The following is a 55387-nucleotide window of genomic DNA, read 5'->3' as shown; positions in this document are numbered from 1 at the left end:
GGCGCTTTTCACCCGCCTGCTGGAGCGCCGGGACGACGACGGTGAGCTCCAGACCGACGAGCTCACCTGCACGACGTGGTTCCGCGCCCGCGGCGGCACGGACAGGCACATGGCCGCCGACGGCGACGCGCTCGGGATCGACCGCGAACTCGACCCCGAGGCGTACGAGACGACGTTCATGGTGGTCTACGACCCGCGGACCGACGTGCCCTACAAGGTCGAGGCGCCGTACGCGTTCACCCGCGACCCCGAGGTCCGCGACGCGCTCACGACGCAGGCGCTCGCGGACGTGGCCGCCGCCCGCGGCCCGCCCGAAGCGGTCGCGAAGGCCGACGAACTCGCCCGGATCGGCGCCGCGGAGAAGGCCTCCCTCCGCCGGAAGTTCGAGCAGGGGTTCGACGCCGAACGCCTGCGGACGTACGACGACGTGCGCTGGGACGCCGCGGAATACTGAGTGGACGTGGGATACGTCGGGGGAGACGGTGTTCCTGTTGGGCTTTTCTGTCGGCTGTGAGGACCCCGTCTCGAAATTTCTGTCTCGGCTATGGACCCTGCTACGTGGGTCAGAAACGTCCAGAAAGCCCCAGCCGGCTCTCCGTACTACTGATCTAGTGCTGATCCTGCTGATCGTGACAGCAACGTCCAGAAAGCCCCAGCCGGCTCTCCGTACTACTGATCTAGTGCTGATCCTGCTGATCGTGACAGCAACGTCCAGAAAGCCCCAGCCGGCTCGACCGGCCGCGCCTCGCTGCGCGCTCGCGCCTCTCAACACCGCCCGGCGCGAGTGCTTGCGTCGTCGGGGCCGGACCGAGCCGGCTGCCCCTTTCAGTCCCACCCCGCACCGCAACCGCACAGCAGCCTCTCGCCTCCCCAACCTCGCCACAGCCGCGGTCGCGCGACCGCACTGCACCGCGGCGCGACCGCGGCTGTGGGCTCCCTCGCGCGCGTTTCTCGCGCGCGCCGACCGCACCACAACCGCACCACAACCGCACCGCGACCGAATCGCGGCCGTGTCGTGACGCCGAACCACAACCAGCTAATACAACCGAGAGATAACCATCGGGCGAACATGACCGACGCGTACGACCCGGTCTCGCGGCCGGTGGCGCTGACCGTCGCGGGCAGCGACAGCGGCGGCGGGGCGGGGATACAGGCGGACCTGAAGACGATGACCGCTCACGGCGTCTTCGGCACGTCGGCGGTCGCGGCGACGACAGCACAGAACACGCAGGGGGTGACGGACGTGCATCCGGTCCCGACCGACCACGTCGCGGCGCAGATCGCGGCGGTCCGCGAGGACTTCGATGTGCGGGCGGTCAAGACCGGGATGCTGGCGACCGCGGAGACGGTCGAGGCGGTGACGGCGGCCTTTTCTGACGCCGCAGTCCCGCTCGTCGTCGACCCCGTGATGGTGGCCGCCACGGGGGACCGCCTGCTGGCCCCCGAGGCGGAGGCCGCCTACGAGGAGTTGGTCGCGGCGGCGACGCTCGTCACCCCCAACGCCGACGAGGCCGCGGTGCTGACCGACCGCGAGGTGATCGACGCCGACGCGGCGGCGGCCGCGGCGCGGGACCTCGTGGCGGCGGGCGCGGAGGCCGCGCTGGTGACGGGCGGCCACCTGCCGGGCGAGACCGTCGTGGACGTGCTGGCGCTGTCGAGCGAGGCGGACGCCGACGGACAGGGCGACGCTCCGCGGACCCTCCGCATCGAGTCGCCTCGCGTCGAGACACGCGCGACGCACGGCTCCGGCTGCACGCTCTCGAGCGCGGTCGCGTCCCGGCTCGCCCGGGGGGAACCGCTCCGGGCCGCGGTCGAGGCGAGCGTCGAGGAGATGGGCGAGGCGCTCCGCCGCGGCTACGACGTGGGCGAGGGACCGGGCGCGGTGAACCCGACGGCGCTGGACCGGTAGCCGCGCGCCGGCGCTCCCGGCCGTCTCCCCCCGTCACGGAACGGAAAAGCTTCAAAGCCGGGCGAGGGGATCCGACACGTCGCGTCGGGGACCCACCGGGTAGGGGCGGGTCAACGACGCGGCAGCCGCCGAGCCGCAGAGCGGCGGTGCCGTCCCGCCAACACGCGCCGCGGCGGACCGGTCCCCACACCAGCGCCGACCCGCAGGGTTTTAGCGCGCCACGGCGGGAGTACGGGTATGGCTCAAGGGATCGTCGGGGAGTTCCTCTCGCTGAAGGCGGAGGCCGACGCGGACCTCCTCGCGATGCAGTGCGGCGACTTCTACGAGTTCTTCGCGGACGACGCCGAGACGGTCGGCGAGGAGCTCGACCTGAAGGTGTCCCAGAAGTCCTCGCACGGCTCCTCGTACCCGATGGCGGGCGTCCCGCTCTCGGAGCTGACCCCCTACCTGAAGGCGCTCGTCGAGCGCGGCTACCGGGTCGCGGTTGCCGACCAGTACGACACGGAGGATGGCGGCCACGCCCGCGAGATAACGCGGATCGTCACCCCCGGAACGCTACTGGAGACGACCGACGCCGACGCACAGTACCTCGCCGCGGTGGTGCGCGCCGGGTCCGGCGGTCGAGATCGCTCCAGCGCCGGCCCCGACACGGGCGCGGACACCGACGCGGACGGCCCCTACGGACTGGCCTTCGCCGACGTGACGACGGGCCGATTTCTGGTGACGGAGGTCGCGGACCGCGGCGAGGCGCGTGCCGAACTCTACCGCTTCGACCCGGTCGAGGTGCTGCCCGGGCCGGCCGTCAGAAACGACGACGCGACGCTGTCGGCGATCCGCGAGGCGGTCGACGCCGCGCTCTCGGTCCACGACGCGGAGGCGTTCGCGCCCGGCCGCGCGAAACACGCCGTCCGCGAGCAGTTCGGCGACGAGACCGCGGACGCGGTCGGCCTCGACTCCGAGCCGGCGCTCCGCGCGGCGGGCGCGGCCCTCGCGTACGTCGAGGAGACCGGCGCGGGCGTGCTGGCGTCGATGACCAGACTCACCGCCTACGGCGCGGACGACCACGTCGAGCTCGACGCCACCACCCAGCGCAACCTCGAACTCACCGAGACGATGAGCGGCGACGGCGAGGGGTCGCTGGTCGACGCCGTCGACCACACCGTCACCAGCCCCGGCGGGCGGCTCCTCCGGGAGTGGATCACCCGCCCGCGCCGCGAGCGCGAGGAGCTGGACCGCCGGCTCGACGCCGTGGAGGCGCTGGCGTCGGCGGCGCTCGCCCGCGACCGGCTCCGTGAGGTGCTGGACGGCGCCTACGACCTCGAACGGCTCGCCGCCCGCGCCACGAGCGGGAGCGCCGGCGCGCGCCAACTGCTGTCCGTCCGGGACACGCTCGGGCTCCTGCCCGCGCTCGCGGACGCCGTCTCGGACACGCCGCTCGCCGACTCGCCCGTGGCCGCGGTGCTCGACCGGCCCGACCGCGAGGCCGCCCGCGCGCTCCACGACGAACTCGCCGACGCGCTCGCCGAGGACCCCCCGAGCACCGTCACGCAGGGCGGGCTGTTTCAGCGCGGCTACGACGAGGAGCTCGACGCGATCATCGAGGAGCACGAGGCGGCCAAGGAGTGGCTCGACACGCTCGCGGACCGGGAGAAGCGCCAGTACGGCCTCTCGCACGTCACCGTGGACCGCAACAAGACGGACGGCTACTACATCCAGGTGGGCAAGTCCGTCGCCGACGAGGTGCCCGACCACTACCGCGAGATCAAGACGCTGAAGAACTCCAAGCGGTTCGTCACCGACGAGCTGGAGGAGCGCGAGCGGGAGGTCATGCGGCTGGAAGAGGCCCGCGGGGACCTGGAGTACGAGCTCTTCGAGGCGCTGCGCGACCGCGTCGCCGACCGCGCCTCTCTCCTGCAGGACGTGGGACGAACCGTCGCGGAGCTGGACGCGTTGGCGTCGTTCGCGGAGCACGCCGCCGCCAACGACTGGACGCGGCCGGCGCTCGCGGAGCCGGGACCGCTCGACGTGGAGGCGGGTCGGCACCCGGTCGTGGAGCGCACGACCGACTTCGTGCCGAACGACCTCCACATGGACCGCGAGCGCGGCTTCCTGATCGTCACGGGGCCGAACATGAGCGGGAAGTCCACCTACATGCGGCAGGCGGCGCTTATCACCCTGCTGGCGCAGGTGGGGTCGTTCGTCCCCGCGCGGTCGGCCCGGATCGGGCTCGTCGACGGCGTCTACACGCGCGTCGGCGCGCTCGACGAGCTCGCGCAGGGGCGGTCGACGTTCATGGTCGAGATGCAGGAGCTGTCGAACATCCTCCACTCCGCGACCGAGGACTCGCTGGTCATCCTCGACGAGGTGGGCCGCGGCACCGCCACCTACGACGGCATCTCCATCGCGTGGGCCGCCACCGAGTACCTCCACAACGAGGTGCGCGCGAAGACGCTGTTCGCCACGCACTACCACGAGCTCACCACGCTCGCGGACCACCTCCCGCGCGTCCACAACGTCCACGTCGCCGCCGACGAGCGCGACGGCGAGGTGACGTTCCTCCGCACGGTTCGGGACGGCCCGACGGACCGCTCCTACGGCATCCACGTCGCGGACCTCGCGGGCGTTCCGAACCCCGTCGTCGACCGCGCCGGCGAGGTCCTCGACCGCCTCCGGCAGGAGAAGGCCATCGAGGCGAGGGGCGGCTCCGCGGGCGGCCGCGGCGGCGCGGAGACCGGTGGATCCGGCGGAGACACCGAACAGGTCGTCTTCGACCTCTCCTCCGGCTCCTTCGCCTCCGCGGACGGTGACGCGGACGCGGTGAAGGCGGGGACGGAAGCCGCCGACACCGGCCCTGCCACCGCCAGCGCCGCGGACGGCGGCGACCCCGCGCTCGACCCGGAGACGGCCGCGGTCCTCGACGCGCTCGCGGACGTGGACGTCAACGAGACGCCGCCGGTCGAGCTGCTGGCGAAGGTGCAGGAGTGGCAGGAGAAGCTTGAGTGACCGGCCCACCCCATTTCGAGTCCTCGGATCGGCGGTAGCGACATCCGCCTCCGTCCTGACGGCCAACGTTTATGACAATCTCTGACGTACTCTGACAGACACGGACATCATGCCGATCAAACTCGACCCGGCGGACGAGACGCCGCCGGTCAAACCGGAGACGAACGCGCACGAGCTCCTCTCGGTCCTGCTGGACCACCCGGACATGGGGTTTTCCCCCAAGGAATTGGCCGAGATGACCAGCGTTCCGCATTCGAGCGTCCACAAGACGCTTGCCCGGCTCCGGGAGAAGGGTCTCGTTCGGAAGGTCGACTCGTACTGGGCGGTCGCCGACGACGTCGCGGCCTCACGGGTCGCCAACGCGGTGAGTCTCCGGGAGATCGAAGCGGAGTACGGCGACGACGCGTACGGCGACGACGATGAGTGGGCCGAGTCGGTACCGGACCTCGGAGAGAACGCGTAACGAATGGCGTACGCACACGGAAGCGTCGTTCTCGCAACTCCCGTGATGTCACTACTCCGGTGACTACCGGTCGTCTTCCTCGGGATTCATCGTGACCGTGAACTCGTCTCCCGTATTGAACACGAGGTCGTAGGTCCGTCTCGTCCGTTCGGTTTCCTGTGGATCCGGAGCCTCCGTCCGACTCCCGTCTCGGTAGACGTCCACGCTCACGCTCGTTCGGTATTCGGACGCCGAAAAGCAGGTGTCCGGGGGACCTCGATAGTAGATCCGCTGTCTGACCGTGTGTGCCTCCTCAGGTGCTAACTCGGCGTTGAGCGGCGCGCTCACGAGCGCTCGTTCCGGGCCGCCGTCCGCAGCCGCGTCCGCCCGCCAACAGCCGCCGTTCCGCTCGGACGGAAAGCTCCCGTCGATGACGGTCACGCCACGAGTCCCGACCGGGTGGAACACGGCCTCGCCGGCCGCTCCCGGGAGCGATTCGCCGACCCACTCCAACGGTTCTCCGCCGTGTCCACCCGGCTGAACCGTTATCGTGTTCCGACTGACGTTTTTGACCTCCAGATCCGCGGCCGCGGGGCCGGTCTCGGCGGGCTGGTCGACGACGGTCGCGCGAACCTCCACCGCCGGTCCGTCGTCGTCCGCGGACCCGTTTCCGTCGGTCGTCGGCGTCTCGTCATCGCGCGAGGGATTACCGTCGCTCGCCGAACAGCCGGCCAGTCCACCGAGCAACGCGCTCGCTCCGAGGAGGACTCGGCGACGTTGCATGGTTGGACCCTCTCCCGTCCCGTATAAGTGCTTTCTCGCGACGCGTCGCCACACCCGAAAAGTGCATCATCCAGAAGTGATTCTGAATCTAAACTTTATCTCGCTGCTCCGCGTAGGTGTGATCGGTGTTACCATGTCCAAGCAGATCCTGATGATCGTCGGCGACTTCGGCGAGGACTACGAGATCATGGTCCCGTACCAGACCCTCGAAGCGGTGGGCCACAGCGTCGACGCGGTCTGTCCCGAGAAGGAGGCGGGCGAGACGGTCAAGACCGCGGTCCACGACTTCCGGGGCGACCAGACGTACCTCGAGGAGCGCGGCCACGACTTCGAGTTGACCGCGACGATGGCCGAGGTCGACCCGGCGGACTACGACGCGCTCGTCGTCCCGGGCGGGCGCGCGCCGGAGTACCTCCGGACGTACGACGCGGTGCTCGACGCGGTCCGGCACTTCTTCGAGGCCGACAAGCCCGTCGCGTCGCTGTGTCACGGCCCGCAGATCCTCGCGGCCGCGGGCGTGCTGGAGGGGTACGAGATGACCGCGTATCCGGCGGTGCGCGCGGAGGTTGAGGCCGCCGGCTGCTCGTGGGTCGACGGCGTCGTCCGCGACCGGAACCTCGTCACGGGACAGGCGTGGCCCGACCACCCCGAGTGGCTCGCGGCGTTCATGGACCTGCTCGGCGACGAGATCACCCACGGCGACCCCGCGGTCGCCGCGGACGATTGACCGTTTCTCGCGGCCGCTCGCGGGACTTTTGGTAGGGCGGGGTGACCAGGGCGGTCCGGTCGCGGGGGCGTCGTTCGGTTCAGGCGTTCCAGTCGGCTCCCTCTTGCGGGTGTTCCGTGTCTGCCGCGGACGCTGCTGTTCGGGACAGCACCACCTCGAAAGCCACGTTCAGTCCCACCCACCGCAACCGCACCGCAGCCTCGCACCTCCCCAGCCTCGGCGGCGGCGCGGCCGCGAAACCGCACAGCAGGCGGCCGCGCCCGCCGCCTCCACCGAAAATCGGAGATTTTCGAGCAGCCGGCGTGCAGTAGCGTGCCGGCGACCTCGCGCGCGTTCCTCGCGCGCGCCGACCGCACCGATCACTGAACGGACAGCCGTCGACGCTGGGTCGGTCCATTACTGCGGTTGTGGATGGCGCTCAGTCCTCGACTGCCGCGTTCTCGATCCGTTCCGTCAGCCACTCGTAGTGGTCGAGCAGCCGCTTTTCTCCCTCGTCGGTGAGGCGGTACACGTCCGCGATGCCGTCGACGCGCGCGGCGAGGAACCCCTTGTTCTCCAGCGCGTCCAGCGTCTGCCTGAACGTCCGCGGGTCCACGCGCTCGTCGGCGTGCTCAGCGAGGCGACTCTTGAGCGCTTGCGCGCGGATCTCGCCCGCCTCGTGGACCAGCGCGCAGATGTCGCGCCGGCGTCCGCTGTGGAGCCACCTGGGCATGCGCCGGCTTGGCGACCGATTGAGAAACGCCTTTCCCCCCGAGGCGCTCGGTTTGTGGTAATGCATGGCAGGTCCCCGGAGGGCGAGGTGCCGACGCGGGTAGCCGAGGCGCTGCCCGAGTTCGCGGACGCGTTCGGCTTCGAGGCGTTCAACGAGATGCAGCGCGAGGCGCTGCCCGGCATCCTCGAGACGGACGGCAACGTGGTCGCGGCCGCGCCGACCGGCGCCGGCAAGACCGCGCTCGCGGAGCTGGCGATCTGCAAGACGCTCTCGGAGGGGGGCACGGCGCTGTTTATCGCGCCGATGCGCGCGCTCACGAACGAGAAGGAGGCGGAGTGGGACCGCTTCGAGGAGCTCGGCTACTCGGTGTACGTCGTGACCGGCGAGCGGGACCTCAATCCCCGCCGCGCCGAGCGCGCGGACATCCTCGTGATGACGCCCGAGAAGGCCGACTCCGCGACGCGGAAGCACGACTCCGCGCGCTACGACTTCATCAACGCGGTCGACTGCGTCGTCATCGACGAGGTCCACCTGCTCGACTCCGACCGCCGCGGCGCGGTGCTGGAGGTCGTCGTCTCGCGGCTCCGCCGGCTCCGTGACCCCCGCATCGTCGCGCTCTCCGCGACGATGCCGAACATCGAGGACGTGGCGGAGTGGCTCGACGCGCCGCCCGAGACGACCTACGCCTTCGGCGACGAGTACCGGCCCGTGGACCTGGAGACCGGCGTAAAAACGTACAGCCACGGCGCGAACGCGTTCGCGGACAAGTACCGCCGGCTCTACCGCGCGCTCGACCTCGCGATCCCCCACGTCCGCGAGGATGGGCAGGCGCTCGTGTTCGTCTCTTCGCGACAGGACACGGTGCAGGCGGCCAAGAAGACCCGCGACGAGTTAACTGAACGCGACGTGCCGATCGGCGCCCGCGGCGACTACGACTTTCACAACGACGCGAAGGAGCTGTCGAACGACACGCTCCGGCAGTCGGTGCTCGACGGCGTCGGCTTCCACCACGCCGGGCTGGGCAAGGAGGACCGCGACCGCGTCGAGGAGTGGTTCAAGCAGGGGAAGATCGACATCCTGTTCTCGACCTCGACGCTGGCGTGGGGCGTCAACCTCCCCGCGCGCTGCGTGGTGATCCGCGACACGAAGTACCACGACCCGCTGGAGGGCGAGACGGACATTTCCCCAATCGACGTGGTGCAGATGCTCGGCCGCGCCGGCCGCCCCGGCTACGACGACGTGGGGTACGGCTGGGTGGTGTGTGACCACGCGGACGCCGACAAGTACCGGAGCCTGCTCTCGGAGGGGAAGGAGATCGAGTCGCGGCTCGCCGAGGAGCTCGACGCGCACCTCAACGCGGAGATCGCGATGGGGACGATCCGCGGGCTCGACGACGTGATGGCGTGGCTGGAGACCACCTTCTACTACGTTCGCGCGCGATCGGAACCCGAGGCGTACGACTTCGAGGCCGTCCGCGAGCGCGTGCGCGAGACGGTCGAGGCGCTGGTCGACGCCGGCTTCGCGGAGACCGACGAGAACCTCGGGATCTCCCCCTCGAAGCTCGGTCGGCTCGCCTCGAAGTACTACCTCCGGCTCGACACCGCCGAGCGGTTCCGCGAACTGGCCGACCGCGACGCCGTCACGGCCGACGCGATCCTGGAGGCGGTCGCGGCCGCCGACGAGTTCGACTCCGTCTCCGCCCGGTCGTCCGAGGCGGACGCGGTCGACCGCGCGCTCTCGGCCGCGGGCGTCGACACCGACCTGGAGAACGGTCACCGCAAGGTGCTGGCCATCCTCCACGCGTCGACGGTCGACTCGGTCCCCTCGGACCTCCGATCGGACGCGTGGGTGATCCGGCAGAACGCGCTCCGCCTGCTCGCCGCGCTCCGGGAGTTCCTCGACGCCTTCGCCGGCCCCCGCGCCGCCAACCTCGGGACGCGCGTCGAGGCGCGCGTCGAGCACGGCGTCTCCCGAAACGCGGTCGCGCTCACCGCCATCGACGGCGTGGGTGCCGGGCGCGCGGAGACGCTGGCCGACGCCGGCTTCGCCTCGCCCGCCGCGGTCGCGGACGCGGGCGCCGACGCGCTGGAGGCCGCGGGAATGGCCGAGGGCGTCGCGAGCCGGATCGTCGAGGCCGCGGCGGAACTCCCCCGGATCGACGTGGACTGGGGGGAGTTCCCGGAGACCGTCGCCGTCGGCGAGAACGAGATGCTCGAGGTGACGGTGCGGAACCGCGGCGGCGGCGCGCGCGTCGGCGTCCGCGTGACGGTCAACGACGTGGAGATGAACGAGACGACGATGTACCTCGACGGGCGGACGGCGGTCCCCGTCGGCGTGTTCGGCACCCCGACCGCGGACGAACTGGAGTTCGTCGTGGAGACGACGTTCCCCGACCTGCCCCTGATGCCGGTTCGCGCGACGCGGACGGTCAGGGTGGAGTGAGCCGGTCGAAAACTGGGTCGTGACGTTGCTCGGAACGGGGTCCGTCACGCGACGTGACTCGAGCCGGCAGACGGGTCTCGGCGCGGAGAGAACGTAGCGATACAAGACGTGGTCACGGGCCGGGAGGGATTCGAACCGAGGAGAGACGTTCCGGACTTCCGTTGCGTCTCCCCGCACAGCTCGACGGACGGTTTCCGGCTGCGACTCTCCGGGCTCGAACCCTTCCTGCCGGTTCGCTCGACGCTCAGCGGTGCTGATCGTCTCGCTGCACGGGCCGGGAGGGATTCGAACCCCCGACCGTCCGGTTAAAAGCCGGACGCTCTCCCTAACTGAGCTACCGGCCCTCACCTCTCGGTTGCGTCAGCGCACGCATAAGCGTTTACAAAACCCGGCCGGCGCCGGCCTCGGCACCGGACCGCCCATCGTCCAACCCGGTGATGTTGCTCGGTTCCGAACCGCCGACCCCAACCGTTATTCGCCCCTCCCGAGACCCTCGATTATGGAGTTCGATCTGCGGGCGTTCACCGACCGACTCTGCGGCTTCGCGACGACCGCGGGTGCGGAGGCCCCCGCGGCCGCGTGGGTCCGCGAGCGGTTCGACGCGCTCGGGTTCGAGACGTACGCGTGGGACGCCGACCCGGCGCTGCTCGCCGACCACCCCTCGTTCCCGGACGACCCCGACGCGCTCGACGCCGAGGGGCGCCGGAGCGTGGCGGGCGCGCTGGCGTTCGGCGACGCGACCCTCGACGGCGACGACGCGTATCCCACGCTCCTGTTGAACGGCCACCTCGACGTGGTGCCCGTCGAGCGGTCGGAGTGGGAGACGGAGCCGTTCGAGGCTGTGAGACGCGGCGGGCCGGACGGGGACGGAGCGCGCTCCGGGGAGGAGACGCTGACCGCCCGCGGCGCGGCCGACATGAAGTCGGGACTCGCGGCCTGCGTGGGCGCCGCGCTCGACCTCCGCGCGGCGGCGGAGGCGGATGAGGCCGACCTCGACGGCCGGGTCGTGGTCGAGGCCGTCGCCGGCGAGGAGGACGGCGGCTACGGCGCCGCGACCGCGGCGCTCGCGAACCCGTACCCCTTCGAGCGCGACGCCGCGGTGGTCGCGGAGCCGACGGACCTCCGGCCGGTGGTGGCCACGGAGGGGAGCCTGATGGCCCGACTGGAACTCGACGGGCGGAGCGCCCACGCCGCGACGCGGTGGGTCGGCGAGGACGTGCTCCCGCGCTTCGAGGCGGTCCGGGAGTCCTTCATGGACCTCGAGGCCGAACGCAACCGGACGGTGACCCACCCCCTCTACGACCGGTTCCCGGTCGCGTGGCCCGTGGTCTGCGGGCGCGTCGAGGCGGGGTCGTGGGCGTCGACGGTCCCGGCAACGCTGTCCGCGGAGTTCCGGATCGGCGTCGCGCCCGGCGAGACGGTCGCGGCGGTCGAGGAGCGGTTCCGCGAGCGGCTGGCGGCCGCGACCGCGGACGACCCGTGGCTCGACGAGCATCCGCCGCGGTTCGAGCGGTTCTCGGTCCAGTTCGAGCCGGCCGAGGTCGACCCCGACGAGCCGGTCGTCGCGGATCTGCGGGCCGCGATGGAAGAAACCGGGCTCCCGGAGACGGAGCCGCGGGGAGCGACCTACGGCGCCGATTCGCGCCATTACGTGGCCGAGGGGATCCCGACCGTGCTGTTCGGGCCGGGGACGATCGCGGAGGCGCACTTCCCCAACGAGACGGTCGCGTGGGTCGAAGTCGAGAAGGCACGCGAGACGATCGGGGCGACGGCGCGGCGATTCCTGAGCGCGTAGCCCGGGTCCGGTATCCCGCTCCGGCTCCGCTACTCGGAGAAGTACTCGCGCAGCGCGTCGGCGACGACCGCGCCGGGCTCCTCGTTCCGCATGGAGGCGCGGCGCCGGAGTTCGACGTACTCCGCGATCGGCAGGTCCAGCGTCAGCCGACCGGGGACGACGCCCGCCTCGCGGAGCGCGTCCTCGGCGTCGGCGCCGTCGTTGACGGCGGAGGCGGCGGAGCGGATCTCCCGAACCGTAAGGTCGCCGTCCAGCACCGCCCACGCGAGCAGGTAGCGGTCGTCGCCGCCGACGCGCGCGATGTGCTTGGCGGCGGTTGGCGGGATGTGACCGCGGGCGACGTGTCGACGGATCGCCTGTGGGAGGTCGTGGACGCGCGCCCACTTGCGGATGAAGGAGACGGAGACGGCCTCGCCCGCGCGCTCGGCGGCCGCCTTGTACGACCCCTCGCCGCGGACCAGCGCCGCGCAGGCGGCCGCGCCCCGGAGCATCAGGACGTGGTCGTCGCCGCCGACGGCGCCCGCAGCGAACCGGGCGACGGTGTCGGCGGCCTCCGAGACGCTGTCGGGGTCGGTCGGGTCGAACCCCACCGCCTCGGCGGCACGCTCGCCCGTCACCTCGGGGTCGGCGCGGACGACCGGCTCGCCGACCGGGGAGTGCCGCTCCGACGGTGGCTCCTCGCTCATACCTCGACCTGCACGCCGGCCGGCAAAAGTCCCTCGCACGGGGGCAAGTACTGGCCCTTGCGCGGACGGACCCGCGCGAGGGACCGACCTCTCCGCGCTCCCGTCGCCGACCGACACCTTCTCGGCCGGCGCCGCCCCACTGCCGACGATGCCCGCCGAGGACGACATCTCGCTGGCCGAGAAGCGCGTGTACGCCGGGTCGGCCGGCCGGACCGACGTCTACCTCGCGTCAGGGATGGGGCTCGTCCGGGTCGCCGTCTCCGCCGACAAGATCGGCGAGTTCGGGATCGCCGAGCGCGCGGACGCGCGGGACGTGGCGGTCGCCGGCGGTCCCGCGAAGGCGGACGCCGACGCGAACGAGCGACCCCGGAGACGCCTCGCGCTCGCGACGGCGGAGGACCTGCTGGTCGCACGACTCCCGTCGAGCGCGGAGGCCCCCGACGCACCCGCGAGGAGCCGCGCCGACGCCTCCCTCGAGTTCACGTCGACGGGGCTCGGTCCGACGGCCGCGGTCGGCGTCCACGACGGGGCGTTCGTCGCGGCGACCGCGGACGGCGATGTCCGCCGAGTCGACCCCGAAGCAGCGGTCGGGACCGAGGCGGACCACGTCGCGGAGACCGCCGCCGGGACGAGGCTCGGACGCGTCGAGGAGCCGACCGCGGTCGACGGCCCCCTCGTCGCCGCGGCGGACGGCGTCCACCGCGTCGTGGGCGACACGCTGGAGCGCGTCGGCCTCTCGAAGGTCCGGGACGTGGCCGGGACGGGCGTCCCGCTCGCGGCGACGGCGACGGGGCTCTACTGGCTCGGTAACGGCTGGATGGACGCGCTCGACGGGGGGTTCCGGGCGGTCGCGGCCGACGGCGATGGCCACGCGCTCGCGGTCGACGACGGCGGGGATCTCTCGATTCACCGGGGCCGGCGCGGGGAATTCTCGACCGACGAGTGGGACGCCGCGTCGCTGCCGGTCGCCGACCCGGTCGCGGCGGTCGGCTACGGTCCCGGGCTGGCGCTCGCGGCGACCGACGCCGGGACGCTCTGCGTCGACGCCGGGGACGGCTGGCGCCACCGCACCGTCGGCGTCCGCGAGGTCCGCGGGCTCACGGCGGTTCCGGCTGCTGACGGTCGTTGAGTCGTCGTCCCGGTGATCGAAACGGACTGGCGGTCCCCCACGCCGTCGTCCGAATGTGACAGGTTTAAGTAGAACACCGACCCACGTACAGGTACAGGAAGCGCACCGGTAGTGTAGTGGTATCACGCAACCTTGCCATGGTTGCAACCCGAGTTCAAATCTCGGCCGGTGCATTTTTCGAACGACGTGAGAAAAATCTCCCAGAGAGATTTGAATCCTGAAAGTCGCATGCCCGGACCCGTCCGGCGAGCGGAGCGCCGGCCGCGGCCGGCGCCGCGAGGCGCAACGGAACGCCCGGACCGTCTTTCTCCGGTTCAAATCTCGGCCGGTGCGTTCTCCAGTTCTCGACTGCCGAGCCGCGGCGATCGGTGGTCGCGGCGGTCGCGCGAGTAAGGAAACCGGTTTAAGCGCGTCCGCGGAACCGGTAGCCATGATCGTACCCGGGTCGAGCGCCCAGACGCTCGCGGCCGCGCTGGCCGCGGAGACGGGACGCTCGCTCGTGACGCCGACCTACGAGCGGTTTCCGGACGGGGAGGGGCTCGCGTCGGTCCCGGAGTTCGCCGGAGACGCCGCGGTCGTCGTCGCCAGCACCGACAGCGACGAGGCGTGGGTGGAACTGCTCCAGCTGCAGGACGCGGTCCGCGAGGCGGGGGCGACGGACGTGACCACCGTCGTCCCGTACATGGGCTACGCCCGGCAGGACCAGGCGTTCAAGCGCGGGCAGCCCGTGTCGGCCCGCGCGATGGCGCGCGCGGTCGCGACCGGGACCGACCGCGTCGTCCTCGTGAACCCCCACGAGCCGAGCGTCGCCGACTACTACGACGTGCCGACGACCGTCGTCGACGCCGCGGGCGTCCTCGCGGCGCCGCTCCCCGACCTCGATGACCCGCTCTTTCTGGCGCCCGACGAGGGTGCGACCGACATCGCGGAGACCGTCCGCGACGCCCACGGCGCCGGCGAGACGGACTTCTTCGAGAAGCACCGCGACCGCGACACCGGCGAGATCGAGATCTCCCCGTCGGACGCGCCGGTCGCGGACCGGGACGTGGTCGTCGTCGACGACATCGTCGCCACCGGGTCGACGATGAGCGAGGCGGTCGAGGTGCTCGTCGAGCGCGGCGCCGCCCGCGTGCTCGCCGCCTGCGTCCACCCAATGCTCGCGAGCAATGCGGTCACGAAGCTCCGACGCGCGGGCGTCGAGCGCGTGATCGGCACCGACACGCTCGAGCGCGCCTGCTCCGCGGTGTCGGTCGCGCCGGTCGTCGCGAAAGAGCTGTAGTCGAAAGTTCGCGCAGCGGTCGTCTATCGCGCCGTTTTCGAGCGTCTACTCCGCCGAACTCGTCAGCAGTCGCTTCGCCCGGGGGACGAGCGTCTCGTAGCCGAGCATCCAGCCCCCGCCGTAGAGGAGCACGGCGCCCATGCCGAGCATCCACGCACCGACGACCACGTCGCCGGCCGACAGCGCGGCGATCCCGAGCTGTTCGAGGTAGACGCCGACCGACGAGAGCGCCCCCGTCCCGAGCACCAGCGCGAGGAGTTCGACGAGTTCGGTCGCGAACTCCGCAAGCGGCTTTTCCATGACCGTCTCCGGGGGAGCGGTGCTTGTCAACCTTTCGAGTAGGTCGTGAGCCGGACCGAAACGAATTTTTGAGGCGAACGGTTCGGTCGCGACCATGCCCGGCAGATACGGCGACGCGGACTACGGACGCATGACGAAGGGCGGCGCGCTGCTCGGCGGCGCGCTGTTCGTGGCCGGCACGCTCGCGGAGTACGGCCTCCACGCGACCGGCGGCGCGACGGAGACGCTGAACACCGTGTTCCTGACCATGGAGTTCCTCGGCCCGGTGATCGCGCTGATCTCGGTGGTCGTCTTCGGGATCGTGATGCCGCTGACCGAGTGAGGCGGCCGCGCCACGAGCGGGCGGGATAGCGGACCCGCATCGGAAGTCGTTGCCGGACCGAGAGATCGGCGGCCACGGCCGTCCGCAGTGATCGCGGCGGTGGCGCGCGCCGCGGCGACCCTGTGTCGCCGCGACCGCGCGAGGTCGCCGGCGTCGCCGGGAGCGCGGTGCGGAGCGAACGGCGGCTCGGAAATCTCCGATTTCCGGCGCGCGACTGCACGCCGGCTGCTCGAAAATCTCCGATTTTCGGTGGAGGGCGCGGGCCGGCCGCGATGCGGTGTCTCCAGCGCGCTACTGCACGCTGGAGGCCAGCGGGACGCGGTTTGTCCCGCGCTGCGGTTCCGCGCCCGGCCCGCGGCCGAGGCTGGGGAGGGACGAGGCTGCTGTGCGGTCGCGGGGCTGTGCGGTCGCGGGGCTGTGCGGTCGCGGGGCTGTGGGTAGGACTGGACGGGGCAGCCGGCTGGGTTTTCGAGGTGGTGCTGGTCCAAGCAGCAGGCTGCAACAAAAAAGAAAACTCAGAAACATCGTACAGAGTGCCGGCTGGGGACCTCTGGACGTTGCCGTCCCGATCACCAGGTTCTGCAACCGAGACAGAAAGCGCGTCGGACCTCGCCCGACGAGCGGCTCACCCAACCGATCAGTGCTCGAGCGCATCACGGAGAAACGCCAGCTGATGACCGATCGCGGGCTCGAAGTCGACCGCGTACGGCGACCAGTGGTCGGCGGGCATGCGGACGAGCGTGGCGTTCGGGAGGGCGTCGGCGGCGCGCTCGGCCTCGCTTGCGGGGGCCTGCGCGTCGTCGGTTCCCGCGAGCAGCAGCGCGGGAACCCGCACTCCGTCGAGCGCGTCGCCGACGCCGAAGCGGGCGAGCGCGAGCAGCGACCGGGCGGGCGTGGCGTTCCGCCAGTCCGACTCGCGGTCGACTAAGTCGAGGTACGCGCGCTTCGCGCCCGGACCGGTCACGACGGCGTTCGCCTCCGGGTCGCCGACGATCGGGACCTCGACGCCCGCGCCCGCCCAGCCGCCGACGCGGTCGCGGACGCCCGCCGCCACCGCGCGGAGAAACTGTTTCGTCCCGCGGTTCCGCCGGAGGAAGGCGCGTCCGTCGAGGATCGGCGTGACCGCCATCGCCGCGTCCACGTCGGTGCGCTCGCCCGCGAGCCGGAACGCGTTGGCCGCACCGAGTCCCGCGCCCCAGAGGACCGTCTCACGCCCGACGGCGTCGACGCGCTGTGCACGGTCCGCCGCGGCGGCGAGGTCGGCGCGCTGGCGGGCGGGCGCGATCCGGCGGTCGGTCCCGTCGCTCCCGCCGAACCCGCGGTAGTCGAAGGTGAACGCGGCGTAGCCCGCGGCCGCCAGCCGCTCCGCGACCGCCGGGAGCCCGGCGGTGCGCTCGGCACCCACGTCCGGCGCGAGCACGACGAGCGGGGGCTCGTCGGTCGAGGCGGGGAGGTGGAGGACACCGCGGCAGGTGGCGCCACCGCTCTCGAACGCGAGCCGTCGCGTCGCGTACCGCTCGCGGGCGGGGCGGTCGAGGGCCCGCTGTGCGCGGTTGATCGGGTCGCGGCGGGTCACGCGCCGCCCTCCGCGTCGGGGCCGTCGGCGTCGGGGCCGTTGGCGTCGGGGCCGTCGGCGTCGGGGCCGTTGGCGTCGGGGCCGTTGGCGTCGGGGTCGTCCGCGTTCGATATCGTCTCGACGACGCGCACCGAGAACTCCGTCTCGGTGATCTCGTCCGCGAGCAGCGCGCGGAACCACTCCGGCTCCGCGTGCCACGTTCCGAGCACGTCGCCCGGCGAACGGACGACGGTCGCCTCGACGCGCGTCGGCGCCCACGCGCCGCCCGCCGCCAGGTCAAGCAGGGCGTTGCAGGCGCGGCCCACCTCGCGGCGGTGGACCTCGTTGGCGGGAAACGCCGTCAGGTAGGTAACCGTCAGCGGGTCCCGCGAGTCGACGGACTCGACGCTGACGCCGTGGCTCCGGAGCTCGTCCGCAACGGGCGGCCGCTCGCCGTCGTGCTCGTCCGCGGTCATGCTCGAAGTGGCGGGCGCCGACGGTAAATTGCTACCGCTCGCGGGCGTGACGGCGCGGCGCCGCCGACCGGCGCAGTCGCTCGGCGGGACAGAAATGCCGCGGGCGGGGACTCGCCCGAGGGGCGAGTCGGGATGTCAGAGGCACACGATTCGGTACCCGCGCGGCGTATCCTGCTTTCGAAGCCGGGATTATAACCTCTCGGTGAAACTCCCTTCACTTCGTGTTTCGGGCCAGACAAGTTTTCCCGGCTCCGTGACCCAGATCCACACGGTACGTTTTTCCGTTTCGGCTGACAGTATCTGGAAGATGACCACCGAGCCTCCGGTGGACGCGGTCTCGGACGCCTTCGCCGTGTTGAGCGACGAGACTCGGCTGGACGTGATCCGGGTGCTGGGCGACGCCGGGGGGACGGGTTCGTTCGACGCGCTTCCCTTCTCGGAGCTCCGCGACCGGGTCGGCGTCGACGACAGCGGCCGGTTCAGCTACCATCTCGACAGGCTCGTCGGGCGGTTCGTCGAGCGGACCGACCGCGGCTACCGCCTCCGAGTCCCCGGGATCCAGGTGTATCAGGCGATACAGGCGGGCGTCTACGCGGACCACGAGGACATCGGCCCGCTGGAGACCGACATCCCCTGTCCGGAGGAGTGCGGCGCCGACTGCGTCTGTCGCTACGAGGACTTCCGGTTCCACCTCGAGTGTGCCGACTGCGAGGCGTTCCGCGTGCGCTACCCCGTCGACCCGCACTCGTTCGGCGACGACCTGCCCGCGGACCTCCTGCGGGCGGCCGACCGCCGACTCAAGCGCGACACCTTCTCGATGGAACTGGGCTTTTGCCCCTACTGTGCCGGCCCCGTCGACATCGAGTACCGCGGTCAACGCCGCCGGCTTCGGGAGCCGACGGAGGCGGGGAACCCCGTGGCCAGCCGCCGGACCTGTCGGCGCTGCCACTGGTTCATCGACTTCCGCACCTCCGTGGTGGCGCTGATCAAGCCGGCCGTCGCGGGCGAGTTCGCGGCCGCGGGCGTCGACACCTTCGCGGTGCCGCAGTGGAGCGGCGCCTACGAGTGGGAGGAGACGGTGCTCTCGGAGGACCCGCTCCGCGTGGAGCTGACGATGACCGTCGAGGGCGTCACCCGCATCGTGGCGTTCGACGGCGAACTCGACGTGCTGGCGGTGCAGCATCCGGACGAGCCGGTCGAGAACGACATCCTCCGCGGTCGTCAGTCATAACTTTCGTGACACCAAGAACGAACCATGACCGACGACCCCCCGGCGACGCCATCCGAGCGGTTCGCGTCGCTGGCCCACGAGACGCGCCTCGCCATCGTGCGCGAGCTCGGGGGGCCCGCCGAGGACGGGGACGGCTACGTGACGGTGCCGTTCTCCGCGCTTCAGGACCGGGTGGGCGTCGAGGACAACGGGCGGTTCGCCTACCACCTCGGGAAGCTCCGGGGCACGTTCGTCGAGCGGACCGAGGAGGGGTATCACCTGACGCGACCGGGGATCGACATCTATCAGGCCATTCTCGCGGGCGCGTACAGCGTCCGCGAGGACCTCGGTCCGTTCGACACCGACTTTTCCTGTCTGGGCGACGACTGCGAGGGCACGCTGCGGTGTGAGTACGCGGACGACCGCTTCCGCCTCTGGTGTGGCGGCTGCGAGGAAGTGCTCGTCCACTACGTGCTGGTCGCGGGATGCTTCGGCGAGGACCTCCCCGCGAACCTGCTTGAAACCGCAAGCAAGCGGATCAAACGGGACATGCTGTCGCTCCACCAGGGCTACTGTCCCTACTGTGCCGGCTCCGTCGAGTTCCGAGCGCTCGGTCCGACTCGGAGCTTTCGGTGGTCCGAGTCCACGGACGTGTTCCGCCACGACTGCACGCGGTGTCACTGGTGGATGCGGACGCGAGCGTCCCGCGCCGCGCTGGTGCTCCCGCGGGTAGTCGCGGCGTTCGCGAGCGAGGGCGTCGACCTGTTCGAATGGCCTCACTGGGACGCCCGCGTCGACCGCGAGGAGGTGGTGCTGAGTCGGGACCCGCTGAAGATCAACGTTCGGATCCGCGTGGAGGGCGTCACGCGCGACGTGGTCCTCGGCCCCGAACTCGAGGTCGAGTCGATCGAGGTGCCGGCGTGACGCTGGTTCGCCCACACGACTGCGTCCGCTGCGGTGTGACGATTCAGCCCGGCGAGGAGTTCGGCGCGGTCGACGTGCTCGATCCCGACGGCGACCTCGAAGTGCTTCTGTGTCCCGACTGTGCGGCCGCACTCAGACGCTTTCTGGACGGTGGCAGCTGACCCGTTCTGACCCGTGTCCTGATCGCGGCTCGGCGCTCGCGTCACACGGTGCGTCGCGATCCCTCTCCTCCGAACCCGTCCTCCCACCGGAACGTGCCGTTCCGCTGGACGATCTCGCCGTCGACCGCGATGAACGAGTCCTCGCTCACGTCCGCGATCATGTCGACGTGGACCGCGGAGTCGTTGCCCGACTCACCCGCGGGTAGGCAGGCGTCGTAGGCGCGGCCGACCGCGAGGTGGACGGTGTCGCCCATCTTCTCGTCGAAGAGGATCGAGTCCGTGAACCGGTCGATGCCGCGGTTCATCCCGATGCCGAGCTCGCCGAGGCGTCGCGCGCCCGCGTCGGTGTCGAGGATGGCCGCGAGTTCGTCCTCGCCGGTCTCGGCCGCGAAGTCGACCACTTCGCCGTCCGCGAAGTCGAGGCGGACGTTCCGGACGCGCGTCGCGTTGATCGTCATCGGCACGTCGAAGAACGCCTGCCCCTCCGTGGCGTACGGCGCGGTGAACACCTCGCCGGAGGGGAGGTTGTGGGAGTCGTACGCGACCGACGCCGCGGAGTTGACCGCGGTGCGGCCGGCGATCGACATCGTCACGTCCGTCTTCGGGCGGTCGTCGCGGTCGACGACGATCCGGACCTCCTCGCCGTCGTCGAGGACCTCCTTCATGTTCGCCATCTCGTCGGCCAGTGCTTCCCAGTCGCGGAGGACGGCGTCGTAGACGAAGTCCTGATACTCCTCGTAGGACATGCCGGCCTGCTGGGCGAGGCTCCGAGTCGGGTGGATCGTCGAGACCCAGTCGGTGTCCATCCGGGCCTCGCGGACGCCCTGCCGGGCGGTCCGATAGGCGCGGCGCGTCTCGCTCGGTACGTCCGCGGTCGCGGTCGTGTTCCTGCCGCCGCCGATCCGGAGTACCGAATCCGCCTGCTCGTACAGCGCGAGCTCGTGGTCCGGATCGTCGTCGAACTCGCCGTCGTGCCCGCGGAGGTACGCCCGCGTCACCTCGTCGGAGCCGTAGGTGGGAACGACGTTGGCCCCGCGCTCGCCCAGTTTCTCCGCGACCGCGACGCCGAGCTCGTGGGCGTCCTCGGCCACGTCCAGCACCACGTCGTCGCCCGTCTCGACCCGCGCGCTCCAGTCGACCAGCACTCTCGCGTGCTCGCGTACGCGTTCGTCCATGGCACCCGGTGGACGCGCCCGGGACCTAAATCCCGCCGGACCGCTGCCGATTGGGGGCTCCGGCTGGGAGGCCCGACGGCACTACTTGACGAGCGTGGTGGGCGCGTCCGTCCGGCGCGCGACCTGCTCCGCGACGCTGCCGATGAGGTGCCGGGAGAGGCCGGCTCGCGCGTGCGTCCCCATCACGATCTGGTCGACGTTGCGCTCCGCCGCGTACTCGACGAGCCGGTCGCCCGGATCGCCGACGAGCAGCGTCGCGCTGGCGTCCACGTCGCGGTCGGCGAGGACCTCTCGAACGGTCGCGAACACCGACTGCGCGAGCTCGTCGCCGGCTCCCTCGAGTCCGTCGAGGGATGCCCGCTCGACCTCTTCCATGTCGTAGTTCATGTCGTACTCCACGTCGGCCACGTGGACCGCTTCGAGGTCGGCGTCCGCGAACACCTCGGCGGCGTACGCGACCGCCGACTCCGCGAGCGGCGAGTCGTCCACGGCGACCAGCACGGTCTCGATCATGGTGAACCGACGTGCGCCGGTCGTCTTAGTCCCGACGGCACCGCGTCGTGGTCGCGGCCGCGACCGCTGCCGAGAGCAATATATAGTCCGTCCGACCGGTCTCGTTCTTCCTGTCAAGTCTGGTCATACTTCGCGAATATTGTGTGGTGGAAATTATCAACACCATATTCGGGCTTCTACGGCGGCTTTTCGGCGGGTTTGGTGGGTTGCCTGCTCGAAACGGACGAATGTGAGTAAGCTATATACTGCTATATATTGGTCTGATTCGTCGGTAGAGGTCATAGCAGGGTTCATACGCAACACGGCGCTCCGTACAGATGATGCCCGAGAACACCGACGACACGAAGCGGACGTGGGGAACCCGGCGGAACTTCGTCGCGGCGGCCGGCGCGGCCGCGACCGTGGGACTTGCGGGCTGTACGACCGAAGAAGACGGCAACGGCGGCGACGGGCTTTCGGGCGACATCAACATTGCGGGCTCGAGCACCGTCTTCCCGCTGATGAGCGCCATCGCGGAGGACTTCGCGGCCGAGCACGACGGGGTCAGCGTCGACATCAGCTCGACCGGCTCCGGCGGCGGCTTCCAGAACCACTTCTGTGTCGGCGAGACCGACTTCAACAACGCGAGCCGCGAGATCGCCGAGGAGGAGGAGGAGCTGTGTGCCGACAACGGCGTCGAGTACATCGAACTGGTCGCGGCGACGGACGCGCTGACGGTCGTGGTCAACAACGAGGCGGACTTCGTCGACTGTCTGACCGTCGAGGAGCTCGCCCAGATATGGGAGTCCGACGCGGCCGAGACGTGGGACGAGGTCCGCGACGAGTTCCCGAACGAAGAGATCGAGCGCTACGGCGCGGCCGACACCTCCGGGACGTTCGACTACTTCGTCGAGAACGTGCAGGGCGAGGAGCGCGGCCACACCGACGATTATCAGGCGACCGAGCAGGACAACACCATCGTGCAGGGCGTGCAGGGCAGCGAGTACGCCATCGGTTACTTCGGCTTCTCGTACTACTACCAGAACCCGGATCAGGTGAAGGCGATCGGTATCGACAACGGCGACGGCTGCGTCGAGCCGAGCCTGGAGACGGCCTCCTCGGGCGAGTACCAGCCGCTCGCACGGAACCTCTACACCTACCCCTCCGTGGAGTCACTGGGGAACGAGCACGTCGCGGAGTTCGCGCGCTACTTCCTCGAGCAGACGACCAACGAGGAACTCGTCGCCGGCGACGTGGGCTACGTGCCGAGCACGCAGGAGACGAAGGAACAGCAGATGGAAAAGCTTGAGTCCGCCATCGAACAAGCGAACAACTGAGAGCCCCATGTGCCGACCGACGCACCGGCCGACGACGGACCCGGAGTCGACGCCGAGAACAGCCCCCTCGGGGCCCCGACCGCCCTCGCGGAGTGATCCGGCGTGAGCGGCGACGCGGACGCGCCGGACCTGTCCCGCGCCAGCGGCGCGACGCGGCTCCGTGAGAACGCCTACGGCGGCGTCTTCGCGGTGTGTGCGGTCGCCACGCTGTTGACGACGGTCGCGATCTTCGCGACGCTGCTGTCAGACGCCGTCGTGTTCTTCGCGGAGGTGCCGGTGGTCGACTTCCTCACCGGGTTCGACTGGACGCCGAACCCCCGCGGCGGCGAGCAGGCGTTCGGCCTCATCCCGCTGTTCGTCGGCACGCTGGTCGTGACGATCACGGCGGCGTTCGTCGCGATCCCCATCGGGACGCTGACCGCCATCTACCTCAGCGAGTACGCGACCCCGCGCGTGCGCTCGATCCTGAAGCCGCTGCTGGAGGTGCTCGCGGGCGTCCCGACGGTCGTCTACGGTTACTTCGCGCTCGTCTACGTCACGCCGGCGCTGAAGGCGACGATCTTCCCCGAGATCAGCACCTTCAACGCGCTGTCGGCGTCGCTGATGGTCGGCATCATGACGATCCCGATGGTCTCGTCGATCAGCGAGGACGCCATGAGCGCCGTCCCCGACGAGCTCAGACAGGCCGGCTACGGCCTCGGCGCGACGAAGTACGAGGTTTCGACCGGCATCGTCGTCCCCGCGTCCGTCTCCGGGATCGCCTCCTCGTACATCCTCGCGGTCTCGCGAGCCATCGGCGAGACGATGGTCGTCGTGGTCGCGATGGGTGCGCAGGCGAACCTCCCCGATGTCCGAGAGATCGCCGGCGGGATCCCCTACGTCCACCCCGCCGACGTGCTGCTGGAGCCGGGGATGACGATCACCGTCGCGATGGTCCAGATCGCGGGCGGGGACCTCGTCGGCGGCTCGCTCCCGTACCGCTCGATGTTCGCGCTCGGTCTCGCGCTGTTCGCACTCACGCTCACCATGAACGTCATCAGCGACAGGATCGCTAACCGCTACCGGGAGGAGTACTGAATGGCGACCGACGACGCGACGACCGCCGGCACGGCGGGCGACGCCGCGACCGACGACGGGGTCGACTTCGGCGAGGTGAGTCGGATCAAGGGGGTCCTGTTCGAGTACCTCTCGCTGGGGGCCTCCGTGGTCGGGCTCGTCGCGCTCGCGGTGCTTCTGGTGTACGTCTCGGTCGACGCGTTCGACCTGGCGAACGCCAGCCCGGCGTGGCTGCTGGTCTACTTCCTGACGCTCGTGCTCCCCTTCCTCGGCTTCTGTCTGTACGCGGCCGACGACCGCAAGCTGTCGCGAAACGCGGCGGTCACGCTGAGCGGCGGGCTCGTCGCGACGGCGGTCGCGTTCACCGCCTTCGAGGCGCTCGTCCGACCGATTCCCCGTCTCTCGTGGCAGGTCGCGTACCTGTTCGCGGTGGTGACGCCGGTTACGGCGTACGCGACGCTCGCCGCGAGCCGGAACCCGGTCGGCACGGTCGGGTTCGGCCTGATCAGTCGTGTCGTCGGCGGGGCCGCGCTCGGGGTCGTCGTCGGCGTCCTCTTTCTGGTGTTCGACGCCCGCCTCTACTTCCTCGCGTACACCCTCGGCGTCGTGCCGGGCGTCGGGCTGTACGCCGCGGGGCGACGCTACGACCGCCCCCGGCTCGAGGGCGCGGCGGTCCCGCTCGCGGCGCTCGGCGTCTTCGCCGCCGTGCTGGTGCGTTCCGTCGTCGACACCTACCCGACGGACTTCCCGCTGTACGTGTGGTCGATCGCGGTTCCGATCGCGGCCGTCGGAGCGTTGCTGGTCGCGCGGCGCGGCCGCCGCCGGGCCGCCGTCGCGGTGGGCGTCGTCCCCCTTCTGGCCGGCGTCGCCGCGGGCAGCGCCGGCTTCCTCGGCCTCGTCGGCGTCGATCCCGTCTACACGCTGCTCGTCACGGTCGCGGCCGGCGTACCGACGCTGGCGTTCCTCGACCGGCAGCTCGACGACGGGGAGGGTCTCTCGGGACTGGTCCTCCCGGCGGTCCTCGTCGGCGGCGCGCTCGTCGGCGCGTTCGTCGTCCAGACGTTCGGGATCGCCGCCCCCGACCCCTGGCTCGACCCGACGTACGTCACCGAGGCCCCCTCGCGGACGCCCGAGGAAGCCGGGCTCTACCCCGCAATCGTCGGCTCCATCATCCTCATCGCGCTCGTCGCGCTCATGTCGTTCGCGCTCGGCGTGGGGACCGCGGTGTTCCTCGAGGAGTACACCGCCGAGACCGGCGTCGTCGGCGTCCTGACGCGCGTGATCCAGGTCAACATCGCCAACCTCGCGGCGGTCCCCTCCGTCGTCTACGGCCTGCTCGGGCTGGGGCTGTTCGCGAACACGCTCGGGCTCGGGTACGGGACGGCGGTGACGGTGTCGCTCACGCTGTCGCTCCTGATCCTCCCGATCACCGTCATCTCCGCACAGGAGGCGATCCGCGCCGTGCCCGACGAGCTCCGACAGGGGTCGGACGCGATGGGCGCGACGCGGTGGCAGACGACGAAGAACGTCGTGCTGCCGGAGGCGCTGCCGGGCATCCTGACGGGGACCATCCTCGCGCTCGGGCGCGCCATCGGCGAGACCGCGCCGCTGATCATGGTCGGGGCCGCGACCACCGTGTTCAGCGCGCCGGACAGCCTGTTCAGCAAGTTCAGCGCGATGCCGATGCAGATCTACGCGTGGGCGAACTTTCCGCAGGCCGAGTTCCGGTACGGCGTCGTCGCGGCCGGCGTGGTGACGCTGCTCGTCGTCCTGCTGACGATGAACGCGACCGCGATCGTCGTCCGCAACCGCTACGAGCGGAGCGGATAAGCTCTTCGCGGAGCGATTTCTGTCGACGGAGTCGTCCCCCGCAAAGCGACCGCTCCGAGGACCCGAGCGGCGCGCCGTGTCTCCCGAACCGGAACCACTACCTCGGGCCACGCCGACCGCTCGCGTATGCACCTGGGCGTCATCGGACTCGGCCGCATGGGCCAGATCGTGGTGAACCGCTCGCTGGACGCCGGCCACGAGGTCGTCGCGTTCGACCTCTCCGCGGAGGCGACCGCGGAAGCGGCCGAGGCCGGCGCGGACCCGGCCGACTCGGTCGAGGATCTGTGTGACCGGCTGGACGAGGGGAGCGGCCCGGACGGCAAGCGCATCTGGCTGATGGTCCCCGCGGGCGACCCCGTAGACGGGACGCTCGCGGACCTGGATCCGCACCTCACGGACGCGGACGTGGTCGTCGACGGCGGCAACTCCCACTTCGAGGAATCGGTCCGCCGCGCCGAGGCGACCGACGCCGCCTACCTCGACTGCGGCACCTCCGGCGGCCCGGCCAGCGCCGAGGCGGGGTTCTCGCTGATGATCGGCGGCCCGGAGTGGGCCTACGAGGCCATGACGCCCGTCTTCGACGCGGTCGCGACCGGCCCGGACGGCCACGACCGCATGGGTGCGTCGGGCGCGGGCCACTACGTGAAGATGGTCCACAACGGCGTCGAGTACGCGCTGATGCAGGCGTACGGCGAGGGGTTCGAACTGCTCCACGACGGGCGCTACGACCTCGACATGGAGTCGGTCGCGCGGACGTGGAACAACGGCGCGGTCATCCGGTCGTGGCTCCTCGAGCTTTGCGAGGAGGCGTTCGCGGAGGAGGGCTCCGACCTCGGCGACGTGGCCGACCACGTCGCGGGCGGCTCCACCGGCACCTGGACCGTCGAGGAGGCGCTCGAACAGGAGGTCCCCGTGCCGCTCATCTATCAGGCGCTCGCGGAGCGCTTCGACTCGCGGAACGACGGCCGCTTCTCGCGCCGGCTCGCGAACCGCCTGCGGTACGGCTTCGGGCGGCACGAGGTGGCGCGGCAGGAACAGTAATCGACGACAGAGGGCCGAGTCTTTTGCGAAAGGCGTTCGCCACTCCGATTTTTCGGCTTCCTTCGAAACAGCTGACCACTATCCCGCGCCGCGGACGCGGTCAGACTATCGGTTCGACGACGACATGCTCGTGCTTGAGACGCGGCGCCTTCGACCGTCCGGCGTCCTCGTACTCGATCACGTCGATCCGGGCGAGTCGCTGCAGGTCGCGACTCACCACGCCCTTGTCGTAGCCCAACTGCTCGGCGAGCGCGCGCACCGACGCCGGGTTCTGCTCCTTCAGGTGGTCGAGAATCTCCAACCGGCGCTCGTGAAAGACGTCCGCGGCGCGTTCCCGCGCGAGCACGAGCGTATCCGGGAAGCCGTGCTGTGCGAGCGTCTCGGAGAACGCGGCGCGGAACTCCAGGCGGTCGTCGACGTCCGCGTCCGCCGCGTCGAACTCGTTTGGATCCGGAGCCGGGGCCGGTTCCTCGTCGAATGCGGGCATTGATCTCTCCTCGACTGTTGTTAATACTGCAACAGTCATAAACCTGAGGGACAGCGTTGCGGACGTTCTTAACCGATAGCGAGGACAGAAATCCGGTCGACTGCGCTCCCTTACTTCTCCTCGGAGTGCCGGATCTCGACCGCGATGCCGCGCGAGGAGTCGACCATCTCGGGGCCGCTCATGGCGGCGCGGCCGACCGCGAACGCCTTCGGGCCCTCGATCACGACCTCGTCGCCGGGCCTGATGTCGTCGCTCGCGTCGAGAACGCCGGGCGCGAGCACCGAGCCGCGGGGGACGAAGCCGTCGATCTCGACGCGCTTGGTGGGGGCGTCGCTCTCGACCCAGCGCTTCCCGCCCGCGAGCGTGAACGAGTGGACGCCGTACTGCGGGACCATGGTGGCCAGCTGGGTGCCGTCGTCGCCGACGCCGTCGGTCCACGACTGGATCTTGGGGTAGCGGCCGGTCGTCCGGAGGTCCTCGGGGAACAGCGCGTCGCCGGCGCCGTCGCCGAGCTGGTAGTCCGCCAGCGCGCGGACGGTGGCGTGCTCGCGCTCGCGCTTGCGGTAGGCGTCCTCGCCCTGCAGCGCGGCGTTGAGCTCGCCGAGCGACTCGTCCGTCGTGGGGTGGTCGACGCAGGTGTACTCGAAGGGGGTGTCCACTTCGGCGGCGACGCGCTCGCAGATCTCGCGGTAGCCGTCCTCCGGGACGTGCGCGATCACGCGCGGGTAGTCGTTGCGCTCGAGGTAGCGCCGGAGCACCTCCGCGACGAACTCGATCTCGTCGCCGGACCAGTCGCCCGTGACGACGCTGTCGTAGTGCTGGGCCGGGTAGGTGGTCTCCAGCTCCTGCGGCACGACGCCGATGGGCGAGGTCATGGAGGCGACGTGGCCGCGCCACTGGATGGCGTCGTGGAACTGGCGGTGGCTCTGGGAGTCGGAGTAGGGCTTCGTCGCCGAGCAGGGGACGAGGACGAGCGGGTGGTCCGTGAGCCGGCTGCGATAGCGGCTGGTGACGCGGTCCGCGAAGCGCTGGATCTCGACGCGGGAGAGGGTGTCCTCGGTCGCGGCCGTCAGCTCCGAATCGCGGATGAGCGGCGTCCGCTCCTCCAGGTACGCCCACTGGTCGTCCAGCCGGCGCATCGTCGCGGTGAGCCACTGGTCGTGGCGGGCCTGTCCCTCGACGTAGTCGCGGAGCCGCCCCTCGCGGATCCGGTGTCTGATCCGGCGCAGTTCGGCCTTCAGGGCGTTGACGTTGTGCGCGGCGCAGTCGGCGCGGTCGAACTCTTCGCGTGGCGTCGCGCAGGCCGGACAGGCACAGGGGAGTTCCTCGAGGTCTTCCAGGAAGTACTCGCCCTCGTCGGTGAGGTACATCCCCTCTAACCCCCTCGCGCGGGCCTTCGTCGCGTCCAGCAGGTCGACGCCCGCGTAGACGAGCGTCGCGGCGTTGCGCGGCGTGGCGACGCCTGACAGAAAGACGGCGGTGTCGGTGGGGAGCGTCTCGCGCACCTCGACGATCGCCTCGACGAACGCCGCGGCGTGGCCGACGAACCCCTCGGCGTCCGAGAGGAGGTAGGCGTCCGCGCCCACGTCGCGGGCGTCGTCCGCGGCCACGACCACGGCGCTGGGGTAGTCCACGTCCGGCCCGTCGACCCGGAACGACTCCTTGACTGGGTCGCGGGTGCCCGCGGGGAACGCGCGGTGCGGGAGGACGGTCAGCGCGTCGTCGTCGCCGTCGGGGACCTCCTGTTCGGCGGCCCAGAGGCTGCCCGCGTCCTCGAGGAAGGGGTCCGCGAGCGCCGGCGTCGTCACCGGGTCCGCGAGACGGAGCTCGCCCAGCCGGGCGGCGCCGTCGCGCTCGTGGACCTCGAAGTGGTCGGTCATACCCGTTCTCGACGGCGGACGGACAATTGCGTTGCGTTCGCGCTTCGCTATCGGTGCAACTCGGCGAGGTTCTCCAGCGTCACCGCATCCGGGACGGCCGCGAGCGCGCGCTCGTCCCAGTCGTCGTGCGCGAGCGTCACGTCGGTCCCGGGATTGGCGGCGGCGAGCCGCGCGACCCCCTCCGCGGCCGCGCGCTGGAGGTCCGGGTCCGAGCGCTCGGGCACGGTCGCGGTGAGGGGGTACGTCTCCGAGAGCGCGGCGGGCGCGGGCCCGAACGGCGGCCACACGCGCCACGCGTCGTCGAACTCGTGCTTCGAAGGCGCCTTCGACTGCGTGAGCAGCAGGCTGTCGGGGACGGGCAGGCGCTCGATCCGGTCGTGGTAGCGCGCGACCTCGGGCCGGCGGGCCGACTCCCGCGAGAGGTAGAAGAAGCTCCCCTTCGAGACGGGGTCGTGCGCCTCGACCTGCTCGGCGTGGTCCAGAAGCGTCCGGTAGCCGTCGAGCATCCGGGGGTGCCCGCGCGCCCGCCGCTCCACGAGTTCCATGAGGTTCCCGGACGCGATCGCCTGCTTGATCCGCCGCATCTCCTCGAAGGTGACGTGGAGGTTGTGCTCGGCGAGCAGGCGCTCCGTCTCCTCGTCCGGCGCGCCGCGCACGTCCGCGGGCGTGTGCTCGGCACAGACCGGACACGAGCAGGGGAAGTGGCGGAGGTCCTCCAGCTGCTCGGTGCCGGAGACGGTGAGGTACCGGCCGTCGCGGGCCATCAGCGCGTACGCCGCGGAGTCGAACAGGTCGCAGCCACAGGCGACCGCCAGCGCCAGCATCATCGGGTGGCCGGCGCCGAACAGGTGGACCGGCGCGGCGGGGCCGAGCCCGCGCTTCGCGCCCATGACCGCCTCGACCATCTCCGCGTAGCGGTAGCCGTTCATCATCGGCACGACCGCGCCGACCGGGAACACGTCCAGGTCGGTCGCGGCCGCGTGGTTGCCCGCCTCCTCGCGCAGGTCGGGATACGTCGACCCCTGCACGGGCGCGTTGACCAGCATCTCGCCGGTGTCGGCCGTCTCCGCTTCCGCGAGCGCGTCCTTCGTCTCCGCCAGATCCGAGACGGCGGTCTCGCGGTCGACGTCCGGCGGCGTCGGGATGTCCACCGGGGTGCCGATGTCGGAGCCGATGGCGCGCTGGAACTCGAGGATCTCCTCGGTCGTCACGTCGATGTCGCCGTACTCCGCCAGCTGGAAGGAGCCGGAGTCGGTCATGATCGCGCCGTCGAAGCCGAGCAGTTCGTGGAGCCCCTCCTCCAGCGCACGCTCGCGAACGCGGTCGGTGTTGTGAATGATGTAGGAGTTGGTGATGAGGATCTCCGCGCCGAACTCCTCGCGGAGCCGCCGCGGTTCGATCGTGAGCACGTTCGGATTGACGACGGGCAGGAGGGCGGGCGTCTCGACGGTCCGGTCCGCCCGCGGGACCTCCAGCCGGCCGAGCCGGGCCATCCCGTCGTGGTTCCGGATTTCGAACTGCTCGCGCATGGACGCAGTCGGTGAGGGGCGGCGGTAAGGATTGCGTTCGGGCGTGGACGGGGTTGGGGAGATCTCCGCCTCGGTTACTGGCTCTTTGGACGGCGAGTTTTCTGTGACTGCTGTCGATCCTGCTGTGCTGGTCCGCAACACCCAGAAAGCCCCAGCCGGCTCTCCGTACTACTGATCTGGTACTACCGTCGATCCTGCTGTTCGGGACAGCAACACCCAGAAAGCCCCAGCCGGCTCGACCGGCCGCGGCACGCGCTGCGCTCCTCGCTCTCCGCACAGCCCGCTGCGGTGCTTGCGGCGCCGGGGCCGGATCGAGCCGGCTGCCCCTTTCAGTCCCACCTCGCCCCGCTCCGCCCCGCCCCGCACCGCAACCGCGCCGCGACCGCACAGCAGCCTCACGCCTCCCCAGCCTCGGCGACGGCGCGGCCGCGAAACCGCACCGCATGCGGCCGCGCCGCCGCCTCCCTCGCGCGCGTTCCTCGCGCGCGCCGACCGCCAGGTACGTGCTGTACAGCAGCGCTTCCGGTCTCGAAGGGTGGCTGCACAACCGTCAGTCGTCGAGCGTCTCGGTGTACGTCTCCAGCGCCGCGACCGCGCCGTCCTCGAAGCCGAACACGTCGACGAAGGCGAACAGGTCCTCGCCGTCGGGGCCGCGGAGGCGCCCCCGTACCGCGACGCCGATCCCCTCGGGGTAGACGCCGTCGACCGCGTGCGTGGTGTCGGTCATCGGACGCTCGTCGCGCATGAACCGGACGAAGGCGTCGCGGCCCTCCAGCGTGCGGTCCGGTCGGTAGTGGACGAACTCCGGGCGCAGCAGGGCCGCAAGGCGGTCGTAGTCGCCGCTGTCGATGGCGTCGTAGTACGCCCGTGCCTTCGCCTCGGCGTCGGTCGGGGTCACGGTCGCGTCCCGCGCGTCCTCGTCTCCCCCGTCATCGCGGTCCTCCGCTCACTCCTCGACGAGTTCGATGGCGTCGTCGCCGTGGGGGACCGTACAGAGGAACGCGGCCCGCGTCGTGCCGTCGTTCTCGTACCAGTGCTCGACGCCCGCGGGGATCAGCAGGGAGTCGCCCGGGCCGACGCGGTGCTCCTCGTCGCCGATGCCCACCACGTAGTCGCCCGCCAGCACGTACTGGACGTGCTCGACCTCGTTGGTGTGGCGCGGGACGGTGCCGTCCGGTTCGATCAGGAACTTCCGGAGCGCGAAGTTCGGCGCGCCGTGCTCCTCGCCGATCAGGACGCCCTTCCCCATGCCGTCGGCCGCGCCGACCACTTCGTACTCGATCTCGCCGTCGCGTCGGATGACGGGTTCCGGTGCCGCGCCGCCGTCGGTGTCGCCGTCGGGGTCGGTGTCGCCGTCGGTGTCGCTCATACCTCCCCTCGCGGCCGGCGGGACTTATAAGGCCGGTTCGCCGGTCCGCGGCGCGTCGGCGAACGGTTTTTCGGCCGGCCGCGGCACCGCTCGCCCCGCCTTTATGAGCGCGGCCCGCCAATGGAACGGCATGCGAGGAATCACGATCGGGCGCCTGTTCGACATTCCGATCAAGCTCAACTGGACGTTCCTGCTCGTGTTGCCGCTGTTCGCGTACCTGATCGGCTCGGACGTGGCGGCCATCGCGACGGTCGTCAACGAGACGATGGGCGCGGGGATCGACGTCGCGTCGCTGGAGGCGGGGACGACCCCGTGGCTGATCGGGCTCGCGTCCGCGCTGGGGCTGTTCGCGGGCGTGCTCGTCCACGAGTTCGGTCACTCGCTGGTCGCGATGCGCTACGGCTACGACATCGACTCCATCACGCTCTGGCTCCTCGGCGGAATGGCCAACTTCGCCGAACTCCCCGAGGACTGGAAACAGGAGTTCTGGATCGCGGTCGCCGGCCCGATAACCAGCGTCGGCGTCGGCGTGATCTGTTACGGCCTGTTCCTCGCGACGCCCGCTGGGCTCGACCCCTTGGTCTTCGTGTTCGGTTACCTCGCCGTCCTGAACGTGGTGCTGGCCGTCTTCAACATGCTGCCGGCGTTCCCGATGGACGGCGGCCGCGTGCTCCGCGCGCTGCTCGCGCGCGGCAAGCCGCACGCGAAGGCGACCCAGCAGGCCGCGGAGGTCGGCAAGGTGTTCGCGTTCCTGCTCGGCATCATCGGGCTGTTCTCGAACCTGTTCCTGGTGCTTCTGGCCTTCTTCATCTACATCGCGGCCTCCGGCGAGGCCCAGCAGACGACGCTGAAGGCGGCCTTCCAGGACGTGCAGGTCGCGGACGTGATGACGCCCCGCGAGGACCTGGACGTGGTCTCCGAGGAGACGACCGTCGCGGAGCTGGTCGACCGGATGTTCCGCGAGCGCCACACCGGCTACCCGGTGCTGGACGGCGACGACCTCGTCGGCCTCGTCACGCTCGAGGACGCCCGCGAGGTCCGCGAGGTGGAGCGGGACGCCTACGAGGTGGCCGAGATCATGGAGCGGGACATCAAGAGCGTCACGCCCGACACCGACGCGATGGAGGCGCTCCGACTGCTTCAGGAGCACGGCGTGGGGCGCCTGCCGGTCATCGACGCGAACGGCAACCTCGTCGGACTCGTCTCGCGGACGGACCTGATGACCGCGTTCAACGTGATCCAGACCGGCGGTCGCCCGGCGTCGCTCCGGCAGCGCGTGCTTCCGAGCGAGGGCGCCGCCGGCTCCGACGACGCCGGTCCGCTGCGGTGAGGCGCGCGCCGACGAGCAGCGCCGCGGTCAGTCCTCCGTCTCCTCCTGGTCGGCGCCGGGCGCGTTGCGCTTGACGCCGTCGACCGCGTCCTCCGCGGCCGACCGCGAGGCGTACCCCTCGCCCGAGTCCGCGAGGATGTTGCCGTTGCGGTGGCGGAGCCGCCAGCGCCATTCGCCGCCCTGGTCCTCGTACACCTCGAAGGCGGCGTCCTCGACGTCGAGCACGTCGGCCTCGGGCGCGTAGTCGCGGACGCGGTCGACCGCCTCGCGCGCGCCGCGCTCGTCGGCGTATCCCTGCCCCGAGTCGGCGATGATGTTCCCGTTCTCGTGTCGGAGCCGCCAGCGGTACTTCCCGCGTTTGTCCTCGAAAACCTCGAATGTAGCACTCATGGAACATGTTACCATGTCTCGATGGCCACATAAACCTGTGCGCCGGCGTCGGGAGCGACCGCCGGACCACCGGACCGTCGGACCCCCGAGCCGCCGGACGCCGGTTCAGACGTTCTCGACGGCGGCGTCGGGGGCGTTCGACCGGACGCTGTCGAGCCCCTGCCGGGCCTTCGTGCGCGAGGAGTAGCCCTCGCCGGAGTCCGCCAGCACGTTGCCGTTCTCGTGGACGAGCCGCCAGCGGTGGTCGCCGGCCGCGTCGCGGTAGATCTCGAAGGCGGCGGGGTCGATCCGGAGGTAGTCGGCGCCCGCGACGTGCTCGCGGACGCGGGCGGTCGCGCGCTTCGCGTTCGATTTCGAGGCGTACCCCTCACCGGAGTCGCCGATGACGTTGCCGTTCTCGTGGCGGAGCCGCCAGCGCCAGTCCCCTTCTGCGTCCTCGAACAGCTCGAAGGTGGCCCGGCTCGCCACGTCCTCGTCCTCCGTGGGGACCGCCACGTCGGGGTCGTCCGCGTCGGCGGGCACCGGGTCGGCGTCCTTCCCCTCGCCGGCGTCCACTTCGTCCGCCTCATCCGCCTCGGGATCGATCCGGAGGACGCCCGCGCCGAGCGCGTTCCGCATCACGCTGTGCATCCCCTGCTGGGCCTTCTGTCGGCTGCTGTACCCCTGTCCGGAGTCGGCGACGACGTTGCCGTTCCGGTGGCGCAGCCGCCAGCGCGTCTCGCCCGCGCGGTCCTCGTAGAGCTCGAAGCGCGCGCGGCTGGTCCGGAGCGTCTCCAGCTCGGCGCTGGCGGCGGCCAGCTCCTCCTCCAGCTCGCGGACGCGCGTCTGCGTCTCCTCCAGCTCCGCGGTCGTTTCGTCGAGCTCCGCGGCGGTCCCCTCCATCTCCGTGGCGGTGCCGGCCGACTCCTCGCGGAGCGTCTCGACCTCCTCGTACACCGGGTCGGTGACCATTGGGACGACCGCGCCGGCCAGTCCGATCAGGACGATCCCAGCGGCGTAGAGCGCGTTGACGACGCCGTTGCCGCCGCTTCGCGACCAGCCGTCGGGGAAGACGACGAGGAAGTAGAGCACGGCGAACGCGGTCAGAAGCGTCCCGAGCGCCGCGAGCGTCGTCGCGGACCGGCGCAACGGGAACCGGACGACCGCCCCGAGCATCGCAAGCGGCGGCGAGAGCGCGACCAGCGCGTATCCGAGCGCCCGCGTCCCGGTTCCGGGGGCCGTGAAGCCGAAGACGATCACCCCGAGGGCGCCGCACAGTACCCCCAGCGCGAACAGCCAGTAGCCGCGGACCTCGTCGTCAGTCCGCGCGGTCCCGATACGGTCCTCGTACAGCTCCGCGAGCGCTCCGGATGGATCTGACCCTGACATGTCCGTGCTGACGACTTGTGACCACTTACCTATGTGGGTAGTTCACACGGGGATCAGCGCGGAACGCGCCGCCGCTCCGCGGTCGGTCGCTTGGAGAAGGTCCGGGTGCGAGAATCGAACCCGCGTCTCAGCCTCCACAAGGCTGAAGGATAGTCCACTACCCTAACCCGGACGCGCATTTCTGCGTACCGCGCTGTGACGGATATACGTTACGAATCGGGGGGCGCGTGCGAAGCGCGACCACGGGACGGGCGGGTGGTCGGCGGCGCCGCTCCGAGTGACGATGGACGAAAGGACAGACGGCCGCCCCGGGCGGGGGTCGGGGCGGCTGGGGGACGCGCCGCCGCGGCCGCGGGCGAGCGCGGTCGCGAATGGGCGCGTCCGGTGGGGAACGGGTGATGCCCACGGCGTTCCCCGGCGGCCGACGTGCGTCGGCCGAGTGCGGGACGCGGAGACCGTCCCGCAGCCGGCGACTATCGACGCCGGCGTCCCGAACGGCAGCAGCCACGCGGCGTTCGGGAGCGGGCCGCGGCCGGACCGACGGAGACGGTCGGCCGGGCCCGAAGGTGGTCAGTCGTGTGTGAGCGTCCGCGCGTTCCGACCACCCCCTCCCCGGACGTACGGCTCGTCACGCTGCACGTGGCGCTCGGCGGGACGGCACCGCTCGGACGGCCCGACAGGGTGAACGTCGACGCGCTCGACGACGGGGCGTCGCCGATCGACCGTGGTGTTCACACTGGTTTAGGTGGGCCTAATCTACATAAGCGTTTCTGTTTTTGGTCACCCTAAACGCTACCGTCCGCGCGCTCCAGCACCTCGGCGACGCCGACGAGGGTACCGCCCGCGGTGACGGTCGCCTCGCGGGCGACCGAGTAGGCGATCCCCGCGCGGTCGGTGCGAGCGACCTGCAGCGTCTCGTAGGTCGTGGGGTCGTACAGCGTCCCCACGCGCTCGTCCGCGGCGACGGCGTCGCCGGTGGAGAGGTCCTCGCGGGGGACGAACAGCCCCGAGTCGGTCGCCCGGACGCGCCCGAGGTGGTTCTTCGCGACCGTTCCGGACCATTCGGCCGCCTCGCCCGCGAGCACGCCGGCGTGTCGCAGCGCGCTGAGGGTTCCCGCGACTCCCACCTCGACCGCGTCCTCGACGACCTCCCGGCTGTGGGCGAGTTCGGGCGTTATCGTGGGGATCCCCTCGCGGGTGGCGGCGACGCGGAGTTTGCCCCCGAAGTCGCGCTCGGCCCACTCCGTGTCGGCGTCGTCGCCCGCGGCCTCCGCGAGCAGGAGGTCCGTGCCGAACGCCTCCGCGAGCGCCCGACACTCCTCGTCGCCGCGCATGTAGACGGTGTGGGTCAGCATCGTCGGCGAGCCGGTGTGGAGGTCGACGATGGCGTCCGCCCCGCCCGCGTACGCCCACAGCTTCGCGGCCATGCGCTCGTGGATCGTCCCGTCGGCGTCGCCCGGCCAGCACCGGTTCATGTTCCCGTTGACGGAGTCGAGCGCCTCCGGCGTCGTGTAGGAGACGCGGTCGAACGTCAGCGGGTCCGCGACCGGCACGGCGACCAGCGTTCCGGAGAACTCGTCCCCCCTCTCCTCTCCCTCGCCGTCGGAGAGTCGTTCGTGGAGCCGACGGAGCACCTCCGCGCCGTTCACCTCGCGGCCGTGCTGGGCCGCCTGCGCGTAGACGACCGGACCGTCGGCGTCCGCGATCCGGGCGGGATCGGTCGCGTCCTCGCCGTGCTCCGAGACCGCCTCGCCGTAGACGTGAACCGTCGTGCGGATCGGGACTCCGGAGGGGAGCCGCGCGAGCGTGAGCTCCTGTGCGGTGTGCATGTCCGGAGCGTCGGCCCGCCCGGCCTTATAAGACCGGCTCGCGGCGAGAGGGCGGACTCGCGGCGAGGGGCGACCTCCGGACGCCGCGGCGCGAGGAAGCCGACGACCCCGTCCCGCGGGGGTTAAGCCGCGGAGGGTCCTACTCCGGGGCGATGCTCGACAGCTACCGGGGCGCCCTCGGGGCGATCCCCTACGCGCTGTTCGCGAGCCGGTCGTGGCTCTTCCGGCTCTACGTCCTCGTCGGGACTGCCGCGGCGGCGCTCATCGCCGTCGTGATGACGCTCGCGCTCGTCGTGGAGATGGGCAACACCGAGGACCTGACGACCGGCGGGCTCGCGTCGTTCACGCGCACGCTGTTCGTTCTCGCCGGGTTTCTGACGGCCGGGCCGCTGCTGGCGCCGACGCTTTTGGTCGCCAGACGCCACCGCCGCGAGGAGTCGGTGGACGACCGCTACGACGCCGCGCTCGCGCTCGCCGGGTTCGGCTTCCTCGCGTCGATCTACCTCGCGCTGCTGATCTCCGCGCCCGCCGAGCTCCGCGAGCCGACGAACTCCGCCGTCGTCGGCGCGCTCTATGCGGCCCCCTCCGCGCTCGCGGTCGTTCCGCCGCTTCTCGCCGCGGCCGCCATCGCGGCGGCCCACCGGCGGCTTCACGGCTGACCGGTCCGGCGGGGTCGTCCTCGGACACCCTCACTCGCCGAACCGCCCCAACCCCGTCTGTCGTCGCGGCCCGCCGCCGTCGGGGTCCGCGACCCACGCGCTCCGGGCGTCGCGGAGCGACTCGAGGTCCGCATCCGGTCCCTCGTCCGCCTCGAACGCCGGACAGCCCTCGCCGCACTCGCCGCCCGGGTGGACCACGCGGTCGAAGTGCTCGCAACGGGGGCGGCCGTCCGCGGTGACCGCGGCGCGGGCACACGCCGGCGGCGCCGGCCGCCACCCCTTGCCGTAGGCGCGCTCGGCGATCCGACGGCGCTTGCGGGCCTTCGCGGCGGCGTCGACGAGCGCCACGTCGGTCCGGAGGCCGCGCTCATCGCGGATCTCCACGCCCGGATCGGTCGGGGCAAGCGGCGTCGCCTCCCGAACCACCTCGCGCTCGTCCGTCTCGGGGTCGAAGCGCCAGACGCCGACCGGGTCGGGGATCCGGTTGAGGTGCGCGCGGGTGACGTAGGAGGCGGTCGCGAGCACCACCTCGTCGAACAGGCCGAGCGCGACGTCGAACCGGAGCTGCGCCTCCAGATCGCCCGGCCGGCCGAGGTCGGGTTTGTTCTCGACCGCGGTCAGCGACCCCACCCAGTCGTCGGGGTAGCGCGCGGTCGCGCGGACGCAGTCGACCCCGTCGCGCCGCTCGCGTTCGAGGTAGCCCGCCTCGACGGCCGCGTCCACGATCCCCGCCGCGCGTCCGGGGTCCGTCTCGAAGGCGTCGCGGACCGGGACGGCCGTGCCGGGGCCGACGGGCGCCTCGACCGCCGCGGGCGGGATGGTGTCGGACGCGATGGCGGCGCGCTCGTCGAACCCCGGCCCGGGCTCCAGCAGGCAGACGTCGACGACGCGCGACCCGGGCGCGGCGACCGCGGCGCCGAGCTGGCGCGCGACGACGCGGTCGGTCGACTCCAGGGCCGAACACAGCGCCAGTTCGAACCGGTACTCCACGAATGGGGGACGGGCGCGGACCGGCTAAAGCGCGTCGGCGTTGCGAAACCCGTATTCGCCCGCCCGCCCAAGCGCGGCCATGCGCCGGGTCACGCGGAACCTGATCGTCGTCATCGCGCTGGTCGTCGTCGGCCTGCTCGCGCTCGGGGCGCTTCCGGGGTACCTCGGCACCGGCGAGCCCTACCACCTCGTCGTCGAGCCGACCGACGAGGAGGGGCCGGCGGTCAACGTCACGGGCGTCTCCGAGCGCCGCTACCCCTACCTCACGGGTGCGCTCGCGAGCGAGGACGGCCGGTCGGAGGGGTACCAGACCGGCCCCTACGGCCTGAAGGAGTCGTTCACGCACACGCCGTTCAACGAGGTGGACGCGCTCTCACAGCGCGTGCCCGAGGCGGTCGTCGCGGAGGGGCGCGTCCGGATCGAGTACGAGGGGACCCGCTATTACGCGACCGTCAGACAGGAGTCCGCATGAGCGACGACCGCGACAGGACCGCCGACCTCCGCGAGCACCCCGCGTTCGCGGACGGGCGGCAGCACTCCCTCCCGGGCGAGCCGGAGTGGCCGGTCGAGGAGGTCGTCGTCGAGTACGAGACCGGCTGGATCACCGCGGGCTACGACCGCGTCGAGCAGCCGGACGGCAGCCTGAAGGACTACTACTGGGCGGAGCTGCCGCCGGCGACCGTCGTGGTCGCGGTCGCCGAGGGCGAGGTGCTGTTCGTCGAGCAGTACCGGCCCACGGTCCGGGAGACCCACCTCGAACTCCCCGCGGGCATCGTCGAGCGGGGGGAGTCGTTCACCGCCGCGGCCGAGCGCGAGCTGGCCGAGGAGACCGGCTTCGCGCCCGGGTCGACGAGCCTGCTGCAGGAGACGTGGTGTTCGACCGGCGCGCTCAGACACGAGCGCGGGTACGTCTTCGCGACGGACCTGGAGCCGGTCGAGCGCGCGCTCGACACGAACGAGTTCCTGACCCCGCGGACGGTGCCGGTTGAGGAGGCGGTCGAGGTCGCCCGCGAGCCGCCGACGAACGACGCCACCCTCGAGGGGTTGCTGCTGGCCGACCACGAGGGGCTACTATGACATCCTCCTCGCCGTAAACGGCGAGGTTTCCTCGCGCTGGGGGTATCGCTTACCGACCCACGGAGGCAACTTGCGGGTTTGTGCGCTCCTCGTTGGGACAAGAGCGTGGTGACTCTGACCATTCCTGGTCGTCCCACTTGAGGCGCACGGGCCGTGCCATCGGCCTTGGTACGTCTGTCTGCCGCCTCAGGAACGTTTCGCTGGCGGTGAGGTCTGCGTGGCCCTCGAAGCCACATGGACACGTCAGCGTGTCTTGGTGGCGCGTCGTCCGGTCGGTCGAACCGCACTGCGGACACTCTTGGCTGGTCCACGCTTCCGAACGAACTTCGACCGCCATGCCGAACTCCTCGGCGGTACACGCGAGTCGCTTGATGAACGCGCGGAACGCCCAGAAGTTGTGCGTCTTCGCGTTCGCTTCCACCGACCAATGCGTGTCGAGTACGTCTGTGAGTGCGCCGACGTACACCGTGGAGACGCCTTCGCCGTGCAACCGTTCGAGGAGGTCCCGGCCAAGCGCGTCTTGGGCGTGGTCGCGGCGGCGTGTCCGACGGCGGTACAGCGAGCGTATCCGGTGACTGCTGTACCGGCCGTCGTCCAAGAGCGATTGGAGCCGGGCGATTTCTCGCGTCGTCTCGCGGAATCGCTCGAACAGGTCGCGTCCCTCGTACAGCAGTTGCGTTCCGGTCGTGGTCGAACAGGCGACGAGGTTGTTCGCACCAATATCCAGCGCGGCGGTTTCGTCCGCCAGTGGTTGTGCCAGCCGAGAATTGTCGATAGTGACTGGCTGAAAGGCCCTGAATGACTGTGCGTTCTCGTCCCAGAACAACTCTAACCGACCCTGCTTGTCGTACTCGTCCCAGTTGGGGTCGCCCCGGACTTCGAGCCGAAGGCGTTCGCGGTGTCCCAACCCGTACTCCTCTTTCAGGTCTTGACCGACGAGGATTTCGAGTCGGGAGTATTCGCCCCACTCGACTGAGTACGAGGTGTTTCGGATGTACGTTCGGAGTTCGCGGCCGTCCTCGGCGTTGCCCCAGTATCCGGGCTTGCCGTTTGCTTCGCCCTTCTTTTGGAGCGCGAAGAACGACCGCCACGCTTCGCGGTTCTTCCGTTCGATTTGCTGAACCGTGGACGCGCCGAGCGTCCCGCCGTAGCGTCCGCGATACTCGCTGATTTCCCACACGTCGGCGTCTGGGTCGGCGTAGTGTTCGCGGCGCTCATAGTTGATTTCGTTCCAGAGAGCGGCAGAAGCGTCCAACAGGCGTCGAAGTAACTCCTCGTCCTTCTCGGACTGAGGAACTACGTCGAACGTGTTGGTCCGCTTCATCAACTACTGGGTCGTGCGGCACATTGATAAACATATGGTTAGTCAATGGATGCATGGCAACGACGGTCCAAATCGAGATAGAGGATGACGAACAGTACGAGCGGTTACGGGCGATTAAGCGGCACAACGGCCTGACGTGGAAGGGGATGTTGCTCCACGCGGAGGAGAACTTGGATACCCCGGACTGAGTGTCGTCGTCGGTTGTTCGGCAGTTGTCGAATTCACGCCCGCCGTGAACGGCGGGACTCTCTCCTTGATTTAGGTAGCGCCGGGCCGGAGCCGTCTCCCCTCGCCTCCGAAACCGGACGTTCGTCCACGTCCGACTCGCCGGCGAGTGCTTATTAGTCGCCGCGCGCCGAACCGTCGCCCGATGACTCAGCGCTCGGACCAGTCGGTGTTGCTGTCGGCGGAGCCGCCGCTCGACCTACGGCTCTCGGATGAGGAACTGGCGGCGACCCGCGACCGGATCGTCTCGTTCATCGCGGAGACGGTCGAGGACGCGGACGCCGAGGGCGCGGTGCTCGGGCTCTCGGGCGGGATCGACTCCACGCTCACGGCCTACCTCGCGGTCGAGGCGCTCGGCGAGGAGGCGCTTCACGGGATCACGATGCCCTCCGAGGTGAACGACCCGGACGTGATGAGCGACGCGGGGCGGGTCGCCGCGAACCTCGGCATCGAGTACGACGTGATCGAGATCGGGCCCATCGCGGACGGGTTCTTTGAGGCCGTCCCGGAGGCGGCCGCCGACCGCACTGCGAAGGGGAACGTCTTCGTCCGCACGCGGGCGGTGCTCAACTACTTCGTCGCCAACGCCGAGGACCGGATCGTCCTCGGGACGGGCAACCGCTCGGAGGCGATGACGGGCTACTTCACGAAGTACGGCGACCAGGCGGTCGACTGCAACCCCATCGGGAACCTCTACAAGATGCAGGTGCGCCAGCTGGCCGCCCACGTCGGCGTTCCCCACGATCTGGTGATGCAGACCCCGACCGCGGGGATGTGGGCCGGCCAGACGGATGAGGCGGAGCTCGGGATCGACTACGACACGCTGGACGCGATCCTCGCGTGTCACGTCGACGGCCCGCTCTCGAAGGCCGCCACGGTCCGCGAGCTCGGCGTCGAGCCGGAACAGGTCGACGCGGTCGTCGAGCAGGTACAGGCGACCGCCCACAAGCGCGCGATGCCGCCGGCGCCCGCGTCCGACCGGTTCTGAGAAACGCGCTCGCCTCGCCGCGGCCGGCCGCTCGGGCCGGTCTTACTCCGGGGCCTCCTCGCCCGCGGCGGCGTCGTGGCGCGCCACCTCGTCGGCCAGCCGCTCGGCCGCGGCGCTCGGGAGCTGCTCGCGGAGCCGCCCGGCGACCGACCGGACCTCCGATAGCTCCGCCTCCCCGACCGCGCGCACGAGCGCCACCGCACGGTCGGTGCGCGCGCGCTGCCACGACTCCTCGCGCGACTCGTAGGTACGGACCGCCCGCAGGAAGTCGATCCGCGAGAACTCCGGCCAGTAGGGGGCACAGAAGAACACCGCGGCCTCGTTGCCGTTGGCGTGCCACGGCAGGAAGTTCGAGGTGCGCTCGTCGCCCCCGGTCCGGACGATCAGGTCCACGTCCCGAACGGGGCGGCGGTAGAGGCGGTTCTCGACCTCCGCGAGGTCCACGTCCGCGGGGTCGAGCTCGCCGCTCGCCACGTCGCTCGCCACGTCGCGGGCCGCACACAGCAGCTCGTTTCGGCCGCCGTACGCGAGCGCGATGTTGAGCCGGAACTGCTCGTAGCCCGCGGTCCGGTCCTCGGCGTACGCGACCGCCTCGCGCACGCGGTCGGGGAGCCGGTCCACGTCGCCGATGGCGCGGATGCAGACCTCCCGCTCGTGGACGCGGTCGGCGTCCGCGAACTGGCGGAGCTTGTCCTCCAGGAGGTCGAACAGGGGCTCCAGCTCCTCGTCGGGACGGTCGAAGTTCTCCGTTGAGAAGGCGTACAGCGTCAGCTCGGCCACGCCGAGGTCGGCACACCAGTCCAGCACCTGCTCGGTGGTGGAGGCGCCCGCCCGGTAGCCCTCGGGCGCGTTTTCGCCCTGCTCGCGGGCGTAGCGCCGGTTTCCATCCTGGATGATGGCGACGTGCGTGGGTGTCTCGCCGATCTCCCGGCGGAGCAGCCGCTCGTAGGCGCGCTCGAAGCCGCCGCGGAGCCGGGAGAGCATTCGTCCACTCGAAGACGCGCTGTCAGGATATGCCTTGTGTGTCAGGGGATCTCTTGGCCCGTGATCGCGCTCGGAACGCGAGGGTCGCCCGAACGCTTAACCGAACGCGAACGAACGCCACGATCATGCCCGAACGACTCGACGACGACGCTGTCGACCGGAAGGTCCCGGACGGCTGGGAGCGGGACGGGGACGAGATCGTCCGCGTCTACGAGTTCGACGATTACCTCGACGGCGTCTCCTTCGCCGGCACCGTCGGCGAGATTGCCGAGGAGGCGTTTCACCACCCCGAGATCGTCATCCGGTACGGGGAGGTCGAGGTGCGCTTTACCACCCACGAGGCCGACGGCATCACCGAGAAGGACCTCCGCCTCGCCGGGCGCTGCAACGACGAGTACTGACTCGTCTCACGCCGTGTCCCGCCGATGAACGCCGCCTACGTCTTCACCGTCGAGTTCCGCCTGGAGCCGGACGGGGTCCGCGTGTCGCCGAACCGCTTCGAGACGACGATGGAGATCCCCGCGCCGACGCCGCCGACGGCCTCCGAATCCGGCCTCGAGTCGGGGGGCGGCTCCGACGGCGCGTCCGCGGGCGCCGACGCCGCGGCGTCCGACTGGCGGTTCTTCCGCGACCGGCTCTGGCGCGGCGAACTCGGCGCTCCGGAGCGGTTCCGGTCGGTCGCGAGCGACCGGCTCGGCGTCGAGGTGACCGCGGTCACGTTTCGAGAACTGCGCACCGACGAGGCGTACCTCGACGCGCTCCGGGAGTCGGTCGCCGCGCACCTCGACGACTTCCGCGCCGAGAGCGTCGACGAGGCCCTTCACAAGTACCTCGGCTCCTCGATCCACGTCCGGGACTGAACCGGAATCGAGGCGGATTCGGCTCAGTCGTCGGCGACGCCGAGGTCGGACTCGCCTTCGATCACGTACTCCGCGAGCGTGGGGACGAAGGTGCCGATGTCGGTGACCATCCCGACCGCTTGCGCGGAGCCGCGGTCGAGCAGCTGCGTGACCGTGGCGGGGTTGATGTCCACGCAGACGGTCTTCGTCGTGGAGGGGAGGCAGTTCCCGACCGCGACCGAGTGCAGCAGCGTCGCGAGCATCAGGACGATGTCGGCCTCGCGGGCCTGTTCGCGGATGGCGTCCTGGGCCGCGACCGCGTCGGTGATCGTGTCCGGCAGCGGGCCGTCGTCGCGGATCGACCCCGCGACCACGTAGGGAACGTCCTGCTGGACGCACTGGTACATCACGCCCTCAGTGACGAGTCCCTCCTCCACGGCCGGCTCAATGCCCCCCGCGCGGATCACCTCACTTATCGCCCAGATGTGGTGTTTGTGGCCCTTCCGGGGGTGTTCGAGCGTCTCGACGTTCATCCCGAGCGAGGTGCCGTAGATGGACCGCTCCATGTCGTGGGTCGCGAAGCCGTTGCCGACCGAGAGCGCGTCGACGAAGCCGGCCTCGACCAGTCGCGCGAGGTCGTCGCCGGCGCCGGAGTGGATCACCGCCGGGCCCGCGACGACGAGCACGTTCCCGTCGTTCGCCTTCACCTCGCGGATCTCCTCGGCCACCTCGCGGATGGTCGACTCGGAGGGGCGCTCCGCGGAGACGCCGCCCTGCATGAAGCCGAACGCTCCCTCGCCGCCGCGAGGGCGTTCGGGGGGGTTGACGCGGATCCCCGCCTCGTCGGTGGCGATCAGGTCCCCCTCCTCGACCGCGTTGAGGACCTTCGTGTACGCGCGCGGCCCGCCGTCGGGACCGCCCTCGGGGTCGACGACGAGCGCGCAGTCCATCTCGATGTGCTCGACCGGGAGCCACTCGCCCTCGTAGCGCACCTCGGTGGGGTGGTTCGTCGTGGAGTAGAAGCTCGGCGGCACGACGCGGTCGTCGGGCGCCGCGACGAGCGTGGCGTCCGGCGGGTTCTCCAGTACCGCCCCGTTCTGGTGGAGCTCGTGGAGGATCTCCTTCAGCGTCGCCTCGTCGTCGGCCGACACCGCCATCCGGCAGTAGGACTCCTCGTCCTCGTGGCGTCCCACGTCGAACTGCTCCACGTCGAAGGAGCCGCCGAGATCCATCACCGCCGCGAACGCGCGCTGCATCGTCCCCGAGTCGATGATGTGGCCCTCAAGCTCGACCGTGCGCGTGACCGTCATACCCGTCACTCGGTCGCGGCCGGTATGTCGGTTTCCCTCCGGGCGAACTCTCGGCGACCACGGACTGATCCGCATTTATGGATATCTGGGCGGAGATTCATGGCCGGGTGACCACAGAAGTGAAAGATTCATGGGGCGGGCGCGCACGCTCTCGGGTATGACGAGCGTGAAGGAGTTCCGGGTCGCCGAGCCCGCGACCGCGACCGACCTGGGCCGCGGCCGGTTCGTGTTCACCGACGCCTACTCCGTCTTCGACTGGGGGCGGATGCCCGACGCCATCCCCGGCAAGGGCGCGAGCCTCTGTTCGATGGGCGCGTACAACTTCGAGCTGCTGGAGGCGGCCGGGGTCCCGACCCACTACCGGGGCGTCGTGGACCCGGCCGCGGGGACCGACCCGGCGGCGGACTCGGTCCCCGAGGCGGCGGTCGTCCCGCTCGCCGAGGCCGACGGCGCGCCGACCGAGATGGTCATCGCGCTGACGCAGGTGCCCGACCTGCCGTACGTGGGCGGGAAGGGCGAAAAAGTCGATACCGACCACTCCGGCTACGACTACGACGCCTACCACGACGCGGCGGGCGAGAACTACCTGATCCCCCTCGAAGTGGTCTTCCGCAATCGCGTGCCGGTCGGCTCCAGCCTCCGCGGCCGGCGCCACCCCCGCGAGGTCGGCCTCGACCGCGACGAGTGGCCCGAAGGGGTCGTCGACCTCCCCGAGCCCGTGGTGGAGTTCTCCACGAAGTACGAGGAACAGGACCGCTACCTCACACGGGAGGAGGCGGACCGGATCGCGGGGGCGGCCGACGTCGACGCGCTCGCCGACCTCGCGCGCGAGGTGAACCGCGTCGTGACCGAGCGGGCCGACGAGGCCGGGTTCGTCCACGAGGACGGCAAGATCGAGTGTCTGTACCACGGGGGCGACCTGCTGGTCGCGGACGTGGTCGGCACGTTCGACGAGAACCGGTTCTCCTACGACGGCCAGCAGGTGTCCAAGGAGGTCGTCCGGCAGTGGTACAAGCGCGAGGACCCCGACTGGGTGGCCGCGGTCGCGGACGCGAAGGCGGCGGTCGCCGAGCGCGACGTTGCCGACTGGCGGACGCTGTGTGACGCCGAGCCGCGCACGCTCCCCGAGGGCGTGCTGGGCGCGGTCGCGGACCTGTACGCCGCCGGCGCGAACGCCTACACGGGAACCGACCGGTTCGACGCGCCGCCGATCGGCGAGGCGGTCGAAGCCGTGCGGGATCTGTAGCCGGGACGCGTCGCGATTTCGCGGTCGCTCCCGCTACTCCCGCGGGATCGAGACCACCGGCCGCTCCGCCTCCAGCAGGATCGTCTGCGCGACGCTGCCGAACAGCGCCTTCCCCGCGGGGGTGCGGTGCCGGACGGCGATCAGCACCTCGTCCGCCTCGACCTCCTCGGCACACTCCAGCACGTCCGCGGCCGGATCGTTCCCGCGGACGAACTGGTGCGTCTCCACGGTCACCGCGGCGCCGAGTCGAGACGAGACGACGTTGAGCGCGTCCTCGCCGAGCCTGATCGCCTCGGCGGTCGTCTCGTCGCCGCCCCGCTTCGAGTTGATCGCGTGGACGGTGTCGTCCGTCGTGAGGCGGTCCTGCAGGTAGTCACAGATCCGGGCGCTGGCGTCGACGGAGTCGGTCGCGAGCACGTACGTCGTCATGGTGGACGCGTCGAACCCCGCCGCCCTAAAAGTATCCGCGCCGGCCACACGTGTTGCCGTCGTGAGGGGAGAAGACACTTATCCGATGCGTTGGACGCTCGATGCGTGAACCGAGAGTCCACGCTGGCGGTCGTCGCGGCCCTCCTCCTCCTCGGCGCCACGGGGTTGGTGCTCGCCGCCCCCGACGCGCTCGACGACCCGCGGTCCGAGGACGCACCCCCCGGCCACCTCGCCGTCGCGGAGACGGCGATCGCCCCGGGCGAGATAACCGGCGAGACCGCCGCGCTGCGGATCGACACCGGGCTGCGTCACCGCGGCGGCGCCCTCGAGAACGTCAGCGTCCGCTATCGCGCGGTCGACTCCGAGTCCGGCCTGCTGGTCGACGAGCGGCGGGTCGAACTCGGCGAGGTGACCGGCGACGGCGAGGTCTCGGCGGCGGGGACGCTCGTCGTTCCGCGGGAGGGGGGCTACCGGATCGAGACGACGGTGTTCGCCGACGGCGAGCGCGTGGCGAGCGACAGCGGCACCGTCCGCGGCGTCGCGGCGCTGACGCCAGACTACGCCGACCGCCGCGTCGGCTTCCCCGACCACCGGGTCTGGCCGACGCTCGCGGTCGCCGTCGACGAGGCGGACGGCGAGACCGCCACGCTTCGGATCACCGCGTCCGTGACGAACCGCGGCGACGACCCCTCCGAGGCCGTGGAGCTGGCGGTCCTGCTCAGACAGAGCGACTCGAACGTCGTCGCCGACCGCGCGACGACGACCGTGGAAGCGATCCGCCCGGGACGCACCGAGACGGTCGACGTGACCGTCACCGTGCCGGACGACTACAACTACTACGTCGACGCGATGGTCCGCGCGGACGGCGTGGTCGTGGACGAGGCCGGCAGCGTCGCAAACCTGAACCCGCGGGAGACGATCAGCGCGAACGAGACCACGGAGGAGGTCGCGTTCAACGCCGAGGACTTCGCCGAGGAGGAGTCCGAGGCCGAAGCCCCACGGGAGGAGCCCGAGGGGGCGACCGACGGCGAGACGCCCGGCTTCGGCGCGGTCGCGGCCGTCCTCGCGCTGCTGTCGCTCATGCTGGCCGGCCGCCTGCGCCGCCGCGGAGCCGACCGAGGTGACTCCCGATGACAGACACCCCAGACGCCGACGCTGACGCATCGCCCCCGACCGACGCTGACGCGACGCCGAACGACCGACCGGACGCCGACGGAGAGCCGGCGGTGACCGCGGCCCCGGACGAGGTGGCCGGCTCGGAGAGAGAAGACGAGGGACGGACGCGGCGCCTCCGGAGCCTTCTGGACAAGGCGGCGCTCGGCGCGTTCGTCTTCGTGGCGCTCGTGACGTCGATCGGCTTCTATCGGTACACGGGCGCGACCGTCCGGACGTGGGTCGATCCTGCCTACCAACCGATCGTGTTGGCCGCGTTCAACCTCGCGCTGTTGTTCGTCGCGGCCGCAGGCGTCTCGGTCCAGCTCCGCCGACTCGGCGAGGACTGATCGGCCGTCCGGATGCGGTCCTCGCCTCTCGAGTATCGCTCGCGTGCACCCGCGGACGACGAGTGCCCCGATCACCGGTCGTCGAGACGTGTCTCGCGAATATTCGACGGTCTCGTCCCAAAAACTAATGCCGTTTCGGCGAGACGAGACGCGTATGGAGTCCACGCGGCGGGACCGGGCGCGGGTCCGTCAGCACCTGGCCCGGCTGAAGCGGCGGGGCTGTAACCTCCTGGTCGTCGGCGCGACCGACGCCGCGACCCGCCGGGCCGCGACCCGCCGGCTGTTCGGCGCTCCGGGCGCGAACCGGGACCGCGTCCTGATCACGGTCGGGAACGTCGACTCGGACGAGTGGTTGCCGGACGGCGGCCGCGTCATCGACGCCGCGGTGGACACGCGGTCGGCTGCGGCCCTGACTGCGCCGTCCACGCCGTCGCGGTCGGTCCCGGAGGCGGTCGACGACGTTGCGTCGACAAGCGACGACGAGCCAGGGCGATTCCGGCTCGGCGTCACCGCGCTGGCCCCGTTGCTCGAGTCGCCCGGTGGCGCGGAGACGGTCGCGTCGCTTCGCGAGACCGTCCGGGAGGCACGCGGGATCGGCCACTACCACCTGTCGGCGCCGTTCGACGCGGATCGGACTCGCGCGGCCGCCGCTGATTTCGACGCCGTCGTCGAGCTTCGGCGGGTGGCGGCTGGGCCACAGGAGCGGTGGCACCTCGAGGGGGCGGACCTCGTCACCCCGTGGCTGCCCCTCGAAGAGTGACGCCGGGGCCGACCGCGGAGTCCTCCTACTCGTCGGGAAGCGCCTCGGTCGACCCCGGGATCTCCTCGACGCGCTCGGCCAGCGACGCGGCGTCGGCGGCCACCGTCGACGCGTCGACGCCGGCCTCGTCCGCGACGAGCCGAAGGTGAGCGGCCGCCAGCGCGAGCGCACGCAGGCCCTCGCGCTCGGGGTCCGCGGCGCGTTGGGCAAACGTCGTGTCCACCTCGCCGTCGCGGACCACGCCGACGTACGCCGCGTCGACCTCCTCGCCGTCGAGCAGGTCGCGAGCCGCGGCGATCTCCGCTGCAAACTCTCCGTCCGCCTCGTCGGCGCGGTCCTCGGTCATGTCCGCACGTGGGGGATCGGCAACCAAAAACCGCCCGGGTCGGCGACCGGCGAACCGACGGGTGCGCGGTCGGCGTCGGGAGTAAAGCGAGGTGGCACGGGGGACGCGATCGGGGTCCCCGCGAGATCCGAACTAGTCCGTCCGGGGACGGGCGACGAACAGCGTCTCGACGATGCTGAAGGGGTCGTACACCGACTGGTGGCACTGGCAGTAGACGCCGTCCGCGGCGTCGTAGCGGGCCGACTCCTCGTTCTTTTTGTAGCCCGGGATACAGCAGAAGTGGGTGCAGACGTTGACCCACGCCATGAAGCCGTCCTGCGTGGACGCCTGGAGCCACTCGTTGTCCTGGGCCGCCTCCTCGATGCGCGGGGACCGAAGCACGACCGCGGTGATCGAACTGTCCGTGTCCTCGGAGCGCCAGCTGACGAGCGCCGGCTTGCCGACGCCGTCGGCGCCGATGCCGTTGCCCCACTCGGCGTAGTCCGCGAAGTCGTCGCGGTGGATCGGGTCGCCGCTCTCGTAGGCGTCGGCCTGCCAGTCGTAGCCGCCGGCCGCGGACTTGAAGATGTTGTCCGACTCGAACTCGGGCTGGATCCCCTGGTAGCTCTCGATCCCACAGTACTGGAACCACTCGCCGGAGTAGGTGACCCCGCCGGGCATCTCCTCTTTCGCGACGGTGATCTCCTGACCCTCCTGGGTCTCCGTGGCGGTCTCGGGCCACTTGCCGCGAATGAACCCGTCGTCGGTGATCTCGACCGGGATCTGGGGCATCCCCCGCGGGGCGGGACCGCCGACGCGCTCGATGGCCATCGCGGTCGTCTGTCCCCCGCCGGTCCCGGAGGAAGTCGTCAGGGAGTTGATGGTCGCCGACCCGGTGGCGCCGACCCCCGCGAGCGCGCCGCCGCCGACGACGCCCTTCACGAACCGCCGCCGGCCGGACTCGGCCGGATACTTGTCGTCCTCGCTCATGGAGGATCCTTGGTCGGGCCGGTAAAAAGCATGACGAAGCCTCCGGCAACGTGGGAACGCACCGTCGGGGCGGCCATCGTCCGTCGACGGCGTTGACCGGGCCGCTCCGCGGACGGCTCCGAGAGAACGGGATGGCGCAAACGACCGTTTGTGCCTCCTGAAGGCATTTATCGTCCCCGGCCGACCCCTCGTCCATGCAGCGCCGCCGACTCCTCGCCCTCCTCGCGGCCGGCACCGCCGGCCTGGCCGGCTGTAACGCACCCGACGACCCGACCGGGAACGACCCCGCCACCCGAACGACCGACCCCGCGACCGACGCGGCGACGGATCGGCCCCCGACCGATGAGGCGCCGAGCGTCGCGACGCCCCCGCCGGCCGACGAGCAGCACGACCGCCTCGACCTCCCCGAGGGGGACGGGTTCGCACAGTTCGAGCCGCTGACGATGCCCGGCGCCGACCGCGCCGGCGCGCTGGCCGGGGTCCGCTACCGGACCGACGAGCGCGTCGAGGTTCGGCTCCGCGTTCTCTCGTCGGCGAGCGCGGAGGGGCCGGTCCGTCTCGCCGCAACGGCGACCAACGAATCGCCGTTCGTGGAGCACGTCCGATTCCTCGACATCCCGCCGTTCCACGCGCCGCTGCGGGTCGACGCGGCGGGGTACGCCGACGTGGAGCTGCGGGACACGAGCTACCGCGGCGACCTCCAGCTGCTCCCGACCGCCGAGAGCGACCTGATCGGGACGGACCCGAGGGTCGAGCGCACCGACGCCGGCGTCTGGCGGCCCGCCGCGGGGGTCACGCACCCGGACCTGCCCGACGTGCTCCGGCTCGAACCGGGAGACACGCTGTACGGCGAGTACGTCGTCGTCGGCCACCGGGAGGGCGAGGGCGAACTCCAGCCCGCGCGCTACCGGCAGTCCGCCCCGGAGGGCGGCTTCGCGGTCACCCTGTGGGAGCGCGGCGCGCCCGGACCGAGCGCCGACTCCCGGTTCGCCGACCGGACGGTGCCGGACCTCGCGGGCACCTGGGCGAGCGACGGGACGAGCGAGCGCTGGTTCCACGAGGCGGACGCGTCCACGCCGACGTACCTGTACCCGAGCGCCGAGCGCGTCGAGCCGCCCGGCCGGATCCGGTTCACGTACGTCAACCACGGCGAGGAGATCGCGGGCGGGAACCCCTACGACTGGAGCCTCCACAAGCTGGTCGACGGCGAGTGGTTCCACGTCGCCCCGCGGGGGATCAACCAGCCGATGGGCTTCGTGCAGCCCGGCGACACCGAGACGTGGGACCGGACGTTCTACGGCGGCGACGGGCTCGACACCGGGGAGACGGAGCGACGGGGAGCACTGGTGTTCGGCGGGAGCGACGGGGTCGCGCACCTCGGCGGCGGCACCTACGCGGCGCGCGTCGGGATCTCCGTCGACGACCGCGACCCTGCCGCGTTGTTCGAGCTCGGCGGCGACGAAACGGCCGTCGTCCCGACCGCCGACGCGGAGACGGAGCGTCGCGAGGACGAACTGGTCGTCACGGACCGGACGCGCGTGGACGCCGAGCGCCCACGGGACCTGGTCGCCGAGCGCGTCGCCGCGGACGCGGCCGAGGCGGAGCTCGACCGCCGGCTCATCCCCGAGCAGGTGATGCAGCCGTGGTACGCCGGCTTCCGCAACACGCTCGCGTTCCGGTCGGAGCTACGGGAGGGCTTCGACCGGGTCCGGCTCCGGACGAGCCGCGGCGTCGCGACGAATGCGGTCGGCTACGACCGGAAGGCGCTGACGGTCGCGTTCGACGGCGCGGCCTATCGGGTCGAGAAACGCACGCCTGCGTGACGGTCGATCCTTCATGATTAACTTCGAAGCGAGGCAATTCTTCGCCTCATACGTGTTTTTAACCGGGCTCGCGTGATACTCGTTCGCATGGAGTTGCACAACAGGAGCGTGCGGCAGGACGTTCGGGAGCTGGGCGCCCTGCTCGGCGACGTGCTGTCGGAACAGACCTCGACCGAGGCGTTCGAGACCGTCGAGGACCTTCGGACCGCGGCGATCGCGTACCGAGAGGGGGACCGCGACGACCGCGAGGCCCTTCGGGCGGAGCTGGACGAGCTGTCGCCGGCGGAGGAGAGCATCGTCGCCCGCGCGTTCACGACCTACTTCGAGCTGATCAACCTCGCCGAGGAGCGCGAGCGCGTTCGCGCCGTACGGAACGGCCGACAGGAGGACTCGCTACCGGACGCTCTCTCGCGGACGGCCGCGGACCTGGCCGAGGAGGGGGTCGACGCCGACGAGCTGCGCGACCTCCTCGACGACGTGCTCATCGAGCCGACGTTCACCGCCCACCCGACCGAGGCCCGCCGCGGCACCGTGAAGGCGAAGCTTCGGTCGATCGCGGGCCGCCTGGAGGAGTTGGACGAGCGCAACCTCACGGACGGCGAACGGGCTGACGTGTGGCGCCACATCGACGCCGAGGTGACGAGCCTCTGGGGGACCCGGCAGGTCCGCGGTCGCCGCCCGGAGCCGGAAGACGAGGCCCGCAACGTTCAGTGGTACCTCGAGAACACGCTTTACGACGTGGTCGGCACCATCTACGACGACGTGGCCGAGGCGCTGACCGCGGGCGACGGCGACGACCTCCCCGACGCGGTCGCGGCCGCCGCGGACGGCGGGGCGACCGACGGCGCGAACGGCGGGGACGGGAGCGCCGGCTACGAGGCCGACCTTGACGTGCCGAAGCTGTTCGAGTTCCGTTCGTGGGCCGGCTCCGACCGCGACGGCAACCCCTTCGTCACCACCGAGGTGACGACTGAGACCCTCGAACGCCAGCGCGCGGTCGTCATCGAGCGCTACCGCGAGGAGCTGAAGCGGCTCTCGGCGGTGTTCAGTCAGGACGGCGACCGCTACGAGACGACCGCCGCCTTCGAGCGCTCGCTCGCGGCCGACCGCGACCGCTTCCCGCGGATCACCGAGGAGGCGGTCGAGCGCTACCCTGACGAGCCGTACCGCCAGAAGCTCCGGCTGATGCGCGAGCGTCTCGACCGCGTCGGCGACGTGCGCCCCGGCGGCTACGAGGGCCCCGACGAGCTGCTCGACGACGTGAACGCCGTCGCGGACAGCCTCTCGGCGGACCGCAACGCGGAGCTCGTGGAGACGTACCTCGACCCGCTCCGCCGCCGGATCGACACGTTCGGCTTCTCGCTGGCCTCGCTGGACCTGCGCGACCACCGCGAGAACCACACCGAAGCGGTCGCGGAGGCCGCCGCCGCGGAGGGGGTCGACTACGCCGGCATGGACGAGGACGAGCGCGCCGAGTTCCTCACCGAGGCGATCCTGCAGGAGGAGTCGGTCGTCGACCCCGCCGAGCCGGGCGAGGTGTCCGACACCGCCGCGCGCGTGTTGGAGCGGTTCGAGGCGCTCGGCGAGTGGCAGTCGGAGTTCGGCGTCGAGGCCATCGACACCTACTGCATCTCGATGACCGAGGAGCCGAGTCACGTGCTGGAGGTGCTGTTCCTCGCCGACCAGGCCGGCGTCGTCTCCCTGCCGGACCACTGCGGGCTCGACGTGGTCCCCCTCCTGGAGACGGAGTCCGCGCTCAACGGCGCCGAGCGAATCATGGGGACGCTGTTCGAGAACGAGGCGTACGCGGAGGCGCTCGAGACGCGCGGCGGCGTCCAGGAGGTGATGCTCGGCTACTCCGACTCCAACAAGGAGAACGGCTTCCTCGCGGCCAACTGGGACCTGTTCAAGAACCAGCGTCGGCTCGCGCGCTTCTGTGAGGCCGAGGACGTGACCCTCCGGCTGTTCCACGGCCGCGGCGGATCCATCTCCCGCGGCGGCGGTCCGATGAACGAGGCGCTTCTGGCGCTGCCCAACGAGACGGTCACCGGGCAGGTGAAGTTCACCGAGCAGGGCGAGGCCATCGCCGAGAAGTACGCCAACCCGCGCATCGCCGAGCGCGAGCTGGAGCAGATGCTCGACGCGCAGATCCGCGCCCGCCACGAGGCCACCGAGGAGCCGGAGGAGGCGATCCCCGACGCGTGGATCGAGGCGATGGAGACGATGGCGCCGGTCGCCCGCGAGACGTACCGGGACCTGCTGGAGTCGGACGGCTTCGTCCCCTACTTCGAGCAGGCGACGCCGATCACCGTCATCGAGGACCTCAACCTCGGCTCGCGGCCGGCTTCCCGCTCCGAGGACCGCAGCGTCGAGGACCTCCGCGCGATCCCGTGGGTGTTCTCGTGGACCCAGACTCGGTGTATCCTGCCCGGGTGGTACGCGCTCGCGACCGGCGTCGACGCCTACCTCGACGACGGCGGCGACCTCGACACCCTCCGCGAGATGTACGAGGAGTGGCCGTTCTTCCGCACGACGCTGGACAACGCCGCGATGGCGATGGCGCGCACCGACATGGAGATCGCGGCCGAGTACGCCGACCTCGCGGACGAGGACCTCCGCGAGCGCTTCTTCCCCGAGCTGAAAGGGGAGTACGAGCGCGGCGTCGAGCTCGTCCGCGAGATCTCCGGGCGCGAGGAGCTGGTCCGCCGGGAGTGGCTCGGCGAGAGCCTCGACCGCCGGAACCCCTACGTGGACCCCCTGAACGTGCTGCAGGCGCACCTACTCGACCAGACCCACCGCACCGACGCGGAGGAGCGCACCCTCCGGCTGACAGTCAACGGCATCGCGGCCGGCATGAAGAACACCGGGTAGTCCGTCACCGCGACGTCGTTAACACATTTATCCGACACCCGCGTACCGTTCGGACAGATGCGATTCTGTGACGACTG

The 55387-nt window shown here is 70.9% G+C and carries 55 protein-coding genes and 3 tRNA genes (1 of these 58 cut by a window edge); 32 read left to right on the top strand and 26 right to left on the bottom strand.

Annotation, left to right across the window (positions count from 1 at the left end):
* The 4 genes from AN233_RS15765 to AN233_RS15750 all read left to right on the top strand — a co-directional run.
* Positions 1-454: the 3' end of a DNA double-strand break repair nuclease NurA gene (locus tag AN233_RS15765; RefSeq protein ID WP_058367711.1), read on the top strand. It extends 791 nt beyond the left edge of the window; only the last 454 of its 1245 coding nucleotides appear in the window; the start codon falls outside the window, past its left edge; the stop codon is at positions 452-454.
* A gap of 615 nt (positions 455-1069) precedes the next feature.
* Complete coding sequence (thiD, locus tag AN233_RS15760) at positions 1070-1909, top strand: bifunctional hydroxymethylpyrimidine kinase/phosphomethylpyrimidine kinase (protein ID WP_058367710.1); 840 nt, start codon at positions 1070-1072, stop codon at positions 1907-1909.
* A 237-nt stretch (positions 1910-2146) separates the two neighbouring features.
* On the top strand, positions 2147-4912 hold the full coding sequence (gene mutS, locus AN233_RS15755; protein ID WP_058367709.1) for a DNA mismatch repair protein MutS: 2766 nt from the start codon (positions 2147-2149) through the stop codon (positions 4910-4912).
* Between the two features lie 109 nt (positions 4913-5021).
* Positions 5022-5375 carry a MarR family transcriptional regulator gene (locus AN233_RS15750; RefSeq protein WP_058367708.1) on the top strand — a complete coding sequence of 118 codons (354 nt, stop codon included), beginning with the start codon at positions 5022-5024 and terminating at the stop codon, positions 5373-5375.
* 63 nt (positions 5376-5438) lie between these two features.
* On the opposite strand, the gene AN233_RS15745 is transcribed toward AN233_RS15750, so the two are convergent.
* Entirely contained in the window at positions 5439-6137 is a 699-nt protein-coding gene (locus AN233_RS15745; RefSeq protein ID WP_058367707.1) for a hypothetical protein, read from the bottom strand.
* Between the two features lie 133 nt (positions 6138-6270).
* Here AN233_RS15745 and AN233_RS15740 point away from each other — a divergent pair, with 133 nt between their 5' ends.
* Entirely contained in the window at positions 6271-6864 is a 594-nt protein-coding gene (locus AN233_RS15740) for a DJ-1/PfpI family protein (RefSeq protein WP_058367706.1), read from the top strand.
* 418 nt (positions 6865-7282) lie between these two features.
* On the opposite strand, the gene AN233_RS15735 is transcribed toward AN233_RS15740, so the two are convergent.
* Positions 7283-7576, bottom strand: coding sequence for a hypothetical protein (locus AN233_RS15735; protein ID WP_058367705.1), 294 nt, complete (start codon positions 7574-7576; stop codon positions 7283-7285).
* A 60-nt stretch (positions 7577-7636) separates the two neighbouring features.
* Between AN233_RS15735 and AN233_RS15730 the strand changes: the two genes are divergently transcribed.
* On the top strand, positions 7637-10018 hold the full coding sequence (locus AN233_RS15730) for a DEAD/DEAH box helicase (RefSeq protein WP_058367704.1): 2382 nt from the start codon (positions 7637-7639) through the stop codon (positions 10016-10018).
* A 270-nt stretch (positions 10019-10288) separates the two neighbouring features.
* Here AN233_RS15730 and AN233_RS15725 read toward each other — a convergent pair.
* A tRNA-Lys gene (locus AN233_RS15725) sits at positions 10289-10362 on the bottom strand.
* 155 nt (positions 10363-10517) lie between these two features.
* Between AN233_RS15725 and AN233_RS15720 the strand changes: the two genes are divergently transcribed.
* Positions 10518-11813, top strand: coding sequence for a M20/M25/M40 family metallo-hydrolase (locus AN233_RS15720; protein WP_058367703.1), 1296 nt, complete (start codon positions 10518-10520; stop codon positions 11811-11813).
* Positions 11814-11842: 29 nt separating this feature from the next.
* Here the strand turns inward: AN233_RS15720 and AN233_RS15715 are convergent, their stop codons facing one another.
* Complete coding sequence (locus tag AN233_RS15715) at positions 11843-12499, bottom strand: DUF7119 family protein (protein WP_058367702.1); 657 nt, start codon at positions 12497-12499, stop codon at positions 11843-11845.
* A 148-nt stretch (positions 12500-12647) separates the two neighbouring features.
* Here AN233_RS15715 and AN233_RS15710 point away from each other — a divergent pair, with 148 nt between their 5' ends.
* The 3 genes from AN233_RS15710 to prs all read left to right on the top strand — a co-directional run bounded on the left by AN233_RS15710 (position 12648) and on the right by prs (position 14907).
* Positions 12648-13628: an HVO_0234 family beta-propeller protein gene (locus tag AN233_RS15710; protein ID WP_058367701.1), complete on the top strand. Its 981-nt coding sequence runs from the start codon at positions 12648-12650 to the stop codon at positions 13626-13628.
* 102 nt (positions 13629-13730) lie between these two features.
* Positions 13731-13801: transfer RNA gene (locus AN233_RS15705), tRNA-Gly, on the top strand.
* Positions 13802-14058: 257 nt separating this feature from the next.
* Positions 14059-14907, top strand: coding sequence for a ribose-phosphate diphosphokinase (gene prs / locus AN233_RS15700; RefSeq protein WP_058367700.1), 849 nt, complete (start codon positions 14059-14061; stop codon positions 14905-14907).
* 45 nt (positions 14908-14952) lie between these two features.
* Here prs and AN233_RS15695 read toward each other — a convergent pair whose 3' ends face one another.
* Entirely contained in the window at positions 14953-15207 is a 255-nt protein-coding gene (locus tag AN233_RS15695) for a hypothetical protein (RefSeq protein WP_058367699.1), read from the bottom strand.
* 94 nt (positions 15208-15301) lie between these two features.
* On the opposite strand from AN233_RS15695, the gene AN233_RS15690 reads away from it, so the two are divergent.
* Positions 15302-15529, top strand: coding sequence for a DUF7860 family protein (locus AN233_RS15690; RefSeq protein WP_058367698.1), 228 nt, complete (start codon positions 15302-15304; stop codon positions 15527-15529).
* Between the two features lie 637 nt (positions 15530-16166).
* Here AN233_RS15690 and AN233_RS15685 read toward each other — a convergent pair.
* Both AN233_RS15685 and AN233_RS15680 read right to left on the bottom strand, forming a co-directional pair.
* Positions 16167-17105, bottom strand: coding sequence for an alpha/beta hydrolase (locus AN233_RS15685; RefSeq protein ID WP_058367697.1), 939 nt, complete (start codon positions 17103-17105; stop codon positions 16167-16169).
* On the bottom strand, positions 17102-17560 hold the full coding sequence (locus AN233_RS15680; protein ID WP_058367696.1) for a hypothetical protein: 459 nt from the start codon (positions 17558-17560) through the stop codon (positions 17102-17104). Before AN233_RS15680 ends, AN233_RS15685 begins: the two co-directional genes overlap by 4 nt.
* 307 nt (positions 17561-17867) lie before the next feature.
* On the opposite strand from AN233_RS15680, the gene AN233_RS15675 reads away from it, so the two are divergent.
* Genes AN233_RS15675 through AN233_RS17525 form a run of 3 tightly spaced genes read left to right on the top strand, consistent with a single transcriptional unit; the run spans position 17868 to position 19855 of the window.
* On the top strand, positions 17868-18791 hold the full coding sequence (locus tag AN233_RS15675; protein ID WP_058367695.1) for an ArsR/SmtB family transcription factor: 924 nt from the start codon (positions 17868-17870) through the stop codon (positions 18789-18791).
* Positions 18792-18815: 24 nt separating this feature from the next.
* The gene (locus AN233_RS15670; RefSeq protein ID WP_058367694.1) at positions 18816-19694 is read left to right on the top strand and encodes a winged helix-turn-helix domain-containing protein; all 879 of its coding nucleotides are present in this window, start codon (positions 18816-18818) and stop codon (positions 19692-19694) included.
* Positions 19691-19855, top strand: coding sequence for a hypothetical protein (locus tag AN233_RS17525; protein WP_176696708.1), 165 nt, complete (start codon positions 19691-19693; stop codon positions 19853-19855). The genes AN233_RS15670 and AN233_RS17525 overlap by 4 nt, the downstream gene beginning before the upstream one ends.
* Before the next feature lie 41 nt (positions 19856-19896).
* Here AN233_RS17525 and AN233_RS15665 read toward each other — a convergent pair whose 3' ends face one another.
* Together AN233_RS15665 and AN233_RS15660 are read right to left on the bottom strand one after the other, a co-directional pair.
* Positions 19897-21030: an aminopeptidase gene (locus tag AN233_RS15665; RefSeq protein WP_058367693.1), complete on the bottom strand. Its 1134-nt coding sequence runs from the start codon at positions 21028-21030 to the stop codon at positions 19897-19899.
* A gap of 81 nt (positions 21031-21111) precedes the next feature.
* Complete coding sequence (locus tag AN233_RS15660; RefSeq protein WP_058367692.1) at positions 21112-21543, bottom strand: universal stress protein; 432 nt, start codon at positions 21541-21543, stop codon at positions 21112-21114.
* Between the two features lie 317 nt (positions 21544-21860).
* Between AN233_RS15660 and AN233_RS15655 the strand changes: the two genes are divergently transcribed.
* From AN233_RS15655 to AN233_RS15640, 4 genes are all read left to right on the top strand, one after another.
* On the top strand, positions 21861-22859 hold the full coding sequence (locus tag AN233_RS15655) for a PstS family phosphate ABC transporter substrate-binding protein (protein ID WP_058367691.1): 999 nt from the start codon (positions 21861-21863) through the stop codon (positions 22857-22859).
* 102 nt (positions 22860-22961) lie between these two features.
* Positions 22962-23936 (top strand): phosphate ABC transporter permease subunit PstC, encoded by a 975-nt coding sequence (gene pstC / locus AN233_RS15650; RefSeq protein WP_058367690.1) that lies wholly within the window; start codon positions 22962-22964, stop codon positions 23934-23936.
* Positions 23937-25745 carry a phosphate ABC transporter permease PstA gene (gene pstA / locus AN233_RS15645; RefSeq protein ID WP_058367689.1) on the top strand — a complete coding sequence of 603 codons (1809 nt, stop codon included), beginning with the start codon at positions 23937-23939 and terminating at the stop codon, positions 25743-25745. It abuts the gene before it with no gap.
* Positions 25746-25871: 126 nt separating this feature from the next.
* Positions 25872-26786: a decarboxylating 6-phosphogluconate dehydrogenase gene (locus tag AN233_RS15640; protein ID WP_058367688.1), complete on the top strand. Its 915-nt coding sequence runs from the start codon at positions 25872-25874 to the stop codon at positions 26784-26786.
* Between the two features lie 100 nt (positions 26787-26886).
* On the opposite strand, the gene AN233_RS15635 is transcribed toward AN233_RS15640, so the two are convergent.
* The 5 genes from AN233_RS15635 to AN233_RS15615 all read right to left on the bottom strand — a co-directional run bounded on the left by AN233_RS15635 (position 26887) and on the right by AN233_RS15615 (position 32051).
* Positions 26887-27273 carry an HVO_A0114 family putative DNA-binding protein gene (locus tag AN233_RS15635; RefSeq protein ID WP_058367687.1) on the bottom strand — a complete coding sequence of 129 codons (387 nt, stop codon included), beginning with the start codon at positions 27271-27273 and terminating at the stop codon, positions 26887-26889.
* Positions 27274-27383: 110 nt separating this feature from the next.
* Positions 27384-29153, bottom strand: a complete 1770-nt coding sequence (arcS, locus tag AN233_RS15630; protein ID WP_058367686.1) for an archaeosine synthase subunit alpha — start codon at positions 29151-29153, stop codon at positions 27384-27386.
* A gap of 47 nt (positions 29154-29200) precedes the next feature.
* Entirely contained in the window at positions 29201-30682 is a 1482-nt protein-coding gene (gene tgtA / locus AN233_RS15625; protein ID WP_058367685.1) for a tRNA guanosine(15) transglycosylase TgtA, read from the bottom strand.
* 550 nt (positions 30683-31232) lie between these two features.
* Entirely contained in the window at positions 31233-31580 is a 348-nt protein-coding gene (locus tag AN233_RS15620; protein ID WP_058367684.1) for a nuclear transport factor 2 family protein, read from the bottom strand.
* A 48-nt stretch (positions 31581-31628) separates the two neighbouring features.
* Entirely contained in the window at positions 31629-32051 is a 423-nt protein-coding gene (locus tag AN233_RS15615; RefSeq protein WP_058367683.1) for a cupin domain-containing protein, read from the bottom strand.
* Positions 32052-32181: 130 nt separating this feature from the next.
* Here AN233_RS15615 and AN233_RS15610 point away from each other — a divergent pair, with 130 nt between their 5' ends.
* Positions 32182-33381 (top strand): CBS domain-containing protein, encoded by a 1200-nt coding sequence (locus AN233_RS15610; protein ID WP_058367682.1) that lies wholly within the window; start codon positions 32182-32184, stop codon positions 33379-33381.
* A 27-nt stretch (positions 33382-33408) separates the two neighbouring features.
* Here the strand turns inward: AN233_RS15610 and AN233_RS18455 are convergent, their stop codons facing one another.
* From AN233_RS18455 to AN233_RS15595, 5 genes are all read right to left on the bottom strand, one after another.
* Positions 33409-33771 (bottom strand): YegP family protein, encoded by a 363-nt coding sequence (locus AN233_RS18455; RefSeq protein ID WP_449271528.1) that lies wholly within the window; start codon positions 33769-33771, stop codon positions 33409-33411.
* 105 nt (positions 33772-33876) lie between these two features.
* Complete coding sequence (locus tag AN233_RS15605) at positions 33877-35139, bottom strand: HVO_2922 family protein (protein ID WP_449271527.1); 1263 nt, start codon at positions 35137-35139, stop codon at positions 33877-33879.
* A gap of 99 nt (positions 35140-35238) precedes the next feature.
* A tRNA-His gene (locus tag AN233_RS15600) sits at positions 35239-35311 on the bottom strand.
* A 398-nt stretch (positions 35312-35709) separates the two neighbouring features.
* Positions 35710-35874, bottom strand: a complete 165-nt coding sequence (locus AN233_RS17520; RefSeq protein WP_176696707.1) for a hypothetical protein — start codon at positions 35872-35874, stop codon at positions 35710-35712.
* Positions 35875-35924: 50 nt separating this feature from the next.
* On the bottom strand, positions 35925-36968 hold the full coding sequence (locus tag AN233_RS15595; RefSeq protein ID WP_058367681.1) for a succinylglutamate desuccinylase/aspartoacylase family protein: 1044 nt from the start codon (positions 36966-36968) through the stop codon (positions 35925-35927).
* A 152-nt stretch (positions 36969-37120) separates the two neighbouring features.
* On the opposite strand from AN233_RS15595, the gene AN233_RS15590 reads away from it, so the two are divergent.
* Positions 37121-37627, top strand: coding sequence for a hypothetical protein (locus tag AN233_RS15590; protein WP_058367680.1), 507 nt, complete (start codon positions 37121-37123; stop codon positions 37625-37627).
* Between the two features lie 30 nt (positions 37628-37657).
* On the opposite strand, the gene AN233_RS15585 is transcribed toward AN233_RS15590, so the two are convergent.
* Positions 37658-38617: a DUF5787 family protein gene (locus AN233_RS15585; RefSeq protein ID WP_058367679.1), complete on the bottom strand. Its 960-nt coding sequence runs from the start codon at positions 38615-38617 to the stop codon at positions 37658-37660.
* 79 nt (positions 38618-38696) lie between these two features.
* Here AN233_RS15585 and AN233_RS15580 point away from each other — a divergent pair, with 79 nt between their 5' ends.
* Both AN233_RS15580 and AN233_RS15575 read left to right on the top strand, forming a co-directional pair.
* A complete protein-coding gene (locus tag AN233_RS15580) occupies positions 38697-39089 on the top strand; it encodes a hypothetical protein (protein WP_058367678.1) in 393 nt (130 codons plus the stop codon).
* Complete coding sequence (locus AN233_RS15575; RefSeq protein ID WP_058367677.1) at positions 39086-39694, top strand: NUDIX hydrolase; 609 nt, start codon at positions 39086-39088, stop codon at positions 39692-39694. Before AN233_RS15580 ends, AN233_RS15575 begins: the two co-directional genes overlap by 4 nt.
* Positions 39695-39743: 49 nt before the next feature.
* On the opposite strand, the gene AN233_RS15570 is transcribed toward AN233_RS15575, so the two are convergent.
* Positions 39744-41018: an IS200/IS605 family transposase gene (locus AN233_RS15570; protein ID WP_058367676.1), complete on the bottom strand. Its 1275-nt coding sequence runs from the start codon at positions 41016-41018 to the stop codon at positions 39744-39746.
* A gap of 53 nt (positions 41019-41071) precedes the next feature.
* On the opposite strand from AN233_RS15570, the gene AN233_RS18285 reads away from it, so the two are divergent.
* Both AN233_RS18285 and AN233_RS15565 read left to right on the top strand, forming a co-directional pair.
* Positions 41072-41206 carry a hypothetical protein gene (locus AN233_RS18285; RefSeq protein WP_281176577.1) on the top strand — a complete coding sequence of 45 codons (135 nt, stop codon included), beginning with the start codon at positions 41072-41074 and terminating at the stop codon, positions 41204-41206.
* 182 nt (positions 41207-41388) lie between these two features.
* Positions 41389-42231 carry an NAD+ synthase gene (locus AN233_RS15565; protein ID WP_058367675.1) on the top strand — a complete coding sequence of 281 codons (843 nt, stop codon included), beginning with the start codon at positions 41389-41391 and terminating at the stop codon, positions 42229-42231.
* Between the two features lie 42 nt (positions 42232-42273).
* On the opposite strand, the gene uppS is transcribed toward AN233_RS15565, so the two are convergent.
* Complete coding sequence (gene uppS / locus AN233_RS15560; RefSeq protein WP_058367674.1) at positions 42274-43215, bottom strand: polyprenyl diphosphate synthase; 942 nt, start codon at positions 43213-43215, stop codon at positions 42274-42276.
* Positions 43216-43340: 125 nt separating this feature from the next.
* Between uppS and AN233_RS15555 the strand changes: the two genes are divergently transcribed.
* Together AN233_RS15555 and lwrS are read left to right on the top strand one after the other, a co-directional pair.
* On the top strand, positions 43341-43616 hold the full coding sequence (locus AN233_RS15555) for a 4a-hydroxytetrahydrobiopterin dehydratase (protein WP_058367673.1): 276 nt from the start codon (positions 43341-43343) through the stop codon (positions 43614-43616).
* 24 nt (positions 43617-43640) lie between these two features.
* Positions 43641-44075, top strand: coding sequence for an LWR-salt protein (gene lwrS, locus AN233_RS15550; RefSeq protein ID WP_058367672.1), 435 nt, complete (start codon positions 43641-43643; stop codon positions 44073-44075).
* Positions 44076-44098: 23 nt separating this feature from the next.
* Here the strand turns inward: lwrS and AN233_RS15545 are convergent, their stop codons facing one another.
* Positions 44099-45364, bottom strand: coding sequence for an ornithine cyclodeaminase (locus AN233_RS15545; RefSeq protein WP_058367671.1), 1266 nt, complete (start codon positions 45362-45364; stop codon positions 44099-44101).
* A 157-nt stretch (positions 45365-45521) separates the two neighbouring features.
* Between AN233_RS15545 and AN233_RS15540 the strand changes: the two genes are divergently transcribed.
* On the top strand, positions 45522-46610 hold the full coding sequence (locus AN233_RS15540; protein WP_058367670.1) for a phosphoribosylaminoimidazolesuccinocarboxamide synthase: 1089 nt from the start codon (positions 45522-45524) through the stop codon (positions 46608-46610).
* 33 nt (positions 46611-46643) lie between these two features.
* On the opposite strand, the gene AN233_RS15535 is transcribed toward AN233_RS15540, so the two are convergent.
* The gene (locus AN233_RS15535) at positions 46644-47039 is read right to left on the bottom strand and encodes a universal stress protein (RefSeq protein ID WP_058367669.1); all 396 of its coding nucleotides are present in this window, start codon (positions 47037-47039) and stop codon (positions 46644-46646) included.
* A 105-nt stretch (positions 47040-47144) separates the two neighbouring features.
* Between AN233_RS15535 and AN233_RS15530 the strand changes: the two genes are divergently transcribed.
* The 3 genes from AN233_RS15530 to AN233_RS15520 all read left to right on the top strand — a co-directional run bounded on the left by AN233_RS15530 (position 47145) and on the right by AN233_RS15520 (position 49301).
* Positions 47145-48173, top strand: a complete 1029-nt coding sequence (locus AN233_RS15530; protein WP_058367668.1) for a DUF7490 domain-containing protein — start codon at positions 47145-47147, stop codon at positions 48171-48173.
* Positions 48170-48541 carry a hypothetical protein gene (locus tag AN233_RS15525; protein ID WP_058367667.1) on the top strand — a complete coding sequence of 124 codons (372 nt, stop codon included), beginning with the start codon at positions 48170-48172 and terminating at the stop codon, positions 48539-48541. The genes AN233_RS15530 and AN233_RS15525 overlap by 4 nt, the downstream gene beginning before the upstream one ends.
* Before the next feature lie 154 nt (positions 48542-48695).
* Positions 48696-49301, top strand: coding sequence for a DUF7504 family protein (locus AN233_RS15520; RefSeq protein WP_058367666.1), 606 nt, complete (start codon positions 48696-48698; stop codon positions 49299-49301).
* A 25-nt stretch (positions 49302-49326) separates the two neighbouring features.
* Here the strand turns inward: AN233_RS15520 and AN233_RS15515 are convergent, their stop codons facing one another.
* On the bottom strand, positions 49327-49647 hold the full coding sequence (locus AN233_RS15515; protein ID WP_058367665.1) for a hypothetical protein: 321 nt from the start codon (positions 49645-49647) through the stop codon (positions 49327-49329).
* Positions 49648-49779: 132 nt separating this feature from the next.
* The gene (locus AN233_RS15510) at positions 49780-50616 is read right to left on the bottom strand and encodes a cytochrome b (RefSeq protein WP_058367664.1); all 837 of its coding nucleotides are present in this window, start codon (positions 50614-50616) and stop codon (positions 49780-49782) included.
* A gap of 194 nt (positions 50617-50810) precedes the next feature.
* On the opposite strand from AN233_RS15510, the gene AN233_RS15505 reads away from it, so the two are divergent.
* On the top strand, positions 50811-52439 hold the full coding sequence (locus AN233_RS15505; protein ID WP_058367663.1) for a hypothetical protein: 1629 nt from the start codon (positions 50811-50813) through the stop codon (positions 52437-52439).
* Positions 52440-52526: 87 nt separating this feature from the next.
* Positions 52527-55310 (top strand): phosphoenolpyruvate carboxylase, encoded by a 2784-nt coding sequence (gene ppc / locus AN233_RS15500; RefSeq protein WP_058367662.1) that lies wholly within the window; start codon positions 52527-52529, stop codon positions 55308-55310.
* The last annotated feature ends 77 nt before the right edge of the window (positions 55311-55387 follow it).

Origin of the sequence: Haloparvum sedimenti (assembly GCF_001462205.1) — an archaeon.
In the GTDB taxonomy this organism is placed as follows: Archaea; Halobacteriota; Halobacteria; order Halobacteriales; family Haloferacaceae; genus Haloparvum; species Haloparvum sedimenti.
The sequence above is the reverse complement of the archived record's forward strand: the minus strand, read 5'-3'. Positions and strand labels throughout refer to the sequence as shown.

Coding starts and splice junctions, on each gene's coding strand:
- AN233_RS15590 (WP_058367680.1), top strand. CDS start 37,121: ATGCTCGACAGCTACCGGGGCGCCCTCGGGGCGATCCCCTACGCGCTG.
- AN233_RS15735 (WP_058367705.1), bottom strand. CDS start 7,576: ATGCCCAGGTGGCTCCACAGCGGACGCCGGCGCGACATCTGCGCGCTG.
- AN233_RS15545 (WP_058367671.1), bottom strand. CDS start 45,364: ATGACGGTCACGCGCACGGTCGAGCTTGAGGGCCACATCATCGACTCG.
- AN233_RS15640 (WP_058367688.1), top strand. CDS start 25,872: ATGCACCTGGGCGTCATCGGACTCGGCCGCATGGGCCAGATCGTGGTG.
- thiD (WP_058367710.1), top strand. CDS start 1,070: ATGACCGACGCGTACGACCCGGTCTCGCGGCCGGTGGCGCTGACCGTC.
- AN233_RS15540 (WP_058367670.1), top strand. CDS start 45,522: ATGACGAGCGTGAAGGAGTTCCGGGTCGCCGAGCCCGCGACCGCGACC.
- AN233_RS18455 (WP_449271528.1), bottom strand. CDS start 33,771: ATGAGTGCTACATTCGAGGTTTTCGAGGACAAACGCGGGAAGTACCGC.
- AN233_RS15730 (WP_058367704.1), top strand. CDS start 7,637: ATGCATGGCAGGTCCCCGGAGGGCGAGGTGCCGACGCGGGTAGCCGAG.
- AN233_RS15615 (WP_058367683.1), bottom strand. CDS start 32,051: ATGAGCGACACCGACGGCGACACCGACCCCGACGGCGACACCGACGGC.
- AN233_RS18285 (WP_281176577.1), top strand. CDS start 41,072: ATGGCAACGACGGTCCAAATCGAGATAGAGGATGACGAACAGTACGAG.
- mutS (WP_058367709.1), top strand. CDS start 2,147: ATGGCTCAAGGGATCGTCGGGGAGTTCCTCTCGCTGAAGGCGGAGGCC.
- AN233_RS15680 (WP_058367696.1), bottom strand. CDS start 17,560: ATGACCGCGGACGAGCACGACGGCGAGCGGCCGCCCGTTGCGGACGAG.
- AN233_RS15610 (WP_058367682.1), top strand. CDS start 32,182: ATGCGAGGAATCACGATCGGGCGCCTGTTCGACATTCCGATCAAGCTC.
- AN233_RS15575 (WP_058367677.1), top strand. CDS start 39,086: ATGAGCGACGACCGCGACAGGACCGCCGACCTCCGCGAGCACCCCGCG.
- AN233_RS15740 (WP_058367706.1), top strand. CDS start 6,271: ATGTCCAAGCAGATCCTGATGATCGTCGGCGACTTCGGCGAGGACTAC.
- AN233_RS15565 (WP_058367675.1), top strand. CDS start 41,389: ATGACTCAGCGCTCGGACCAGTCGGTGTTGCTGTCGGCGGAGCCGCCG.
- AN233_RS15595 (WP_058367681.1), bottom strand. CDS start 36,968: ATGCACACCGCACAGGAGCTCACGCTCGCGCGGCTCCCCTCCGGAGTC.
- AN233_RS15750 (WP_058367708.1), top strand. CDS start 5,022: ATGCCGATCAAACTCGACCCGGCGGACGAGACGCCGCCGGTCAAACCG.
- AN233_RS15505 (WP_058367663.1), top strand. CDS start 50,811: ATGCAGCGCCGCCGACTCCTCGCCCTCCTCGCGGCCGGCACCGCCGGC.
- AN233_RS15715 (WP_058367702.1), bottom strand. CDS start 12,499: ATGAGCGAGGAGCCACCGTCGGAGCGGCACTCCCCGGTCGGCGAGCCG.
- AN233_RS15580 (WP_058367678.1), top strand. CDS start 38,697: ATGCGCCGGGTCACGCGGAACCTGATCGTCGTCATCGCGCTGGTCGTC.
- AN233_RS15555 (WP_058367673.1), top strand. CDS start 43,341: ATGCCCGAACGACTCGACGACGACGCTGTCGACCGGAAGGTCCCGGAC.
- AN233_RS15655 (WP_058367691.1), top strand. CDS start 21,861: ATGATGCCCGAGAACACCGACGACACGAAGCGGACGTGGGGAACCCGG.
- pstA (WP_058367689.1), top strand. CDS start 23,937: ATGGCGACCGACGACGCGACGACCGCCGGCACGGCGGGCGACGCCGCG.
- uppS (WP_058367674.1), bottom strand. CDS start 43,215: ATGCTCTCCCGGCTCCGCGGCGGCTTCGAGCGCGCCTACGAGCGGCTG.
- arcS (WP_058367686.1), bottom strand. CDS start 29,153: ATGACCGACCACTTCGAGGTCCACGAGCGCGACGGCGCCGCCCGGCTG.
- AN233_RS15570 (WP_058367676.1), bottom strand. CDS start 41,018: ATGAAGCGGACCAACACGTTCGACGTAGTTCCTCAGTCCGAGAAGGAC.
- AN233_RS15690 (WP_058367698.1), top strand. CDS start 15,302: ATGCCCGGCAGATACGGCGACGCGGACTACGGACGCATGACGAAGGGC.
- AN233_RS15515 (WP_058367665.1), bottom strand. CDS start 49,647: ATGACCGAGGACCGCGCCGACGAGGCGGACGGAGAGTTTGCAGCGGAG.
- AN233_RS15520 (WP_058367666.1), top strand. CDS start 48,696: ATGGAGTCCACGCGGCGGGACCGGGCGCGGGTCCGTCAGCACCTGGCC.
- AN233_RS15635 (WP_058367687.1), bottom strand. CDS start 27,273: ATGCCCGCATTCGACGAGGAACCGGCCCCGGCTCCGGATCCAAACGAG.
- AN233_RS15660 (WP_058367692.1), bottom strand. CDS start 21,543: ATGATCGAGACCGTGCTGGTCGCCGTGGACGACTCGCCGCTCGCGGAG.
- AN233_RS15695 (WP_058367699.1), bottom strand. CDS start 15,207: ATGGAAAAGCCGCTTGCGGAGTTCGCGACCGAACTCGTCGAACTCCTC.
- AN233_RS15535 (WP_058367669.1), bottom strand. CDS start 47,039: ATGACGACGTACGTGCTCGCGACCGACTCCGTCGACGCCAGCGCCCGG.
- tgtA (WP_058367685.1), bottom strand. CDS start 30,682: ATGCGCGAGCAGTTCGAAATCCGGAACCACGACGGGATGGCCCGGCTC.
- AN233_RS15665 (WP_058367693.1), bottom strand. CDS start 21,030: ATGGACGAACGCGTACGCGAGCACGCGAGAGTGCTGGTCGACTGGAGC.
- AN233_RS15675 (WP_058367695.1), top strand. CDS start 17,868: ATGACCACCGAGCCTCCGGTGGACGCGGTCTCGGACGCCTTCGCCGTG.
- AN233_RS15745 (WP_058367707.1), bottom strand. CDS start 6,137: ATGCAACGTCGCCGAGTCCTCCTCGGAGCGAGCGCGTTGCTCGGTGGA.
- lwrS (WP_058367672.1), top strand. CDS start 43,641: ATGAACGCCGCCTACGTCTTCACCGTCGAGTTCCGCCTGGAGCCGGAC.
- AN233_RS15720 (WP_058367703.1), top strand. CDS start 10,518: ATGGAGTTCGATCTGCGGGCGTTCACCGACCGACTCTGCGGCTTCGCG.
- AN233_RS15605 (WP_449271527.1), bottom strand. CDS start 35,139: ATGTCAGGGTCAGATCCATCCGGAGCGCTCGCGGAGCTGTACGAGGAC.
- AN233_RS15710 (WP_058367701.1), top strand. CDS start 12,648: ATGCCCGCCGAGGACGACATCTCGCTGGCCGAGAAGCGCGTGTACGCC.
- ppc (WP_058367662.1), top strand. CDS start 52,527: ATGGAGTTGCACAACAGGAGCGTGCGGCAGGACGTTCGGGAGCTGGGC.
- prs (WP_058367700.1), top strand. CDS start 14,059: ATGATCGTACCCGGGTCGAGCGCCCAGACGCTCGCGGCCGCGCTGGCC.
- AN233_RS15525 (WP_058367667.1), top strand. CDS start 48,170: ATGACAGACACCCCAGACGCCGACGCTGACGCATCGCCCCCGACCGAC.
- AN233_RS15670 (WP_058367694.1), top strand. CDS start 18,816: ATGACCGACGACCCCCCGGCGACGCCATCCGAGCGGTTCGCGTCGCTG.
- AN233_RS15510 (WP_058367664.1), bottom strand. CDS start 50,616: ATGAGCGAGGACGACAAGTATCCGGCCGAGTCCGGCCGGCGGCGGTTC.